Here is a 57,671-nt window from a genome sequence, read left to right as displayed (position 1 = left end):
TGACTATATTAAACACTCTATCTCCAACTGAAGATTTAATTTTCATAGTTTATTTCCACCTCTTTTTTAAACATACTTTAGATAGATTTAAAATAGTGATTTGTCTGTAAGTTTCTTTGTTAAAGTATTAGCTGTAAGTAATAACATTAGCGCAATTATTGACTTAAAAAGACCAATTGCAGTTGCATATGAGAACCTGAAAGCTTCTATCCCCATTCGATAAACATATATATCAATAACGTCAGAAGCGTCAGCATTAAGTGGATTTCTGAGAACAAAAATCTGGTCAAAGTTGGAGTTCATAAGCCCACTTACTGCCAAAATAAACATAATAGCAATTGTACCAGAGATACACGGTATGGTTATCTTAAACATCTTTGTGAATCTTCCCGCCCCATCAACTGTTGCTGCTTCATAAAGTTCGGGGTCAATTCCAGCAATTGCTGCTAAGTATATTATCGCATTCCAACCAAGCTCTTTCCAAACCTCAGATACAACTGTTATTCCCCAAAAATATTTGGGTTCTGCTAAAAAAGCTATTGGTTGCTTTAGTATTCCTAATTTGGTCAAAATTATATTTATAAGACCTGTTTCAGACAGCCAGTTCATAAGTATTCCACCAAGTACAACCCAAGAGATAAAGTGAGGCAGGTATGATATTGTTTGAACAGTTCTTTTAAATCTCACAGATACAAGTTCATTTAAAAGCACAGCAAACAAAATTGGTAATGGAAATCCTACTAAAAGCTTGAAAAAACTTATACCAACAGTATTTTTGATAATTAGCCAAAACCTTTCATCAGCAAAGAATTCTTTAAAGTTTGCTAACCCAACCCATGGTGACCTATTAAACCCCAGCGTAATATCATATTCTTTAAATGCAATTATGATTCCATACATTGGTATATAGTTAAAAATTATCATCCAAATTACACCGGGTATCGCCATTGCCTGAAGGTATTTTTGTTCATTTAATTTGTGCAAAAATTTTCTAAAACTACTTTTACGGCTTTGCTGCATATTTGGTGAGATAGCTGATTCCATGATACATCGCCTTCCTTCTATTGAGGTTATATTTTTTATATTACATAAACTACAATTTGTTTTTCTGATTTTATTATAAAATGGGGCAAAGTCTATAAAAAAGAGAGCTTTTTTAAGAAGTGGTATCTAAATTTAAGATTTTTGAACAAAAACAAAAAGGCAGAGGCTCAAAAGTTTATAAAGCCCCTGCCCTGCTTCTCTTCTTTATTTCTCATTTACTTACTCCAACATCCCCGTAAATCCGTTTATATAATAAACATTGCCGTCTGCTGTGATTCGCCAGACTGGAATTGCCTGACCATGGATGACGTTGAAATCTTTTAAGTAAAACCCAAACTTTATGTTCTGAATCTCTTTTATTCTTCTTTGCTGGTTCAAAAGGTTAAAAATTGCTTCTAAAGCTGAGATTGCTCTGCTTCGTTTAATCTCAAACCTTCTGGGATTGACTTTTGTAAAGATGTACAAGGTAGAATCCCCCTGTTTTTTTACTGTTAGCTTTCCATCAAAAATAGGATAGCCCTTGTACACCTGCACAAAGCTTCCATCATAGTCTTTTATATAATCGACCCTTTTTATGTCAAAAAGCTCAAACGGGTCTTGATAATATTTAGACTCCAAAAATAGTGTCTGGTTTACGATTTTGAGGTGGTAGATGCTACTTTCAAACTCATTTTGATATCTGTCAACCCTTTTCCCAAAAAGCTTTGTCACAATATTATCATACTTGCTCTCAATGGCAACGCTAAGTTTCGACACATAATAAATCTTTCTATCAATGCTACAAGAGAGTTTTATAGAATTTTGTGAAAGTATACTTTTTGCCATGTTTATTTGCTCAACTGTCAAGCTTTCTTCTTTTGGAAAAAGATTGAGATATTTTATGACAAGAAAAATAAATATCAAGAAGAACACCATAATTGCAATTGTTTTTGCTTTTGCCCAGTTCATCTTCACAAACAAGTCTCCTTTTACTACTTTATTGTCTCAACATATACAACCCCGCTCTGGGTATTTATCTTCCAGTAAGGGTATAAGCTTGCCCCACCCGAAATATATTCAAGGTCTATCTCTTCTATAAAAATATCTCCTTTTCTTTCCTTTATAGTGTCAATTGCTGCAATACCGTCAACCTTTATCTGAGAGGTCCTTACCCTAAGCATGTCAAAAAGATACCCCGAAATTTCTTGTAGCCTTCCACCTCGCACTTCAATCTTAGCACAAAATTCTTCATCTCCTGCAACCACATCAATGCCATTTGCTCTTGTCATAAGATATACCTTAAAATCACCATCGTTTTTAAATTCAACTTTACAAATCCTTAAATCCTCTCCTGTGTAAAATGTTCTCAAGAAAAACATAAGTGCATCAGAAATAGAGTCAACCTTTTCGCCAAAGACACTTTCCGAGTATTCAAAAACAAATCTTCCATCATTCTTTAGCTGAAGAGTTCTTCTTTCATCTGTTATTACCATATCACCATTTTTCAATATATTTTTTCTTGTCAAGATTGTATCTGGAAAAAGTCGTCGCACAATCAGATCTTTTTTGTAGCTACTCTCACTTGTCTTTATCTCAGAAAATTGAACATCTGAAAACTCAACCGGTATCAAAATATCTTTATTGGCAATCTCAGTAAATCCAAGACTGTCTGACCATGAATATACAAGCTTTAGTTCCTTCTCAATCGAATCTTCCAAAGGCATAAAGCCAAATTGGGGAAATTTCATAACAACTGAACTTTGCTTTTGAGAGTTGAAAAAGTAAAGTATCGTATTTTTGTCATTTTCCTCAATAAAAATCATGTTAAACTCAAAACCTTGCGTCTCCCTTCCAATATTTCTTTTTGCCAGTTCATACAAAAAGATATTAAAGTTTATTTTATATCCAAAGTCTAAAATTAAAACTCTTTTTTGTTTAAAAAAGTTGGTAGAAATATTTTTTAAACTTATTTCAAACTCTTTTTTTATAAGCAATTTTTCAATTCCTTCTACAAGTTTTAAAACCACCTGCGAATATTGTTCTTGATTACTTAGCACTCTTACAGCTACATTTTTAGAAATGTTTAAGTACATCTCCTTTGGAGACGCCAGAATTTTCCTTGCCCTTTTCAAAAGTTCCTGATCTGACTGAGAATTCTGATAAATGTCAACTGCTTTTACAATGTCTTCAACCTTGTAGTCAAAATAAACCTTGTAATACAAATAAATGCTGAGTATAACAAGTATACTCAGCACTATGCTTTTTATAACTTCTACTTTACTTTTTCTCATCCACCTTACCCTCTTTTTTTATTTGCCAAGCGAACTTATAAAATTTGATATTGCCTTTTCAACCTTTGCAAGAAAACTCTCTTTTTTTTCGTATGAGACCTTTAGAATGCTCAGCTGAGTGTCACTATCTTTTGTTGCAACAACCAGAATATATGTGGTACCTTCATTTACATTTATCTTTTTAGCAAAATAACCCGACTTACCCACCGTAAACTTTTCAACAAGACCCTGCTGCGAAAATGCCTCTTTCTTGTCCTTTTTTGTATATATACAAATTTGCACACCTTCGGACCCTTTACCAGATAAAACAAATACTGGAGTGCTCAGATCAACATCATACTCTGCTATCTCAACAAGAGAAGATGCAGTTGCTGTCACCTTGCTGCCATCTATCTCAACTGAATTTATATTCTTTGCCTTGGCAGATGTTTTGCTGCTATCTGCTAAAGCCACCGTACCTATTGACAAAATAAGTATCATCGCCAGTACCAGCCCAAGCTTTTTCATTTCAGCCTCACCGTCAAGTTACAATCATCCTACTTACATTATACAATTTTATTATTACAAATTTGTTACAACCGTGTTAAGAGCGCATTACAAAAGATGTTACACACTTCTTTTTACCGGAAGCACAACAGTAAAGGTTGTACCAACCCCTTCTTTGCTATCAACCAAAATTCTCCCGCCGTGTGCCTTTACAATCTCATCAGCAATCGAAAGACCAAGCCCGCTACCGCCAAGGCTTCGCGACCTTGCCTTGTCAACCCTGTAAAACCTTTCAAATATACGCGGAAGATCATCTTCAGGAATTCCTGGCCCGTTGTCCTTTACAGTTATCTTAACATGCTCCTCATTCTTTTCAAGCTTAACCTCTATTTGCCCGCCTTCTTGAACATAGACAATGGCGTTGTTTATAAGATTTATCAGCACCTGTTCAAGCCTGTCTCTATCGGCTGTAATTACCACGTTCTCTTCTGCACAACATAAAAGACTCTGGTTTTTCTTCTTTGCATGAATCCTCATCTTTTCACATACAAACCTTACAAGTTCACTAACATTTATCTCTTCAACCTTTAAAATATTCTCCCCACTGTCAAGTCGAGAAAGATACAAAAGATCAGAAATAAGCCTTGTCATCCTATCACACTCTTTTATGACCACACCCAAAAACTCTCTTTTCACAGCCTCATCATCAACATCCAAAAGAGTTTCAGAATATGTCTTGATGGTTGTGATTGGAGTTCTAAGCTCATGAGACACATCTGCAACAAACTGTTTTCGCATTCTATCAAGTTTTGCCTGCTGAGTTATATCGTGAAGGATAAATATTGTACCAGTACCTTGGTATGAATCTATAAAAGTTGCTGTATTGATCTCAATCGTCCATCCATCAACTTCATATATGTTCTGGGTAAAGTCCTTATTTTTGTCACTTTGAACATGTACTAAAAACCTTTCAACATCACCTTTCAAAAACTTTTTTGCACTCTCATTGATATGAATGATTTCATTTTTAGAGTTTACAGCCAAAACTCCATCCGACATGTTCTGAAGAATTCTTTCAAGCTTTTGCTTTTCAAATTCAAGTTCTGATATATATTTTTTTACATTTGTCGCCATGACCTTAAAAGCACTTGCAAGCTTACCAATCTCATCCTGGCTTGAAATTTCAATCTTCACATCAAGATTTCCTTCTGCCATCTCAAGTGCCTGCTTGGTAAGTTTTCTGAGTGGGTTTGAAAGAGTCTTTGCAAATAGAAAACCAATAAAGAGTGAAAATATCATGGCAACAATATAAGCCATCAGAAGTATGTTTTTGATGTCAGTCACAGTTGCAAGAATATTCTGAACAGATACCTCCAAATACAGTGCCCTTTCTACCGACCTGCCACTTTTTATCGGGAATGCAAAAACCATCGCCTGGTCCTCTACTTCCTGCTTTACAACCTTGTAGCCCGCAAGGCTTGTCAAAATCTCATCTGACGGGAAAAAGCTAATATCCATCCTCGGGAAAGATGCAAGAACCTTCCCTCTGCTATCTGTCACAATAAGTTTTTGAATCATAAACCCGTACTGACTTTCTTTCATCGACTGGTCAACGATAGTTTGGATTTTCTGCTGCGGCAGGTTTTTATCCTCTAAAAGCCTGATGAGTGATGAGTTTACCATAAACTCAATCTTTTTCTGGACATCTTCATAAAAGTAGTTTTTTGTCCTGTCTATGATGAAAAAACTTGATATAAACATAACCATCAAAATTAAAAGTCCAAAAACAAGTATGAGCCTGCTTTCTATGCTTCTTGTCATTGTGTATTTTTTTCCCCTTACCTTTATATGTTCGGATTAAAGTAGTAGCCAATTCCCCTCTTTGTCAAAATAAAAGCTGGTTCTGACGGGTTGTCTTCAATCTTCTCTCTCAGTCTTCTTACAGTAACATCCACAGTTCTGACATCTCCATAATACTCATAGTCCCAAACTTTTTCTAAAAGCTCTTCTCTTGAAAACACCTGACCTTTTTGAGACATCAAAAACTTCAAAAGCTCATATTCTCTTACAGTAAGCTCAATAACTTTGCCGTTTTTTTTCACCTCAAACGTCTCAGGGTTCAAGGTCAAAGCCCCTGCTTTTAACACCTTGCCATCTTGTGTGGAAATCTGGGCTGTCCTTCTCAAATTTGCTCTAATTCTTGCAATAAGTTCTCTTATACCAAACGGTTTTGTTATGTAATCATCCGCCCCAAGCTCCAATCCTAAAACTTTGTCAACTTCATCTGCCTTTGCTGTTATCATTATAATTGGAACATCTGAAAATTCCCGGACTTTTTTGCACACAGAAAACCCGTCAAGTTTAGGAAGCATTACATCCAGAAGTACCATGTCGAAACTTTCATTTTTTATTCTATTTAACGCATCCTCACCGTCATATGATGCTGTTACCTTATATCCTTCCTTTTCTAAATTAAATTTTATAATATCAACAATTGGTTTTTCATCATCAACAACAAGGATATGTGCTTTGGACATGAAACTTAAAATCCCCCTTTTTTTTTAAATGAAATTTTTCAATTTTCCAGTCTGACAATTTAATTATACACTAATTCGATATTTTAATGTATAATTGATTTTGGAGTAATTTCAAAAAGTAAGTCCTTATGATGCTGGAAAAGGAGGGTAAAAGCTCTTAAATTTCCTTTAAGAGCTATGATACTATGGAAAATAGAAACGTTGCATTTGAAATATTTCTTTGGCTTTTGATATACCTTTGCTTTTTTGCAGGTACTAACCTGTTTTCAAACAATGGAATGCTTCTCTTTATCTGGTCGATGATATGTTTAGTTGTGATATTTTTGATAACGATTATTTTAAGATTTTACATAACATCTACTCTGTTGCTTTTACCAGGTTTTGTTATATCATGCATACTTGCTGTTTTGTTTATGTTCAATGTCCAATTTCCAAACTTTATGATGTTACTTTTGCAGGTTTTTTCAATACACCTGATGGGACTTGTAGAGTTTGCAAGAGAATCTTCAAAAATGGTAATTCTTCAGAGACCTCTTTACGTTTATATACATGTGGGACTAAACCTTGTGCTATTTCTAATTCATCTTTTTGTTATATACCTTATTTCAGAACTGCCAAGGCAGCAAAGGCCAAAAACTTTGGACTTTACATACACAAGAAGAAGAGGAAGATAAAGCTATTCTGAGAAACTATCGAAACAAAAAGAGGGGGTCTAAAAGTCTTCATACCCCCTCTTTTTTCGCCTTGTGCTCAAGAGATGCTCTTATAAAATCTGAAAAGATTGGATGAGGTCTTTGCGGGCGCGACTTGAACTCGGGATGAAACTGCACGCCCAAAAACCATGGGTGGTCTTTCAGCTCTATTATCTCAACAAGCCTTCTGTCTGGCGATATTCCTGAAAATACCATGCCGGCTTGCTTGAATTTTTCCTTGAATTCATTATTGAACTCATACCTGTGTCTGTGCCTTTCATATACAAGTTCATCGTTGTAAATTCTGTGAGCAAGAGTGCCTTCCTCAAGCTTGCACGGGTAAAGTCCAAGCCTCATAGTACCGCCTTTTGTGAATATGTCTTTTTGCTCTGGCATGATGTCAATCACAGGGTATGGTGTTGCTTCATCAAACTCTGTTGAGTTAGCTTTTTCAAGTCCAAGTACGTTTCTTGCAAATTCTATCACCGCACACTGCATTCCCAAACATATTCCAAAAAACGGAATTTTATTCTCCCTTGCATATTTTATAGCTGCAATCTTACCTTCAATTCCTCTGTCACCAAATCCGCCCGGTACTAAAATTCCGTCTGCGCTTTTGAGTTTTTCATTAGCATTTTCATAATTAACTTCTTCTGCATTTGTCCACAGAATCTCAACATGGCTATCGTTTGCAATCCCTGCATGTTTTAGTGCCTCTGCAACAGACAAATACGCATCATGAAGCTCAACGTACTTGCCAACAAGGGCAATTGTTACATTCTTTTTAAGATTTTTTTCTTTTTCAACTATCTCAATCCAGTCAGAAAGGTCTGGCTTTGTGCAGGCAAAACCAAGTTTTTCACATATAATCTCACCAAGACCCTCTTTTTCAAGCATGAGAGGCACCTCATACAGGCTTTCTGCATCCAAGTTCTGAATGACATATTCAGGTTTTAAATTGCAAAACAGGGCGATTTTGGCTTTGAGGTCTTGTGAAAGTGGCTTTTCTGTTCTGCAAACAATAATATCAGGCTGAATGCCAATTGACCGAAGCTCTTTTACAGAGTGCTGCGTGGGTTTTGTTTTGAGCTCTCCAGACTTTGAAAGATATGGCACAAGAGTCACATGAACATACAGAACATTTTCTTTTCCAATATCTGTCGCAACCTGTCTTATAGCCTCCAAAAACGGAAGACTTTCAATGTCACCAACAGTCCCACCTATCTCTGTTATAACAACATCTGTGGAGTTGCTTTTGCCAAGCCTGTAGATTCTCTCTTTAATTTCATTTGTAATGTGGGGTATTACCTGAACCGTGCCACCAAGAAAATCGCCACGCCTCTCTCTTTGAATCACAGACCAGTAAATTTTCCCTGTTGTGACATTGCTGTTTTTTGTAAGGTTTTCATCGATGAACCTTTCATAGTGACCAAGATCTAAGTCGGTCTCAGCACCATCATCTGTGACAAAGACCTCTCCGTGCTGATATGGACTCATAGTTCCTGGGTCAACGTTTATATATGGGTCAAACTTTTGCATTGTAACCTTTAAGCCGCGCGCTTTTAAAAGCCTTCCTATTGATGCTGCTGTGATTCCCTTGCCAAGCCCGGACACTACCCCGCCTGTGACAAAGATATATTTTACTTGCTTTTCCATAGTTAAAAACCTCCATGGAAAGAGATATATTTAAAAATTTGTTTTTCTATTGTCAACCTTTATTACATTATAACTTTTATATTTTAATGCATCTATTTTCTCTTATCAAGCTAAAATTTGTTTGCTGTTTTTTGAATACAATGTATATTCTTGTTATATCATAAATAAATAATGAGGGAGAGATTTGTCTCCCCCTCATTTCTCCTTACTTTTTTATGGTATTCATCTGCTTGAAATTATTTTTTAGCTGAAGCATCTTTATAAATATTCTTCTTGGTGAACCACCGCTCGAAGAATTTTGAGCCTGATATACTTTAATCGGACATTGCAATGTATAATTTCCATCATACGGCGTAAATGGAAGATTTATAATCAGGGTGGAATTCAAATCACCATTCACACCTGCCAAGATGATGCTCCATGTATCTGCTTTATCATCAAAACCCATGAAGAATTCTTCAAGATTATATTCATTCAAATCCTGTGCTTTTATTACAGCAGTTACTGGATACGGTATAGCAGAAGCTACAAAGGATATACTTGGTTGATTCTCATATGCCATCTCCATGCATACGCCGGTTTCTCCTATGATGTAGTGACTGTAAGTTGGAATATAAATGTCCAATTTCAACACATCGCCCTGGTAAACACTATCTAATGTGGTTGGCTCAAACTCCCAAGTATCCTTATTGAACTTATACACACTTTTTATTGCAATTTTGCTTGCATCAATGCCAAGGTCATAAGTTATAATCTGCGGATAAGGTGAAATAACAAGCTTTTCTGTTGGCTTGTATCCCAATGACCTTGGGTCATCATAGTAAGGATTGTGTGCAAAAACCCAAACGTACCCATAATCACCAGGGGCAAATTTGGCTTCACGTCTTTTGCCTATAAAAGTTGCAATCTTGGCATAAGATGCAGATGTTTCAAATCCAATGTAGAGTCTATCATTTAAGCCCAATCCACCCTCAGTAAAGTGAGGTATAAATTGGACAGTGCTGAACTTAGCTAAATCAAGATCTATTTGGGAATCTTCGAAGACATTTAATTTTGCATATGCATAGTTTTTGACGTCTTCATCTCCGTCTCCATACACAATCTTTGCAACATATTCTCCTTTAGTAATAATTAGAGGCAACCTGCCAGCTGCATCTGTTGTTCCAACAAATAACTCCTTGTAAGTATCTTTGTCGATAATGTAAATACTTGCACCTACAATGTCAGCCGTGCCATCATATACATGTAGCTGTACAGATGTATCGTTATATATATTGTTGAAAACAGTAACTTCTTCTGAGTCATAACCATCAAAGCTCAAGCTTCTTTTTACTACAAAACCTTCTCCAAATACTGTTACATTGTTATCAAAATATACGCTCATATCAACAGAAATTTGTCCATCATTGGTATAGAAAAGTTCCATTCCATTTCTAACTAAACCAAATTGAGTTACTTCTGTGCCATTTAAATTAAATTTTATCGTGACCGGTTTTAATTTCTCAATAACATCAATATAGCCTTTTAGTTCCATTCTTGGTGTTACATAAACTCTGTATGATATAAATTTAGTAGGTGTAACGTCAAACGTAACTTTTCCGTCTCGGTCAGTATATCCGGCAAATGCAACTTCATCAGTTTGCGTAGTAAAGTCATAGTAAGTTACTGTAACAAGCCTTTCTGGTTGTAGATTTCCTTTGTAGTCTTTAACAACAATCTGCACAATGTTCGGCAAATTATAGTAAACAACTTCTGGTACTATTTCTGCTTTGTAGTAATTTCCATATTTATAGTTAGTTGCTGTACATGTTGGATACGAGTTTCTGTCCCACCAGTGGTCAGAGCTAATATCATCATCTGTTACATTGAAGTAGCTATAATCAATTTCCACTCCTCCAAGACTATCCCTATCATCCCACGTTACATCAAGCTGGTACCAATCTCCATCAAGCTTTACCATATTCCATGCATGCCCTACTTTGCTTGCCACATCACCTGCTTCACCGTATACAACAATTGTTTCTATCCCTGCAGTGTTCAAAAGTACATACATTGCTTTTGCATAACCATCGCACACAGCAAGTCCATTTATAAGTGCTCCATATGCGGTGTGAATGTCAAATGGTCCACTTTGGTTAAGATAGCTTTCAATATCATACCTTGTATGAAGTATTAAATAGTCATGCAACGCCAAAACTTTGTCATAGTCATTATATGTCTGGTCTATTACTGTTTGAACTATTTCTTGAGCCTTTTGTAAAACTGCTTGTCTTCTTGCAATTCTTTCTTGTTTTTCATAAATATAAGGAATTATAAACATCATAACATCTTCAGCACTGCCTGTGAAAAATCTGATACCTATAACGTCATTTACTCCATAATCCAATGCCAGCGGGTAATTTCTCATTAAATTCATGAAAATATTCTGACACATCTGGTTATAGTCAACTATTTGTAAATTTGCAGGCAAACTTATAAATATTACATCATCAGCAGTTGAGTCGATTTTGTATGAAACCTTTTCAACTATTTCTGATACATTAGAAGTCTTCTCCGCATACCCTGAAGCATCACTATTTGAACTAATTTCAAAAGAATAACTCTTTTCTAAGACAAGATTTTCATAAAGTGGTCCTAAATCTTTCTGAATCATTATATTATAGTTGCCATCTGTTGTATCACTGGGTACATAGAATAAAGTCGCGCAAACTTTATTTTCTAATATTTTTGTTGCTAATACGCTAAGAGGACGGTCCTGGGCAGCACCCTGTAATGTTATGTTTGTACCATAAGGTATCTCAAATCCAAGGAAATTAGGATATGCATCATCTATTACAACATCTAAGCTGTAACCACTGTGTGTTTTTATATTTTCGTACAAAACAGCAACAGATCCTGATTTTAAGCCGGTTATTCTTTCATCATTTATATTACAAACAACCAAGTCACTTTCATTTTCGTTTATGTTAAAATCTACCTGTTTGGTAACTTCTTCATCAGGTAAAGTAAGATCAATTGACAAAGGTAATCTATTTTCATCCACAGCAAAAGTGTACTTTAAATGAGAATTATTAGTATCAAAAGTTTCTACCTCAACCGCATCTAAGGTATATGTTCCTTTGGGCAAATATACACTCAAATCATCAGACAATTGATATCTTTGGTTATTTAGCTTTACATACACGCTCTCTGCAACAGAAGTTAAGTTCGACAATCCATTAAATGTAAATGTTAATTTTTTAAGTGAGGTAAAAGCAAACTGTAAAGTAGCACCTGAGGTATTTAGCTGGCATGTTCTAACAAAATACAATTTTTCGCCATTTATCTCCTTTGCAATCTTAATTGTGTACGTGCCTTTGTTTGCAATTATATTTATCTGGTTGTTCTGGAGATTTACTTTTACATCATCGGTTGTAAAAACATCACTGTAAGTACTATTTGCCACTGAAAACTCATAATCTGTTAACATTTTGTTTCCATAAGAGAAGTTTATAGTAGCATTTACAAACTCAGATGTTGTTGTGTCAACAACAATTCTGTTCATTCCGTTTACCACATTTACACTGCTAATCAACGCATAAATAAGCCCCTTCTCAGTGGCATACTTCCATGCCAAAATTTTGTAATCATTTCCTACTGGCACAATTACACCTAATTCAGTTGTATTTACATGATATGTTTGGCTAAACTGCGAAGATTGCCTCACAATTTTTACATTAAACTGGTCTTCATAAATATCAGCACCTGTTTTTAACTTAAGTTTTATAACACCTTCTGTTGGTTTGATTGCATACAAAAGACCAGCATAGTTTTTCCCATCTACATTTATAATTAATTCTTTGCTCTCAGAAATATTCAGTGAAATTGTTGCAACACCGTTTGAATTTGTATAGCTACTTTTGCCCTCTATCGTTACTAATTTGCCAGAAAGAGGATTGCCCTGAGCATCTTTCACTGTAACACTGACAGTATTGTCCTGAGCAACTAAGATTGTCTCCTTGTCAACAGAAACCGAAGCAATATTTTCTGAGCTTGACACACCTGTTGAACCTGATGGCAAACTGCCTGTTGAGCCAGAAGGTGTCCCACCTGTTTGTCCAGAGCCAGATAGAGTTGTGCTTCCTATACTTCCAACAGAAGCCTGGCTGCCTCCCTCTGAAAGAGAAGCAATGCTATCTGATGTTGTTGGGGAACTAGTACTGCTTGCATTACTCTGACTTGAAGTTTGCAGCTGATTTCGGATTTTTTCCATTTTGCCCTCTATAACTGTAACTATTTGCCCTTTTGTGGTCTCATTATTATTCACATATACCTTCTCTTCATTTACTTGTATTTTTTCGATCATGCCCTGTGACAATATTTTAACGTTCTGCGAATTTACAGTCAGTTCCTGTATTTTCGAGTTTGTTTCAACTTTTAAATTTGCTTGGTTTTGAATTATAACCTTATTTATATTCCCTTGAGTTATATTAACTTCTGCCTTTGCCGAAATAATTTCAACGCTCTCTGCATTTCCTTTTATAGAAACAAAAATATTTGAAGATTCATTTGAACTAATCATAATACTTTTTATTGGTAACCTTGACAAATTCTCTATTATTGCATTTTCTTTTACTTCTACTTTTTCAATATTAGAATTTCCTGAAACTACAACTCTTGTAGCCGCCTGAATATTGTCAACTCTTACCTTTTGTGCTTTTACATTTTCTAAAGTTATACTGTGTTCACCGCCACCGCGAATTATAATGCTGCCATTAATATTGGAATTCTCAATTCTTACACTTCCCCTACCCACACCTTCCGCAATAATTACATTTCCGTTTACTGAAAAGCCATTTATTCTTACACCAGACTTGTTGATAACAAGATTGCCTTTTACTTCTTTTGAAGTGTAATATCCCTCTTTATGTAAAAGTAAACCCATTATATTGTCTAAGATACTCAATGCCTCTGCCCGAGTTATAAACTTTTTGGGTTTAAATGTCCCATCTGGGTATCCTTTTATATAATTTTTTTGCACAAGCGCAGCTACATAATTTCTTGACCATGAAGAGATCTCATCTGCATCTTTAAAAGCAGAAAGCACATTGTTGTCATTGACCTGTTCAATCCCAAATACTCTGGCACATATGACAGCTGCCTCTTCTCTTGTTATATATTGGTTAGGTCTTAATGTTTGGTCGTTGTATCCAGTTATATATCTTGACAGTGAATTCAAAGCTGAATAATACCAATCTGTCTTTTTTACATCCTTAAAATTTCTCCCAGCATCTATAGAAATTTCTCCAATGATATTGGCTAAAAACTTAGCAAACTCAGCTCTGCTTATACACTGGGAAGGTTTGAAAGTGCCGTCAGAATATCCTTTTGCAACCTGATATGTATTGCTCCACTTTTCGATAAGGTCTTTTGCCCAATAGTTTGAATTTACATCTTTAAATGCAGCTTGAACAAATGTAACCGGGAAGAAAAAGCTAAATATAAAAGCAAAAATCGCTATTACTGCAACTTCTCTGCGGAAAGAATACATCTTTTGTTTACCTCCCATTAAATGTTTTTATTGCTATCAAGATGAAAAATACAATTTACATTTTAGTTATTCTATTAAAATTTGTCAATATGTATTTTTGTGTGACAAAAGTTATTTTCACAACTTCGCATAAAAATTGAACTTTGAAAATTTTTATTGAGAAATATAATTATTTTTTGTGGTTATCGAAAAGAGGAAAATGGTAACAAGGAAAGTGGAAAAAATCTAAAAACTGATTTTAAAGGAGTGTGATGATAACTTTGAGCCAGAATGGTTGGCTTTTTCAGGAGGCAACAAGGCTGGCTCAAGAATATGGCTTTAAGTGTTATGAGATACATTCAAATCTTGTTAGAGTAAGAACCATTTGCGATGAGTGGCTTATTGAATACGTCCAGAGTTCCAAAAAACCGTTTTACCTTCATCATTACAAAGACAAGCCTCATCTTCAAAGAAAGTTCTATGACCTTCCCTTCTTGTTCAAGTCGCTTTTTCAGCATGACAGATTTGTACTAAACGGTAGAACAACAGTCCCTATAAAGAAAATCAGTGCATAAAAACTGCAAGTTGGTAAGTGAAATATCAAGGGAGAAAGGAGGCTAAAACAGTTGAAGATAATAATGCAGAAAGGTATAATTTTAATTAGGTGATGATAGATGTTATTAAGTATGCAAAAAGTAAAAGAAATATACTCAATCAGTCGAAGGACACTTATAAACTGGGAGAAAGAGGGGTTAATTACTCCTGTTAGAACCCCAAAGGGTAGAAGAAGGTATAAAAAAGAAGACATAGAAAAACTACTGGGTATGATAGAGGAAAAACCAAAGCCAACCGTTGTTTTGTATGCAAGGGTATCAACAAAAAAGCAAGAAGAGTACCTTAAAAATCAGATTAGAAGACTTGAAGAATATGCCAATTCTCAGGGGTGGCAGTATGAGACTATATCTGAGATAGCGAGTGGGGTAAACGAGAACAGAAGGGGACTGTTGAAACTTTTGAACAAGATTAAGAGAGGAGAAGTTGAAAAAGTTGTAGTGGAGTATCCTGACAGACTTGCAAGGTTTGGGTTTGAATATCTCAAATTTTTCATGGAAAGCTATGGAGTAGAGCTTATAGTGCTAAACGGTCAAGAAAACGAAGAAGACATAAACAAAGAACTGGCAGAGGATTTAATAGCGATAGTAACATTTTTTGCAGCAAGGATTTACGGAAGAAGAGGTGCGAAAAAACATGATAACTATACAAGCGAAACTGATATTTGAAAGTAGCGAAGATAAAAAACAAGTATTAGACCTTATGAGAAGATGGACTTCGTGTATGAGATTTGCATACAAAAGGCTTTTAGAAGGCTGGGATAGAAATACCCTCAAAAGAGAACTTCAGGGGATTTTCAATTTGAACTCAAGGTATGTAGACGATGCAATAATGAAAGCAAGGAGCATCTTGGAAGCTTGCAAGCAAAGTGGCGAAGACCCAAGAAAAGTTGTGTTTGGTGGCAGGCAGCTTTTTGAAAAACTCAAGAGGCGGCATATAAACGGCAAGCCTTACAAAAAACTCAAGATTGAATGGCAGGAGAAAAGGAAGGGGAATCTGTATTCAAAAGGGGACAGGAGCAAGAAAGGTAATCTCAATACACGGATTGAGATAGATGGGGATTCTACCAAACTCAGAATCAACGTAGGAGAAAGGGAGTACGTATATGCGACGATACAGCCTGGATGGAAGATGAAAGACGGAACGTACACAGACAGGAATCAACTGCTACAGGCGATAAGTACTTGTGGAGAACCCTACTCCGCCCAGCTGAAACTCAGAAACGGTGTAGTATATGCCTACTTTGCTGTTGAAGAAGTTTTCCCAAAGCCTACGATAACGAGAGCGAATGGAGTTATAGGGATAGACACGAACGCATATCCCAAGAATGTGGCATGGGTAGAAACAGATGAGCAGGGACAACTTCTGGGATATGGTGAGATACCGATGCCAGAGCTTGAAAATAGCAGCTTTGACAAGAAGGAGTATTACAGGTGGCAGTATGCACACAGGATAGTACAGATGGCAAAGGGAAAACAAAAAGCCATAGTGATTGAAAGTCTTAACATACAGGACAGGGGAAGAAGAGGAGACTTTTCAGGTAGAAAATCAAGACGGATAAGGCATTACTTTGGATACAGGTTACTTTTAAAGAAGGTAAAACTTTTAGCAAAGCGAGAGGGAATAGAAGTTATAGAGGTTAATCCAGCATATACATCGGTAATAGGTATTTTGAAGTACGCACCGCAGTTTATGGTGACAAAAGATATAGCAGCAGCATATGTGATAGCAAGAAGAGGGCTTGGGTTAAATGAGAGGATACCGTCAAACTATATGGAACTTCTTAGCAGGCTTGATACCAGTAGTTTGGAAGAACTAAAAGAGCATGTGAGCAAAACGGTGAAGAATGTACGTTTAAGGAAGAAGCAGCATAAGGAGATTGAATATGTAATGCGGATGATACAAAGCCTTGGGAGTGAGCCAGGGAGACTACCTGAGCCACTGGATGGAACAAGCGAGGGTAGTCGTAGTAGAGACTACAATCTCTGGCGAGTTCTCAGGGTAGCGGTGGTAACTCCACTCTCTCCTGACAGGGTACTGCGTGACATGTCTGTCCTGAAATCGATATTGGTTTTGGGGCAAGTGGGGAGACCGAAAATCGGCGCGAGTTCCTGTTTCTTGGGACAGGGACGGCTGTGCAATTTTGCACAGTTTGGTTAACCAGGTGAAGCAAATTAAATGTAACATTTAAAGCTTTTGATACGTTTTATAAATTTGATGTATAATAATTTTTGAAAGGATGTGATTGCTTGAAGGTTAGTTTAATTTTCATATTAGGACTCTTGTCTGGTATAGGCCTTATAATAATTTATAATAAAGTATTACCTCTAATTCTTTTTAAAAAGAAAAATCCTCTTATAAAGATTGCACCCGAACAAAAATCGTTTGACGAGCTTGTTCAAGTTTACAATAGCGTATCACAAGATATAAAAAGAAATTTGGACGAATACTCCTCCTTCCCAACCACAGATTGCGGAAAATTACTTGCTGCAGGCCTTTTTACTCAAGTTACCGTGTGTCTGAGCATTCTTTCTTCTTTAGAAAAATTTGGCATTGACACAAAAGCTGTGTTTGACGAAATTGTAAGCAAAAACAAAGTTTAAGTTGCCAACTCAGTAAAAAAATTTTTTGAAATCTGGGGGGTAAAAATAAATTGTCCACGAAAGAAATTTTCCAAAAAATCACCATCAAAAAAGGTGATATCACAAAAGAAAATGTTGATGCGATTGTAAATGCGGCAAACAGCCACCTGCACCACGGTGGTGGAGTTGCTCTTGCAATTGTAAAAGCAGGTGGGCAGGAGATACAAAAAGAATCAGATGAAATTATAAATAAGATTGGCTTTCTGCCAACAGGAAATGCTGTTATAACAAATGCTTACTGCTTGCCTTGCAAGTTTGTAATCCATACTGTTGGTCCAATCTATGGTGAAGGCAATGAGGATGAAAAACTCCATAAAGCAATCTACAATAGCCTGTATCTTGCTCACCTTTATAATTTAAAAAGTATAGCATTTCCGGCTGTATCAAGTGGCATATTTGGATTTCCAAAGGACAGGTGCGCAAAGATTTTGATTGATACTGCTATTGAGTTTTTAAGCAATATTAAAACAAGCATTGAAAAGGTTGTGTTTTGCCTGTTTGATGATGAAACTTATGGTTATTTTGAAGAGTATTATAAAAATTTACTAAAAGAATAAATAAAAGGGGCTCTTTATCTCAAAACTGCCCCTTTTTTTCTTGTAATACACAAAAACAATTTATTTATGTAGTTTATATTAAAATTCCTATTTTTTCTTTCATAATCCTAAGATCAATGTCATGTCTACCATATTCTTCTTTTATTTTGTTAGTAACTTCAACAAGATTTTCTACTTTAGTTGAAGCTTCCTCTTTAAATCTGTTTATCTCAGCTTTAAAATTCTCTATATCTGCTTTAAATTGCATAACCCCTCCAAAAGCATTGAAAAGAGTATCTATGCATCCTGTATTTTCTAATACAGCTTGTCTTAAGCTTTGAATTTCTGTTTGCATATTTTTCATCTCTACTTGCATACCCTGCATCTCTGTTTGCATATTTCTGATGTCATTTTTGATAGTAGAAATTTCTCTTTCCAAAGCATAAACCTTTACTTCAAGTTCACCAACTCTTTCCTCAACCCTACCAAGCCTTTCCTCAAGCTTATCAAGTCTTTCTTCAACCCTGTCAAGTCTTTCTTCAACCCTGTCAAGCCTTTCTTCAACCCTGTCAAGTCTTTCTTCAACCCTGTCAAGTCTTTCTTCAACCCTGTCAAGTCTTTCTTCAACCCTGTCAAGTCTTTCTTCAACCCTGTCAAGTCTAATTTTTACTTCTTTTACATCGCTTTTTAGTTCCTCAATGCCTAAGACAATCTTTTCTAACATTTCTCTTTCTGACATAAGTAAATGACCTCCAAAAAATTTTCCTCTATAAATTCTATCAAACAACATTATAGAAATTCAACCAACAACTAATTACAGTTCAGTATGCATTCTCCATAAACTTGCCACCAAAAATGGTTGCTAGAATAATTTTAATATCAAGCCAAAAAGACCAATTTTCTATATACCAAATATCGTATTTTATTCTCTCTTCAATCGAAGTATCCCCTCGGAGCCCATGAATCTGAGCCCACCCGGTAATTCCAGGTCGGACTCTGTGTTTTATCATATATTTTGGAATTTCTTCTTTAAACTTTTCCACGAAATACGGTCTTTCCGGCCTTGGCCCAACTAAACTCATGTTGCCAACAAGAACATCCCAAAGCTGTGGAAGTTCATCTAAAGAAAGTCTTCTTAATATCTTGCCAACTGGAGTTCTTCTTGGGTCGTTCTTCGTTGTCCATCTTATTTTTTCTTCATTGGGGTCTTGAACATACATGGTTCTGAACTTGTGCATTTTGAAAACACGTCTGTTGTAACCTACTCTTTCTTGAGTGAACAAAACTGGCCCTTCTGATGTCAATTTTATCAAAATTGCTATGATTATGAATAAAGGAAGACAGAGGATTAATCCAATTAGAGAGACAACAATATCAAAGCTCCTTTTTATAAACCTGTTTGTCCACTCATCAAGCGGAGAATAGCGTATGTTTATCAAAGGGATTTTATCGATCTTCTCTATTTCTGCTTTTGATGGTATAAATTTAAAGTAATCTGGTACTAAATATGTTCTTATACCATACTTTTCGCAAATATCGACAATGTAATTTATTTCTTTTTCCTGATTAAGAGGAAGAACTATGATTATTTCATCAACATGGTTGTTACTTACAATGCTTTCTATGTCCTTAATTTTCCCCACAACTCTCTCATTCATAGGATCGCTTTCATTTACAACAAAACCAACGATTTGATAGTTATTCCTTTCGAAGATATTGCTTAATCTTTTTGAAATCTCATTTTGTCCAACAAAAAGAACTTTTTCTTTTGAAATTATCTTTGAGTTTGGTGAGAACAAGATCCTTCTTAAAATAAGTCTTTGAAGTATTGACATAAGAAAGTTTAAAATAACAAAGATAAAAAGAAAAATTCTTGAAAAATCAATAAGTTTTATGGTATAGAAAATCATCACTATAATCAGCAGAGCAAATATATTTGATCGTAAAATTCTCATAAAATCAGAAAATAATTTGAAATTACTCCTCATACTTTCTTTCTCAGATACTGTAAGAAAAAATAAATACAGAGGTACATGTAAAGCAACAATTAATAAATATGTCTGTATATCTAATGAGGCTGGCTTATTAAACAAGCCACTATTAAACTTTATAAACCACGATAAAATAAATGATAATAAAATTGCTGGAATATCAATAATCTTTGCTATCTTTATATAAAGTCGTCCCAAGTTATGCATCTCTACCATCCTTTTTATCCGTGTATTTTTGCATTAGTTCTTCCTTGTTTTTATTTACTAATCATGAGACTGTTTATAAATTCGATAAATTCCATTCTAAATCTTTCGGCGCTAAACTTTTCAGCATGAGATCTAATATAGTCCTTGTCGAATCTCTCAATATCTTTTTCGAATTTATAAACTGCTTCTTTCAAACTCTCAACATCCTGCTTTTCGAAAAAAACCCCCGTTTTACCTTCCTCGACCGTTTCAACAGCTCCTCCTTTCTTAAGAGCAATCACTGGTCTGCCGCACGCTTGCACTTCAACTGGAACTATCCCGAAGTCTTCTATGCCTGGGAAAATTAAAGCTCTACACCTTTGATATAAATCTTTTATAGTTTCATCTGGCTGATAACCCAAAAATTCAATATTAGACTTAGCAATTGATTTTAGTTTTTTGTATTCTGGTCCATCTCCTACAATTACTAATCTTTTAGATAGCTGATTAAAAGCTTCAACTGCTAAATCAACCCTTTTGTATGGGACAAGCCTGGATACAATTAGATAATAATCCTCTATATTTTTGTCCTTTGCTGGTGTAAAATATTCTGTATCCACAGGTGGGTAAATTACTTTGCAATTTCTTTTATAAAACTTTTTTATTCTGTTTGCCACATAATTTGAATTTGCTACAAAATAGTCAACCCTATTTGCTGCAATGGTATCCCATATTCTAAGATAATGAAAGTTCCGCTCTAAATATCTTCTGATTATGAGGTTATAGTCTTTCAAATACTCATGTGTCAAATCCCAAAGATACCTTGGTGGAGTGTGACAATAACATATATGTACACTATTGGGTGATGTTATAACCCCTTTAGCAAAGGCTGATGAAGAGCTTATCACTAAATCAAAATCACTCAAATCGAAATTTTCAAAAGCTCTTGGCATGTATTTGAAAAACAGTTGATGCTTAATGTGAGCTAATGGATTTTTTTGCAAATTCGACGTAATTATTAAATACTTATCAAAATACTTTCCTAATTTTCTTCTGTTATATACGAGAGTATATATGGGGGCTTCAGGAAATAATTTCTTCAACTCTAATATAACCTTTTCAGAACCTCCCATAGTAGTCAGCCATTCATGCACTATTGCAACCTTCATTGAAGTCCTCCAATCATTTCATATATTTTGTATGTACTTTCAGCAATCTTTTTCCAATTGTAAATTTTCAAAATCTCTTGTTTTAACATTTCCGACTTTCTGTGTAATTCCCTATTTTTTGTATCTTTTAAAATTGCCAACATTTTTTCACTAATATCATCAATATCATTCGGATTTACATATAGCGCATTATCTTTAAAATATTCTCGTGTAGCACCACTAGTTGTAACAATCAGTTTACAGCCACAAAAAGCAGCTTCTAACGAAGCCAAACCTGGTGTTTCAAATAAACTTGGCATTATGTGAGCAATAGCACATTTATAAGCAATCCATAATTTCTTATCACTATGTTTTAAAGCAGGTAGAAAAATTATCTTTCCCTTACTTTTTAAAGCTTCTCTTTTGCATTGGTCATAATATTTTATCTCATTAAGATTTGGTGATCCTATCAAAATAAGTTTTATATTGTTTTCCCGAGCTATCAATTTATTAAATGCTTTTATAAGATTTAATTGATTTTTTCTTTTATCAAATCTTGCAACATAAAGAAAGTAAGGCGTATTAATATTATATTCTTTATTGAAATCCTCCTCATCTTCTGGCGTTATGGTATTTAAATAACCAGTTATTTCTTCAACATCTATTCCATTTGGTATTACATGAATTTTTTCAGGAAGAACATTAAAAGTCTTTCTCAAATAATCAGCTTCTAAAAAGGAATTAGGCAATAAACAATCAGCAAGCTTTAGAAGTTCTAATCTATCCAATATAGCACTTCTAAATGGTAACCTTTTACCAATAAAAGTCGCTATTTTATAGGAAAGATAATGCTTATTGTCAAAGAAAATAGGCGATATTACTACCTTTTTTTTTAAACTCTTAGCTGCATTCATAAGAGGAAAAAGAATGTATTCTGAGCCAAAAAAAATGAATTATGTCATAATCAGCAAGTTTTGTGTTTACAACATCAAATATTGCTATTTCCAACTTGAATAACTTCTCAAGATACTTTTTTGTTTTCAACATCTGAATTTCTCCTCCACCTATATTTTGAAAAGCTAAAGGTGGAGTAACAAATAATACTTTCACTATTTTGCACCATCCTTTAAATTATAGAATAATTTAACATATTTCTCTATTACATGATTGTTCTCAAATTTTGAAGATAACTCATTGCATTTTTTTCTATATTTCTTATAAGCCTCGCTGTCAACATAAAAATTTATTATCTTATCACTTAGTTGCTTGCAATCTAATGGATCAAACTTAAGTTCATCTATGGTTATTAGTTCCTTTAAAGAAGATGTATCAGCCACAAGTACAAGTGCTCCATTTTTAAGTGCTTCAACTACTGGAAGCCCAAATCCTTCATAAAAAGAAGGAAATACAAAAATAAAACAGTTTCTCATTAGTAGATTTTTCTCTATATCACTTACATACTCTAAATATTTAAGACATCCGGTTTTAGAATATTTTTTAATACTTTCAATAACCTTATCACTTTTCCATCCGATTTTTCCAGCTAAAACAGTTGGCATACCTGTCTTAGCATAAACATCTTTGCATATTCTGAGTAAAATCTCTGTATTTTTTCGGGGTTCTATAGTACCTACATACAAGATGTATTTATTTTTAGCAAGATTATATTTTGATAAGTATTCTTCCTCATTAATATTATCCATATCAGCAACAATCACTGGATTATAAATAACACATATTTTTTTTGAATCAACATTAAAATAATTTAATATATCTTCTTTTGTTGAATTAGAAACAGCTACAATTTTATCAGCCATTCTAATTGAATAAGGTATAAATACCCTATTGATAAAATAGTTTAATCTTTCCATAGTCTGTGGATATTTATAACACACTAAATCATGTACTGTTAAAATTTTTTTTACATTTTCGTTTCTTATAAACGGCAAAATATTTTGTGTCCCCCAAAACACATCGATATTATACTTTTTTATCAAATAATCTGTTCTTTGCATATACCACAGAGTTCCCTTGAGAAGTTTATAATCACTCTCAATAACAGTAATTACATTCGGGTAATTAAAGTCTAAAAATATTTCTTTATCAGAGAAAAGGAAAAAGTTAATATCATTACATTTTTCAGGTAATACTTTTAGCAAGTTATAAAGGTAAAATCCTATTCCTGTTTTAATCTTCCCCAATGGTCTTGCATCTACACCAATATTCATTTTTATCCCTTTCTCTCGTAATCTGTTATGAAATAGTAATACGGCAAGAATAATACCAACCAAAACTGATAAAACAGAAGATTATTAAACCAGCTTATTATAAAGTATGTGAGTAGTAGAGAGCAAAAATTTGCAAAGTGTAATCTAATATCCAATTCCTCATATCTTATACTTTGATACACCTTATAAATATCTTTAAACAGCCACAACAAGAAAAAAATAGTCCCTACTAAACCACAATATAAAATTAAATTTAAAAAAGAAGAGTCAAAGCCAATAAATTGCAAGCCATATTTTATATTCAGAAAACCATACCCATCCCCTATCAATAATTTAATTGGAGTTTTTCTAATATAATCCAGCGCACTATTCCAGCTTTGTATACGTGCATGAGCAGAATTATCTACCGGAATACTTTTTACTCGTTCGAAGATCTTGTAAAAATCTTTATCCAATAACGTTGTAAACAGCAAAATGGTATCTACTAATATAAGTTTTTTAAAAATCTCAATCTTCTTCTTAGCAAAACTCCAACTTCCTATCAAAGCAGTATTAAAAAACACCACCAAGAATAAACCTAAAATTGAACTTCGAGATATAGTCTTTAACAACGTAACGTTAAAAAAAACTAATAAAACAATTTTTTGGATTAAACTTTTTTTGTCTTGCAAACTCTGCCTTAGAAAACTTATTATTGTGATGCTAATAAACATAACTAATATATTCCCAAAAAAATTGGGATCAAAAATATTGCCAATTAATCTAAATTTATGAGGATCAAGATTGAGATAAATCCCATGTTGTTGAAAAAAATTATTCAATCTTTCTGTATCTGGCTCAATAAGGTAAATAATCCATCCAATTATACAGAGTAGTAACCCAATCTGAGTATAAAACCATTCTATTTTGCTAATATTTTTTTGTAGATTAAAAAATAAATAAATTATGAATGCAAAATACACCAAAGAAAAAAATCTTAAATAGTACAGAAGTGGCAAAATATTGAACTTATAAATTATGTAATTAACCAATATAGAAAGTAATATTAAAGTTAACAATACTTCAACTGAGTCAAAGTCTTTTAAGCTCAATTTTCTGAATAAATCTTTATTTTTCTTAAGAAGAGTTAATTCATAAACAAAAAATATAACAACAAAAATTAATATGCTAACTTCTGTCAGAGATATTGTACGGGAGAAGAAGGGTAACTTTATTATTCTTGAAAAATTTCCTGTTAATATATAGCACATATATAATATTATACCTGCTGTATTAAATATGATTTTTATTTTCCCTTTTTGCCATAATTCTTTTGTTAATTGTTGCAATATTATCACCCTTTGTATTTTAAACAATAATAAATTCAAACAATTTATGAAAATATAAAGTCGAATATTTTTTTACTCAAGACCTGCCAATTATATTTGGAAATATATCGACTGATAACTTCAAACTCGGACTTTGGTTGGTTGAGCTTTTCAATTACTTCTAAAACATTTTCTTCAGGAGATTTAAATACATCTATATAAATTGCATGTTCATCTAAAATCTCTGGTAAAGATGTACAATTTGAGGCTATAACTTTTGCACCACATGCTAAGGCTTCTAAAGGAGGCAGTCCAAAACCCTCATATAAAGAAGGATATAAAAAGGCTTCGCATCTGCTGTACAAAAAACAGAGTAAATTGTCATCAAGTTTTTTTAATCTAATAATGTCTTGGTCACTTTCATTATCCCACACATTTGATACCAATTTATGTGCTGGATAAAACCTCTTCAAACTCTTGTAAAGCTCATAAGCATAGGAGAAATTCTTGTGTTTTTTGTTATTTCCTATAAATAAGAAAAACTTCTCTGGTAGATAAGAATATACATCTTTAAGACGTTCAATTTCTTCATCTTTCAGTTTTCTAAAAGTATTCACATCAATTCCAGGATATATTACCTTTATCTTTTCTGAATTGCCATAGTATTTAATTATCCTTTCTTTAGAATAGTTTGAAACAGTAAACACGTAAATAGCTGTGTTAATATAATACTTTACCAATGTTGAATAATATACTCTGTTCTTCAAACTCGAGTAAAAGTCCAAGTGCATTAAATCATGGATAGTTATATACTTTTTAATCCTTTTATCTATTATTGGCGGTGATGAAAATGAAGGCGAAAAATAAGCTATCTCTTCTTTTGTCCTCTTTCGAATTTCTTTTAAAACATTTGGAATTTCTATGTTTTCATACGGAGATAAAAAAGACGATTTAATTTTCACAATTTCCCTTACTTCCTCAAATGCTTTAGTCAATACATCAAAGTTTTTTATATCAGCAATAAGTATTAGATTCTGCTTGATGTTCTTCGGAGCATTTTTAATAATCTCATAAGTATATCTACTTATACCGTGATTTTTTTCTAAATTAATGCACCGACAATCAACCACACATAACATTAATTAGTTTCCTCCAAATGACAAATTTATCCTTTTACATATGCACTTAACATCCCTCAAAATTATATTTTCTTTTTGACTTCATTTACTATTTGTAATGTCCTGTCTGTTATACCAAATTTATGAGAATTCGGATCTTGCTTTACTACTTCAGGCATTTTTTCTTTCTCTTTTTTCACTCTCTCAATCTCCTGCGGAATCTTCAGTACAACTTCATAGTATTTTTTTGCCTTTTCCTTATCACCTTTTCCCAGGTAATAATCTCCAACCTTTGCATATGCATCAGCTTTGAGCTCATAGTTTGCCGGCTGAAGAGGCTGAAGTTTTATCCCCTCTTCTATCTGTCTTAAGCCCTCATCTATCGCACCGTGGGAGAGTAAATATACTGCATACTTAAACCTTATCTTTGCATTGAACCTGTCATTTACAATTGCCTGTTTGAAATAACCATCTGCCTTTGCAATTAGGTTTGCATCTTTGTTCTGGTCACCTATTTTGTATAGAGCAACTGCAAAGTCTGAAAGCGCATTGGAGCTGAGTGGGTCGTATGTGACAGCTTTTGACAAAAACGAATATGCAGCAGACAAATTCCCTGTCTGCAGTGCCTGCTGACCAATATTTGCATAGTAATTTCCAAGTCTGAAATTCAGTGAAATTACTATCACAAACAGATAAAATATTGCCAGCAAAGCAGGCACAAAATTTGTCTTTCTGCTCGAGTAAATCACCTTTTCTTGCTTATGCTTCTGAAGAATTTGTAAAGAGGTTGAAACTAATACCCCTAAAGCTGCAAATAGCATAACCTGCACAGACGCAAGCGAAAAGTCAAAGTCAAGTGCTGAGTGAAAATAAAGCTGTACAGCTGCAGCCACAAGCCCAGCAATAATAATATTCTCTTTTTGTTCTTTTTTAGCCCATGCCTTGAGCGAAGCAGAAAATAAAAAGCATAAAAATATTAGTAGTATACAAAACCCAACAATCCCCGTGTCAAGAAGCACCTGCAAAAAGTAGTTGTGAGACTGGGTTGTAAAATATAAATAAGACTGGTACATAAAATACAGCGATACCCATGCCCCACCCCCATAGCCAAATACAGGGCTTTTCAAGAATATCTTTAATCCATCTTTGTAAAACACTATTCTTTCAACAAAGTTTCTCTCTTTCCAGAACATGGCTATTGATTTGATTTTTTCAACCATATCTGAAGGAATTAAATGTGTCTTTAGAGCAATGGCAAAACCTAGGATAGCCAAAATGCCAACAACAGCTGCTCCAGCTATGTAAATGTTGTTGCTAATACCATAAAGTCTTCTCTCCACAAATCCAAAAACATATGTCAGAACAAATACCAGAACCATCTGCAAGAGCAAGACAAGCCAAAGTTTTACTTTCCCATGTTCATTTAGGTTTGCCCCAACCTTATTCAAAAAAGCAATAACAAAAGCGCCAACAATCGCTATGTTAAAAATGAGCGAAATTCTTTTTTCTCTTGGCAAAAGCAAGAAAAACACAAAAAGTGCAAGCAAGAGGGTAATATATGAGCCTCTTGAGTATGTAAAGAAAAACGCTGTAAATATAAAGCTTGAAAAGGCAAAATAGAAACTTTTAAGCAGCTTATTTCTACTATACATTGCCAGCATCAAAGAGATTATAAATCCAAACGCTAAAACAGTTCCTGCCGTGTTGTGATATTGAAGTGTTGAGTTTATCATATTCCCAACCCAAAGCCCGTTCATTGCCATACCAAGAGGACGTGCTGTTTCTGGAATTAATTTTACCGCTGCTTGATACCCAAAGAACGCAACACCTACTGTTGAGAGAAAAAGGCTATTTATAATTGCAAGCTTTTCTGCTTTGCCTTTTGAAATTCTTGATGCAACATAAAAAACTGCAAAGTAAAATGCATACTTGAAAAATTCTCCAAGAGCAAGCCTTCTGTTTGCTGCAAAAAAGTATGGAACAATATATGCAACCATAAAAAGAAGCAACATTAGTTCAAGTTTTGAATTTACTAAAAAACCCTCTTTTGAAAGATAAAGATATATTGCAAAAAGAATAAATATTCCAGCCATAATTGCTTGAAATACACCCAGTTCATAGTCAAAATAAAGTCCTCTGTAATATGGACTCATCAAAACAAGCACACAAAAGGCAAAAAGCACAAATACTTTGTATGCCGCAAGTGTATTGCTGGGAAAAATTGAGATTTTATTTTCACCAAATTTATTAGCATTCTGAGATATACTTTTCTTCTCACTTTTTTTCGCCATCTTACTAATTCTCCTTATCCTTTGTATTTAAGCAATATAACTTTTTGCTTTTCTGGAAGGTTATTTATCTCAATCTCATATGAATTCAACACTTCAACATCTTCAAAATGCTTTGTAAACTCCTCAACCTTTCCAAGGTCAAATTTGAGCTTTTCTGTCTTATAATGCATTGGAATTATAACTCTTGGATTTACAGCCTTTGCAACATTGAACGCCTCTTTTGCATCAATTGTATACACTCCGCCAACAGGAATTAAAAGAATATCAACTTTCCCCATCTTTTCAAGATCAGGTGCTGCAAGTTCATGACCCAAATCGCCAAGATGCGCAATACAAAACTCATCCTCAATGACAAACACAATGTTTTCTCCTCGTTTTTGCCCTTTTTCTTTGTCGTGGAAGGTCTTTATGCCTTTTATTTTAACACCCTTGACGTTAAATTCACCTTCCTTGTCGACAAGAACATAATCTCCTTTTATGCTGCCTGTATAGCCATGGTCAAAATGCTTGTGAGATGTCAAGACTACATCCGGTGACATATCAAATACTGTGTAGCCAACAGAACTGTCATATGGGTCTGTTAAGATTTTTACTCCTGATTTTGTCTCTATCAAAAAGCTTGCATGAGCAAGGTATGTTATCTTCATAGCAGTCCCCTCCCCTTTTTTGCATCATTATAATTATATATCAAATTGAAAATAGTGTTAATTAAAATTTTGTGAAAAATTGTTTTTAATATTTGCATACCCGTTACATTTTTGGTATCATTCTAAATAGAGACTTTTTGAAAACGGGAGATGTTCCTTTTGAGATATATTATTAGCATTTTTAAGTCTGAAAAAAAGCTTTTATTTACAGCCTTCTCTATTTTTATTGTTTCATGGGCGCTTGGAATTGTGTTATCCTTAGTATTTGAAGACCAAATAATAAAACTATTTAATACACTTATTAAAAAGTTTTTTCAAAACCTTCTCAAAAATGTTTCTACATCATCTGATTTGTTCTTTGTAATTTTAAAGAATAACCTTAGAGTATACTTAGTAATATTAACCTTAGGAACAATATCATTTGGGCTTGTATCTGCTTTTGTGCTATTTACAAATGGATTAATAGTAGGAATTGTATCAACAATATATGCAAAACAGACATCTATCTTAAAAACTCTGCTTCTAATTTTACCTCATGGAATATTTGAAATAAGCGCATTTGTAATTGGAAGTGTAGCATCGGCCATATTTTTAAAAGAGTCAATCTCAAAAAAACAACCAAATTTAAAAGAAGCATCTAAAAAATTCATAACTTTTTCAACTGCAGGCGCTTTACTTGTGGTCTTTGCAGCCTTTATAGAAGCTTTCATTACTCCAATTTTTGCAAAATAAAAGAGCTGGCAAACAAAAAATAGTTTAAAATACGCCAGCTCTTTTTTACTTTTATTTTGTTCCAAGCGTCTGAGAAGTTTCTTTTAACTGTTTTCTAATTTGAATTTTCTGAGGACATTTCTCTTCACAAATTCCACACTCTATACACTCCTCAGCTTTTTTCCCTGGCAGCCACTGAACAGTTCCAATTCTTGCATATTCAGCTTTCGCAAATTCAGTCAGTCCATATACCCTGTGATAGTTCATTATTTGGAAATTAAGTGGAATGTTTACCCCCTGTGGGCACGGCATACAGTAGTTGCACCCTGTGCAGTAAAGGTCTGCAAGTTTTTTATTTTCTTCCATGGCTTTTTTAATAAGTTCAAGTTCTTCTGTGCTGAGAGGGTTTGGATTAGAAGCAACTGAGGCATTTTGTTCAACCATCTCAACAGAAGACATACCAGAAAGTGCACAAGATACATTCTGGTTTGCCAAAACAAATCTGAGTGCTATTTCTGCACTTGACACAACTTTCCCTGGAAGAAGATTCTGAATGACAGGCGATGGTGCACCAAGCCTTCCACCACCAACAGGTCCCATCACAACAACCCCAAGCCCTTTTTGTGCTGCATATTCAATTGCTTTTTCATTGGTCCTATCAAGAAGATTGTACTGGCAAAGGACTGTCTCAAATACCTCTCCTTCGTCAATTATTTTTATCATATTTTCTGGTTTATCATGGAAAGAAAATGAAATGTGACCAATTAACCCTTCTTCTTTTGCCCTTTTTGCGGCAGAAAGTGGTCCTCCTTTTTTGATAATTTTTTCTTTGAATGTTTCATAGTTTATACCCCACATGTGGTAAAAATCAATTTTGTCAACATCAAGTTTTTTGAGAGAGTTTTCAAGTCTTTTTAAGAAATTGTCACCAGAATCATCTTCAATGGGATTTTTTGTTGAGATATAAACCTTGTCTCTTATACCTTTTATTGCTTTTCCAACAATTGTTTCGCTCTGCGAATCACAGTAATATGGAGCTGTGTCAATGTAGTTGACACCAAGCTCAACCGCTCGATGTATTATCTTTATACTTTCTTCTTCGTCATAAATCATCTTGTCATTTATTTTTTTTTGAGGAAGTCTCATAGCACCAAACCCCAAAGCCGATATTAAAACTTCTGTACTGCCAAACTTTCTGTAAAGCATTTTTCATATCCCCTTTCAATATCTGTGTAATCGTTTACTTTTTCATTTTATAAATATTTTTATTCTTTTGGCAAGTAGTAAAAATTCACAAGATAAATTAAGAAATTTAAACAAAAATAGGCAGGAAGAATTGGCTTCCTGCCTACTAAAATCCTATATTATGTTTTAAATTATTTTCGTTTCAGCTGACTTTATTGCTAAGCAATCAGAATATGCCTTAAAGTTTTTACCTTTCGCATTCGCAAAACTTATTTAGAACTATAAACAAAATGGTGACCCCGAGGGGATTCGAACCCCTGTTACAGGCGTGAAAGGCCTGTGTCTTAACCACTTGACCACGGGGCCACCTGTGACTTTTAAAATTAAATGGTGAGCCATCCGCGACTCGAACGCGGGACACCCAGCTTAAAAGGCTGGTGCTCTGCCTACTGAGCTAATGGCCCACACAAATTAAACACGGTTTATTATTATAAGTCCTTTCTGGTTATTTGTAAATACCAAAAATATATTCGCAGTATTTTTTCCTTATTTTTATCACCCTGCCTTTACAAATCTTATCTGGCTGGTACAAAGTTCGTAATAGATGCCTTTTTTCCTTATAAGACTATCATGCGTGCCCATTTCAGCTATCCTACCCTTGTCCATTACAATTATTAAATCTGCATCTTTTATAGTAGATAACCTGTGAGCAATTACAATTGAAGTACGGTCTTTCATAATTTTATTTAGAGCGTTTTGCACCATAAGCTCGCTATGTGTATCAAGCGATGCCGTTGCCTCATCCAAAATAAGAATCTGGGGGTTTTGAAGCAAAAGCCTCGCTAAACTTATCAGCTGTTTCTGTCCAGTAGATAGTCTGTTCCCCCTTTCATTTACCTGCGTATAGTAACCATCCTCAAACTGCGATACAAAATCATGTGCACCTAAAAACTTGCAAACCTCTATAACCTCTTCAAACTTGGCATCTGGCTTTCCATACAAAATATTTTCAAGGATGCTGCCTGAGAACAAAAATGGTTCCTGCTGGACAATACCTATAAGTTTTCTTAAACTTTTAAAGCTAATTTTCTTAAGGTCAATGCCATCAATGAGGATACTACCTTTTTGCGGGTCGTAAAACCTTGAAAGAAGATTTACAATTGCAGTTTTGCCAGAGCCTGTTGCACCCACAAGCGCAACCATCATTCCTTTTTTGATTTCAAACGAAACATCTTTCAAAACATACTCTTCATCTTTGTACGCAAACCACACATTTTTAAATTCGATCGAATTTCTGAAAGTAGATATTTCTACTGGATTTTTATCCTCTTTTATTTCAGGCTGGATAGAAAGCACCTCAAAGATCCTTTCTGATGATGCGCTTGCAACAAGAAGCTGATTGTAAAAGTTAGAAAGTGTAACAATCGGTCGCCAAAACCTGTCTAAATAGCCTACATACGCAATTAAAGTTCCAACTGTAACACCATTTATCTTAAGAAGTTTTGCTCCATAAAAGTAAATGATAAGTGTTCCTATCATTGAACATATCTCAACCGCAGGTGAAAATATACCGTTTATCCTGACAGCTTTCATCCATGACAAAAACACATCGTCTATGACATCTTTGAAAATAGCCCTGTTGACCTTTTGTCTGACATATGCCTGAATCACCCTGATGCCACTTATGTTTTCGTGTATATACGCATTAAGATTTGCAATTTTCCTTCGAACAGCCCTCCAGTTTCTTTTTATTGCATTTCTGGTTGTAAAAAGAACTGCTAAAAAAAATTGGTAAAGCTGCAAATGTTACTATTGCAAGTCTGGGATTTATATAAAACATTATTATTGCTGCCAAAACTAAGCTTGACATATCTGTTATCACATTTACAATGCCATTTGTAAATAGGTTGTTCAAGGTATTGACGTCATTGACAATTCTAACAATAATTTTTCCTGTTGAGTTTCTGTCAAAAAAGCTGAAAGAAAGACCTTGCACATGGTTAAAAAGGTCTTTTCTAATATCAAACAAAACCATTTGCCCCGTTCTGTTTGCAAGCCTTATCTTGTTTTTTGAACACTCTTTGTTAACAAAAAGCATTAAGATAAGCAAAGCTCCAATTAACAAAATTCCCTTGAAATCTTTTTTTGGAATATAATAGTCAACTGCCTGCTTTAGAAGATAGGGAGAAACTAAATCAGCAACTGTTGCTACAAACATGAAAATCAAGGTTAAAACCAGCCATTTTTTGTAAGGAAGAAGAAACTTAAAAAGCCTCTTCAAATATGGTATCTTTAATTCGTAATTTGTCTCTTCTTGAGAAAACATTGGCTTTCTGGCCACCGGGTCTGCCATTTTAAAAATTCCCCCCTTTTACAAAACTTTTTTAAGCAGGAAGTGAGTTTGCGCGCTCGATTAGTTGTTTTTTGAATGTTGTGTAATATCTACCTTTGAGTCTCATCAACTCTTCATGCGTTCCTTGTTCAACAATTCTGCCATCTTGCATGTAATAAATTTTGTCGGCATTGACCACGAGCTGGGATATTCTATGAGTTATGATAATTGTTGTTCTTCCTTTTATCACCTCTTTCAAAGTCTCTTGAATCTCAGCCTCAGTTTCAAAATCAAGATTTGACGTTGCATCATCAAGCACTAAAATTTTTGGATTGTATATGAGCGCTCTGGCAATTGCAATTCTTTGTTTCTGACCGCCCGAAAGTCCTATCCCTCTCTCACCAACAACGGTAAAGTATCCTTCTGGAAGTCTTTCAATGAACTCATCTGCCCTGGCAAGCTTTGCAGCCCATCTTATCTCTTCTTCTTTCGCATCTGGCTTTCCAAACGCTATGTTTGCGGCGATGGTGTCAGAAAAAATAAATGTCTCCTGCATTATTATTCCTATATTTCTTCTGAGAGAGCAAAGTTTGACATTTCTTATATCAATATCATCAATGAGTACCTTACCAGATGTTGGGTCATAAAATCTGGCAAGAAGATTTATTAAAGATGACTTTCCAGAACCTGCCTGACCTAAAATTGCAACAACCTCACCAGGTTCAATATGAATGTTTATTCCCTTTAGAACAAACTTATCTTTGTATTTGAAATACACATTCTCAAACTTTATATCACCTTTGATATTTTTAAGATGAATAGCATTTTTGGAACTATGAATTAAAACCTCACTGTCAAGCACCTCAAACACCTTTTCCAAGGATGCAAAGGCGTTTTGCCACTGGTTCACAAGGTTCTGAATATTACTAATTGGTCCAGAAAACAAGTTCACATAACTCACAAAAGCAAAAAGCGTGCCTATGGTAATCTTCTCATTTATAGCCAAATATCCTCCAACAACAAGAATTATGACTGAGTTTAGTCCATTTAAGAAATTGGCAAGAGGATTGTGCACCGACCTAATATCAGCAGCCTGGATATTTTTGCTTGTAAACTCAAATGCAACTTTTTCAAAACTTTTCTTTTCAAGTTCTTCATTTCCAAACGCTTTGACAACTCTTATACCTGTGATGTTCTCTTGGACCTTTGATGTAAGCTTTTCAAATGCTACTCTTATCTCCCTGAAGGTTGGCCGAAGTTTTTTGGCAAGGCTTTTGACGTTAAAGTAAATGAGAGGTGTTGTTGCAATGATCAAAAATGAAAAAAAAACGTTCATTGAAAGCATTATAGAAAGTGCCAATATTAATGTAATGACTATGCTAATTACCTGAACAAAACCTTGATTTAAAAAGTTTCGAATAGCCTCAAGGTCACCCACCATTCTGTTCATAATAGCTCCTGTTGAGGTTCTGTCAAAATATTCAAAAGACTGGTATTGAAGCTTTGTGTAGAGCTGCTCTCTGAGCTTATAGATTGTTTTTTGAGATATGTATTCAAATATATAGTTCTGAAAATAATTAGAAACTGCCTTTAAAAGAACAAGTCCCGATAAAATTAAAGCAAAATGATAAAGCTTTTCAAAGTACCTTGTAACAAAAACATCATCAATGATGTGCTTTGACACTTTTGGTACTGCCATACTGCAAAATATCCCTGCCAGCACTAAAATTAGACCAACTGCTACCAATAGTTTACAGTCGTCCAAATACTTCATGAGCCTCTTAAAATACCCCACCTTTCCCATCCTCTTTTCCTCAAAAATTTAATTTTATTATACACCCAATCTCAAAAAAAGTTAAGCCATTCCCACAAAAAAACACTTTTTCTTCTGCCGAAATAACACAAAAAGCCACCCGATTCAACTAAATTCTCGGATGGCTTTTTATTGGCAATAACTTTTAGTCTTTTATTATTATATCCTCTCTTGCCGGTCCTGTGCCAATGAGAAAAACCTTTGCACCTGTCTCTCTTTCTACAAACTCTATATATCTTTTTGCACTCTTTGGCAATGAATCATAGTCTTTTGCAGTTTTTATCTCCTCTTCGCTCCAGCCTTCAAACTCTTCATATATTGGTTCACACTCCATCGCAACTTTTAATGACGCAGGAAAAAGTTCTAAAACTTTTCCCTCATATTTGTAGCCAACACAAACCTTTATTTTTGGAAGACCAGATAACGTATCAAGCTTTGTAAGGGCAATCTTATCAATTCCATTTATTAAAACTGCATACCTCACAACAACAAGGTCAAGCCAGCCACACCTTCTTGGTCTTCCGGTGGTTGTGCCAAACTCCCTCCCTTTTTCACGAATGCTATCTCCTATTTCATTCAAAAGCTCTGTGGGAAATGGACCTTTCCCAACCCTTGTGGTGTACGCTTTAACAACACCAATTACCTCTTGAATATACTTTGGTGCAATCCCTGCTCCAATACAAAATCCACCAACTGTTGGATGGGATGATGTAACATATGGATATGTTCCATAATCTAAGTCTAGCATTGTTGCCTGTGCACCTTCTAAAAGAACCTTTTTACCAGCTTTTATTGAATCATTCAGAAGCTTTATTGTATCTGTGATATATGGTTTCAAAATTTCTCCATATTTCATAAACTGTTCTAAAAGCTCTCCAAACTTCATTGGTGTTTTGTGGTAAACATGAGTAAGTATTTGGTTTTTCCTCTCATACACATTTCTAAGTTTTTGAACAAACTCCTCTTCATCAAGCATGTCACAAACTCTGAGGTTTGTCCTTTCTGTCTTATCAGTGTATGCAGGACCTATTCCCCTTTTTGTTGTACCAAGACTTTCATCGCCTCTCAGTTTTTCCTGCTCTTCATCAAGTACTTTGTGATATGGCATGACAAGATGCGCTCTGTCGCTAATTTTTAAGTTCTCTGTTGATATTCCCTCTTTTTCTAAGTTTTCTATTTCCTGTATCAAAGATTCCGGGTCAATAACTACTCCATTCCCTATGATGTTAAGCTTATCCTTGTAAAGTATTCCTGACGGTATAAGGTGTAGCTTGAAAACCTTGCCGAAAGCTTCAACTGTGTGACCTGCGTTGTTGCCGCCCTGAGCCCGAACAACAACGTCAGCTTCCTTGGCCAAAAAGTCTACAATTTTGCCTTTTCCTTCGTCACCCCATTGGGTGCCAACTATCGCGCAGATTTGCTGCATTTTTGTATCATTCTCCTTCTTTTATATGCTTACCTTTATATATTTATAAAAAAAACCCTTTAATATTATATCAGAATGAAGTGCGTTTTTTAAGTATTCATTTTGTGATATAATTAATTGAAAATATGCTTGGGAGATGAAATAAAATGAGCTATTTTGCAAGTATATTCAAAGATTTTGAAAAGATAAAATGGTATTCGCTTACGATAATCATTGTTTTAATATTTATTAGTATCTTTTTATATCTTGCTCAAAAGCGTCAAAAATTTTCAACAAAAGCTCTTGTGTACGGGGGAGTTGTCATTGCCCTATCGTTTATACTTTCATTTATAAAGCTTTACAGAATGCCACAGGGTGGTTCAATTACACCTGCAAGCATGCTACCGCTTTTTGCATATGCTTATATATTCGGACCATTTGCAGGGATAGTTGCAGGAATGGCTTATGGAATACTGCAGCTAATACAAGACCCATATGTTGTTCACTGGGCACAGCTTCTTTTAGACTATCCACTAGCCTTTGGTGCTCTCGGATTTGCAGGATTTTTGAGAAAAAATCTGCCTTTGGGAATTCTAATAGGTGGTTTTGTAAGGTTTGCCTTTCATTTTATATCTGGAGTTGTATTTTTTGCATCATACGCGCCAAAAGGTACAAGCCCGGTTGTGTATTCTGCCATCTACAATGCAACTTATCTTGGTCCTGATCTTGCTGTGTGTTTGATAATAGCCTTTATCCCGGGCTTGAGAAGTGCTATTGATAGATTAAAGTCCCAAACTTAGAGAAAAAGTGAATTTTTTAAAACAAAAATTTTGGGCAGGCAGGCTTTTTTATCTGCTTGCCCTGCCACCGTCAGATTGACCCCTCCAAATCCGTCAAAGCTATCGGAACCAAAAGGTCCACTACCAAATCCACCAAATTGGTAATAGCAAAATCTGCAATAATTTCTGAAGAATAAATAGAGTTATTTATGTTATAATCTAATTGTAAGGAAAGTAACAAAGGGAAGGAGAACTTTAAGACTTTGAAAAAGTTGAAAGTGTACCTTGACACATCAGTTATCAGCCATTTAGATCAGCAAGATAATCCTGAGTATATGCAGATAACAAAAGAATTTTGGGAAGAAGTCAAAAAAGGAAAGTATGAAATTGTTGTTTCTGATATAGTTTTTGCCGAGTTAAGAAGATGCTCTGAGCCTAAAAGAAGTATTTCATTGAGATTTTTATCTGAAATTGAATATAACACCATTGAAATTTCAAAAGAAATTAGAGACCTTGCTAAAGAATACATAAAAAACGGTATTATTCCTTTAAAGTATATTGATGATGCAATTCATATTGCAGCAGCTACTGTTTCTCAATGTGATGCATTGGTATCATGGAATTTTAAGCATATAGTTAAACTCAAGACAATTCATGGAATAAATGGAGTTAATAAATTAGCAGGTTATAAAGAAATACAGCTGGTATCACCTCAAATGATGTTAGAATAAAAGGAGTGATAGGAAATGATGTTTGAAACAAGTGCAATGACAGAACTGCACAAAATAAGAGAGCAAATATATGAAGAAACTAAAAATATGTCAGACGAAGAATTCATAGAATTTATCCGTAAGGAAGCCGAGAAAGTTAAAGAAGAAATAAGATTGTTAAAAGAAGAAACCAAAAAACAAGTAAACTGACAATTACTGTTTTTAATCCCAAGAAATTTGTATGCCCTAGCAGGCTTTTTTATCTACTTGCCCTGCCACCGCCAGATTGACCCCTCCAAATCCGTCAAAGCTACCGGAACCTCCACCGCCTCTGCCAAACCCACCAAATCCGCCAAAATGGTAGCGGTCTCCTTCTCTGTCCCACGGGTCCTGTCCCCACCAGTACGTTCTCTTTCGTCTTCTGCCAACAAAAGAAAATATCATTATTAAGACTACAACAACAAAAACTGCAAAACTCGGCATATCAGACTTTTAATTTGAGCCCTGGTCGCCCACCTGAATTTCTATCATCGATGTGCCATCACCACTTTCATCCACTGCTTAGCCAAAAAGCCCTTTTAACTTCAGTCCATACTCGTTTGCAACCTCGCTTGCAACTGCAAAAAATGTATTCTTTATCCCCTTTGAATATTCTTTATTCTCAAATGCAGGTATAGCATACTCATCAAGTATCATCCCTGCTTCGCCGTCTGTTATCGCACCTTCCAATCCATACCTAACTTCTATTCTTATTCTCTCTCTTGCCAGATAATAAATTCTCTTTGTTTACTAAAATCAAAACTCCATTGTTAAGTTCTTGTCGCCAATCCCCCAGCTATTTAAAAGTTCATTTACATATTCTTTTATTGTAGACATTTTCAACAGGGTTTTCGGGAATCTGAGCAAGAGCCTCAGCAAAAAATACTATCATAAGGCTTGAAACTGCAACTACAACCACTATTGCAAGTGTTTTAAAAATTAAAATGTTCGGAAAAACTTTTATTTTTCATGTTATAACTTTTTACCGCATCGTTGTAATCCTTTCTTGCAACGAGAATTCTACTTTCTGTCCCAGCAAATTCATCCATAAGCTGTACAAACGTCCTGTCTAAATATATTTTTGGATACAATGGTATATATGCCTACTATTTAATTGTACTAATTTTCATACTAAAAATTAACTATGTATTTTTTGTACATAGTTGAGTTTATTTTAAAAAATGATTATAATATCTTATATAGTGATTTATTCTATACCGATTTTTAGCATTAGCAGATTCAAATGTAAATTAAAAATATTTCTAATAAACCCTTTTAAAAAGGAGGAACATTTTATGAAAAAAGTAAAAATATTTATTTGCCTTTTACTGGTACTTATTCTTTCAATCAGCATTCTGACTTTAACAAATGCCCAGCAAGCCTCTTCCAAAAATTTTGTATATATAAAACCGCAGTTTGAAGATGTAATGTTCTGGGAAAATGGTTGGATTTCTTATCTTCAGGGTAGAAAATGGGGAATTTTAAGTTCATCTGGAAATATCATTTTCAAACCGCAGTTTGATAAAATAGAGCCTATAGTTTTTGATGGTGCCTCAATAATGGGTATTGAAGATAAATTCTATAAAGATATATTTATTGTCTGGCAAAACGGGAAAGCAGGATTTATAGATACAAACGCAAAAATAATTGAAAAACCAGAGTTAGACTCACTCGATGTTATAAATCCATGGATAAATATATATGTTTGTAAAAAAGATAGTAAATATGGTTTTCTGAATCTGGATAAAAAAATCTATGTCTCTCCTCAGTTTGAAAAAATGTATTTTGTAGTTGTACTCCCATATAACCTAAATGGAAAATATCCAAATCCCCATGTCAAGTGCGTTTTGTCAGATGAAAACAAAAAAGAATTCTGTCTGTATGCTCTCGATTTGAAAGATGGAGTATGGCCAAATTCTTATTTAGAATATATTCTTGTTTCTAAAGATGGAAAGTGCGGAGCTGTTGATGCTTTTGGAAATGTATTTGTAGATTTTAAATATAATTCTTTCGAAGAAGTTTTATCAGATAGCAAGTTTACAGAAGCTGTGCAGAATATGTTATCAAATGAATCAAAACCTGCAACATCTTTGAGAAAAAATGAGACAAACAAAACATCACCTGATTATATTTCCAGCGAAATTATTGGCAATAAATACTTCCTTGTGTTTCAAAAAGCAACCAGTAAAGGTTATACACAAGTTAAAAGCAAAGAATACTATGATAATGTCAAAAATATTGGGTTTACTAATTTCATTGCAGTTTGTAAAAATAAAAAATGGGGAATTGTTGATATAAACGGAAAATACGTAGTTAAGCCTCAACTTGATGATATAAAAGAATTCAGCGAAGGATTTATAGCTTTTGAACAAAATGGAAAATGGGGATTTATGGACAAAAACTTTAAAGTTGCTATAAAACCTCAATTTGACAAGGCAGAAAACTTTTCTGAAGGATATGCTGCTGTAATGAAGTCAAATTTATGGGGATATATTAATCCTTCTGGAAAGTTTATTATAAAACCTCAATATACCAAAGCAGGTCCATTTTTTGCTAAGTTAGCTGCTGCTTCTACAAAGGATTTTGTAGGGCTTATAGATACAAAAGGTAGTTTTGTGGTAAAATTTTCAGCTAAGAATTCTCAATATTCTTTTGTGGACAGCGAAACCTACAGGTTTAGATACTCTTCAGATTCTACACTAAATTCTAAAAATTATGAGCTTTATAAACATACACTTAACTTCCCTAAATTTGGCTATGTTGTGATTGATAAAAAATCAAAAAAGGTTGGACTTGTTTTAAGGGGGCAAGGAAAGTAGCCTTGCTCTCTTGTTTCATTTACTAATTTAAGGAAAAGTAACATAATTTTTATAAGCAATCTTAGATTTATAGAAAATATAAAGGAGATGAACTTGAAACAAGAGAATAGAAAATGGATCAGACGATTAAGTACTACGATGAGAATGCCATTGAGTTTTTCATGAATACAAAGGATGCAAATATGGAAAATTTATACAAGCTATTTTTAAAATACATTCCTGAAGGTGGTAAAATTCTTGATTTGGGTTGCGGTTCAGGAAGAGACACAAAATATTTTCTTGAAAAAGGTTATGACGTGGTGGCAGTAGACGGTTCAATTGAAATGGTGAAATTATCAACTGAATATACAGGAAAAAAACTCTGCACATGACATTTCAAGAAATTGATTTTAATGAAGAATTTGATGGTATTTGGGCTTGTGCCTCTTTGTTACATGTCAGAAGAGATGAAATCAGTAGTATATTATATAAAATCCACCGTGCTTTGAAACCAAATGGTGTTTTTTATGCATCATTTAAATATGGAGATAAAGAAGAATATAGGGATGATGGTAGGTTCTTTAACTACTATGATGAAAAGTCTTTTTCTGAATTAATAAAAAAACTTGGGTATTTTGATATATTGGAAATTTTGATAACAAATGATGTTCGAAAGGGTAAAGAAAATGAAAAGTGGTTAAATGTGATTTTGAAAAAAAAATGTATAATGAAAGAAACAAACACCTTGGAATCTTTCAACAAATTCAGAAGGTGAAATAGCTTTTATTATTAACTTTTTAAGTTTATTATCTCGTGTGATAACAAAGTCTGCTCTTATTTTTTTAGCACATTGAATCTGCAAGGCATCTTCAAGATCATTTATAGTGGAATTTTCAATGGCTTTTTCAATGTCTTTTTTTGTTACTGTAACCAATTTAACAATGTTTAAAAGTGCTTTTATTGCTTTTGTTGCTTTGTCACTTCCCAACTCCTTTGCAATAAAATAATAAAGGTCAGTGACAACAAATGAAGCAATGTAGCCTTTCAATAAATCCTTCTTCAGCATACTTTAAAACTTTGTATGAATCTTTTTCAAAGGGAGACCTTTTTAAAATAACATACAGAATAATATTTATATCAATAAGAACTTTTATATTTTCTTATCCTTTCCCTTCTTATTTGTTTCACTGTCACCTCTTTATTTGGATAATTCTCCATAAGCCCATATAGAAAATCTGCATTTGGTGTGCCTTGTTTTTTTATAGGAACAATCTTTGCTACTTCCTTACCATTCTTTGTTATAATTATTTCTTCTTTTTCTGCCATCTTTAAATATTTTCCAACTCTCATTTTAAATTCGGTAGCATTTAATATCATGATTATCACCTCTTTTAAATATAGCTATTTTGACTGTAACAAGATTAGCTATCAATTTCAACATTATATTTGCCTATGTTAGTGTCAAGAGACTGTAGATTAATTTTTAGCAACAACTTCTGAAACACCTTCTTATGTCTTTAGCCAACAATGGTTATTCTTGAGCGATTCCTCGTTCAAACTTTGAAAAACTTAGATCTTCCTTATTTTGAAAACTAAATCCCAAAAATCAAATAAGACTTCAAAAATAAACATCAATTGATAAATAAAAATATTTGAAAGGATAAAGAGATGGATATACAAATTATTCCACAACTCCAAAAATTTCATCTAAATTTATTATTAAATCTTCAAAGATAGAAACTTTGATTTTATTGCCTACAGTGTATACATCAGGTCTACCATATCGACCATTTTCTTGTAGAGTAAAAACACTTATAATTTTATTTTCAGGTTCAACTATCCAGTATTCTTTTACTCCATGCTTTTCATATAAATTAAATTTCTCTATTTTATCTTTACTTGCAGTTGAAGGTGAGGTAATTTCAACAATCAAATCAGGAGCACCTTTTAATCCTTCATTGTCTATTTTTGATTTGTCGCAGACTACTACAATATCAGGTTCTACAACTATTTTTATTTCTTTATTGTTTTTTTCATTTGCAGAAGGAAACCTTACTCCAAAAGGCGCACTAAATACTTCGCACTGCTTGCCCTTAAGATACATTGCAAAGTTTATAAATAGTTCTCTTAATATTCTTTGATGAATTGTGGATGGAGAAGCCACTAAATAAACCTTGCCGTCAATTAATTCTATCCTTTGATCATTTGGCCAGTTTAAATAATCTTCATAAGTGTAAATCTCTTCTTTAGGCAAAAACATAAAAAACACTCCTCAAATTTTCTTCTTTTTATTTTTTACTCATTATTTTATATCATTTTTTTACTTTTACCAAGAGTAAGGTTTTATCTTAAATTCTATAAATATTTTTTCCTTTTAAAATTTTAAATACTTGGCTAGTAATCTTATCCTGACTTTTAATGAAAAATTCACATTCCAAAAATACAAAATTAGAGAGACCATCCACTCTCCTTTTGGACAGCCTCTCTCAAAGCTATTTATTTTACAGCTTCTTATAACAAAACCACCAATCAAAACACTCAATCTCGCCGACCTTTGCTTTTTGAAGTCTTTCTTTTGCCAAATCTTCTGTTGCTGCAGGTGGAATTATTACTTTATCGCCAATCAACCCGTTGTTTGGCCAATTCTCAGGAGTAGCAACACCGTTTTGGTCTGATGTTTGTAGTGCCTTTAGCGCTCTTAATATCTCATCAATGTTTCTTCCAACCTCTTGAGGATAGTACATCATAAGCCTTAAAATTCCCTTGTCATCTACTATGAAAACAGCTCTGACTGTGTTTGTCCCTTTTGATTCATGAAGCATTCCCAAAGTGGTTGCCACTTTGCCAAGCTCATCTGCAATAACAGGGAACGGAATCTTTACACCAAGCTTTTCTTCAATCCACTCAATCCACTTTATATGAGCAAAAACTTGGTCAACTGAAAGTCCAATCAGCTCAGCGTTAAGTTTTTTAAACTCCTCTGCCTTCTTTGCAAATGCTACAAACTCTGTTGTGCACACTGGTGTAAAGTCCCCAGGATGCGAAAAGAGCACAAACCATTTGCCCGCATAGTCATCAGGAAGCTTCTTTACACCGTGAGTTGTTTTTACCGTCATGCTCGGGAACTTCTCCCCCAGCAATGGAATTCTGATTGTATTTTCCACTATAACCACTCCTTTAAAACTTTTTTGTCCAATTTATTAATACCATTGTGAAAAGACTTATAAACACAAATTAATAAACAAATTTTTATTTATTGTTATTCTCAAAATTGTATAAATTGCAAAATTGAAATGATTTTTTTCTTTTCATTAGCAATATTCCTTTCTTGCTATGGATTTTGTTTGCAAAGAATACAAAATTGGTTTATAATAATATCAAAAATAAAAACGTTTGTTTTTATCTGGGGGTAATTCTGGTGAATTTGAACATTGAGCAGAAGAAGCTATCTCAGGCAAAGCCAAACGGGCATATGCTTGTAAAAGGTGTTGCAGGCTCAGGAAAAACAACTGTTGCAATATATAGATTAGTCTATCTTCTGAATGAATATTGCTTTGCGCCCGATGACAAGATTCTAATGGTAACTTTTAATAAAACGCTGGTAAATTATTTAAAATATCTCTATAACAAGTTGGAAGATGCATATATTTCATTTGATTCTCTGGTAAATGACAACAAGGATAAGGTTAAGATAGCTTCAATTGACAGCATAATTTACGGATTTTTTCAGGAATACAAAGAATATTCTGGCGAAAATCTTGAGATTGTCAACAACAAGGCAATAAAATATAATTTTTTAAATCAGGCAATTGTTAAAATTAAAGAAAAATATCCAAAGGTTCAGTATATAGACCTTTCTTTTGCCAATTTTCTTTTAGATGAGATTGAGTGGATAAAATCATGTAATATAAGAGAATTGGAGGAATATCAAAGCACTGATAGGATAGGAAGAACAGTTCAAAATCAGAAAGACATGCCTCAGAAGATAGCAAAGAATTCAGAAACAAGAAAGGCTATATTTGAGCTCATGCAGCTTTATACCTCGCTTTTAAAAGAAAATAGGCTTGTTGACTTTAAAGATATGGCTTTGATTGTACTGGATTACTTGAAAGCAAACGAACACAGAATTACAAAATATACGCACATTATAATAGATGAAAGTCAAGACCTCACAAAGGTTCAATTAGAAATTTTAAAGCTTCTTTATAACTCCGAAAAAAGCTATTCCAGCATAATGTTCATTGCAGACACAGCCCAGAGCATTTACACCCATTCATGGCTTGTCAGGGGAAGGTCGTTTGCGAGCATTGGATTTGACATGACAGGAAAAAGCTATACACTGTCTAAAAACTACAGGACAACTGTTCAGATTGCAAACCTTGCATATAGTTTAATAGAAAAGGCACCAGAAATAATAGAAGATGAAAATTTTGTAAAACCTGCTTTAATAGACAAGCAAGGGCCTTTGCCTGTACTAAAGATTTTCCAAACCGAAGAACAAGAAGCAGAGTTTATTTGCAATGAAATTGCAAATAACTTGGCATATGAATTTCAATTAAAAGACATAGCAATAATTTGTAAAAATAGAAGGTATCTAGAGTCTTTTTATAATTATGCTTCTTCAAAAGGAATAAAAGCCATATTTTTGAACTCAGACTCAGGTGAAAACTTTGAAGAAGAGGGTATAAGACTTATCACCATGCACTCTATAAAAGGTTTGGAGTTTAAAGTGGTTTTTATCATTGGACTTAATAGCAACATAATCCCATACTCATCATGTGAAGACAGTGAGGTTGCAAAGTTGCAAGAGACAACTGACAAAAAGCTCTTTTACGTTGGTATGACAAGAGCAAACGAAAGGCTGTATCTGTGCTGCTCAAGAAAACCATCAAAATTTTTGAGTGAGTTGAATACAAAACTTCTTCGGATTGATTCTAAATGTAGTCTTCGCAGTTTTTACAAGCTAAGGATTGATGATTACAAATACATAAACAAAATCAGAGATATCTACTGCAAAGAAGAAGAGGTTCGCCAGTGGCTTATAAATGAACTTATTGAAACTTATAAATACCCAGAAGAATTGATTGATGTTGAGTACAAGCTAAGTGTATTTTCAAAACCTGCATTTGTGGACGTTGTTGTGTTCAGGTATGATTCAAATAAAGAAAAGGTACCATTTATCATTTTTGAGGTAAAACCCTATCTTTCCGGAATAGGTCAGGGGGCAGAGCAGCTGAAAAGCTATTTGAATGTGGTTCCAAAATGTTCTTTTGGAGTTGTGACAGATGGAAACAGCATTTTAATATTTGACAGCAGATTTGAAATTGTAGATGATTTTCCACACTTTGATATAAGTATGCTTCCTTCTCAAATTGAAGAATATGAAGTTATGGATTTCAGAAGGTCGAAAACTTATAGACTTAGAAAATTAGTTGACACAGGACATATTGACTTAGTTCAAGATGGACACTCAATAGAGATAAAATCAGAAGATGTTTTTAAGATAAACCTGTATGAAAAGGTCTCAGCAGGAGTGCCCGTGGAAACATCTGATGAGGCAATTGGTAAGGTCGCCTTGCCAAATTTTATTATTTCTGACTCTGAAAGGTATTTTGCAATCAAAGTTAAGGGCGATAGCATGGTGGAAGCAAATATAAAAGACGGAGACATTGCAATTGTTCAAAAATGCAATACTGCAGAAAACAGAGATATTGTTATTGCATGGCTTGATGGAGAAATAACCGTAAAAAGATTTTGCAAAATGGGAAGCACAGTCCTGCTTATTCCTGAAAACAGCAAATATGAACCAATCAATATTAAAGAAGGAGAACTTCGTATAGTTGGAAAAGTGGTTGGTGTGATGAGAAAGAAGAGATGACATCACTTCTTATAAACAAAAGGTGGGATTTTCAATAAAAATGCCCACCTATTGCTTTCTTTGTTTTTGCTAATTTTTCTCTATCATACCCCAGTAGTATTCGCACCTCTTAATATTATTTAATTTATGCGTGTCATTTATAAATATTACATCTTTGGTCAACTTTATTTCGATTATAGTAAAATTAGTTAATTATTTTAATAATTAACTAATAATTTACTCCAAACTCAAACTTGCAACCTCATCTAAATTATCAAGCCTATTTGCTTTTATCATCTTGTATGATATCGTGTACAAGGTATTGTTAATATATAAAAGCCTGTCAATCCTGTAGACCTCTTTTTCAGATATTCTGTGAGATATTTTTCCTCTCAAAACAAATCCCTTTCTCATATCAATGCTGTATACATATGCACCCGTAAATGTATTTTTACCTTTTTCAAAAACCTCTACAGGGAATGCAAAAATGTTTTTATTCTTATCAAACAAAAGCGCTTTGTGATTATTAAGAAGCTCAGAGTTAGTACCCTTGCCCCCAATTATGACCTTGAAAAGCTCTTTTGGATTTTCTACATCCTCAACATTGAACATTGCAATTTTCAGTCCCAGAGGTATTGCATATTTTTCATCTAAATCCTGTGCATCCCTGCCAAATCCTATTATGTGATTTTGGTCATATGGATGAAGATATGTCGAATATCCAGGTATCTTCAGATACCCCAAAATCTCAGGTTTTTGAGGATTCTCAAGACTTATCACAAAAAACGGGTCAAGCGCTTTGAAGGTAACAAGATATAGTCTTTTTCCAATAAATCTTGCTGAATATATTATCTCCCCTTTTGCAATGTTATCTATCTTTCCAACTACTCTCAAGTTTTTATCAAGAACATATACAGCATTAAAACAGTCATAGGTTCCTTCAGACAAAGAAGGTCTTTCGCCAGTTGTTGCAACCCTAAAATAACTATCCTGCTCATCCATTGAAAATTGATTCAATACTTTTCCATTGACAAGCCCCGCTGCTATAAGATTAACTTTCCCTTTTGAAAGTTCAAATCTACAAATCATTGTTTTTCTTATAAAATAATACCATGGTTTTATATTATCTTCCCATTTTTCAGGCCAGTAAACTTTTTTTATTACTTCAGAACACAGATAAAGATTTTCTTGCGAACAGTAAACTATATTCCCTCCACCAAGCACACACTCAACGCAAATTTCATTCTTTGACTCAATATTGAAACTTCCAACAACAGTAATACTGCAGTTTATAAAATCCGGAATATACTTTATTCTGTCAAAGCCAATATATGTCTTTTTTGAATCACCTGTAATACTATCTGAAAAGTATGGTTTGAAATCTTGCTCAGAGTAGGTCTTTTTAGCGTAAATTTCATACGGGAATTGCTTTTCTGTCACGATGTAAAGATTTGTGCCTATTTTCCTCGATGTCAGGTATCTTCCTGCAATTGAGACTCTCCTTACTTCTTTAGGATTTGATTTGTCAGAGATGTCATAAACAATACAATACGTTTCTATCAATAACTGGTATGGAATATAAACCTTTATTTTCTTTGAATCGATATCTGGAAAAACATCTTTCTGGATAACAGGTTTTTTATCTACAATTTTCTCCTTTACACAAATAATAACAAGATACTTATCATCAATATAAAATTCTTCCGGATAAAATTCATCGCTTAATTTAATTTTTGATACAACCTTCATTTCCTCAGGTGGATAAGCTTTTACAATAACAATTCCATTATCCTTAATCTTTGGATATGGTTTTGCAATATATATATACCGTCCATCTGTCTTTACAATATCAGCCTCATCAACGCCCATAACCTGCACATTTGTCTGTGAATAAGAAGACTCAAAATCTTCTTTATTTTTGCTGTTTATAGTTAAATCTGGTGCTAATTTGAAATTCATGTTTTCCCCTGAACCCATGTATGGATTTTTCCTTAGTGCTTCATCAACAAGTTTTTTAAAATCGCTAAAAGTCCCAACTTTTTGCAGAAAATATTTGGGTTTTGATTGATCTGACACAACAAAACGGATACCAAAAGATGATATTATAAACAAAGCAACCAACATCCCTAAAATACACTTTTTTATCATCCCCTACACTTCCTTTAACTTTTTTAATAGTAAAACGAACAAAAAACTAAATTGTTATTCTTACAAGTCAATTGCATAACTACTAATACTATATCAGAAATTAAAAAGGATTTGTTGAAATATTTTGTCTTTTTAATTAACAAAAAAGTAACCCTCAGTAAAACAATTGATGTTCTAAAACGAAGATACCAAAAATTAATAAATTAAAAAAAAGCCACAGATAATTTTTCGTGTAATTATCCGTGGCTTCTTTATGTTGTAGATTACAAAATTTTTTCTATTCATCTACCTTTATCCTTGCAATTGACGATACTTTTATATTATCTCCATCAATTCGCATAAGTTTAACACCCTGTGTATTTCTTCCCTGAACAGGAACTTGTGACATCTCAAGTCTTATAAATATTCCGCTGCTTGAGCAAAGCATTATCTCATCCTCATCATTTACCATCTTTATATCAACAATTCTACCTGTCTTTTCTGTAACTTTATATGTCAAAACACCTTTTGCACCACGCTTTGTTTTTCTATACTCTTCAATCTCGCTTCTTTTACCAAACCCGTTTTCTGTGACGCAAAGAAGATACTTTCCATCGCTTGCTTTTTCCATTCCAACAATAAAATCACCATCTTCCAGCGTCATACCTTTTACGCCCTGGGCAGTTCTTCCCATCACTCTTACATCATTTTCATTGAATACAACACAATAGCCATTGCTTGACACAAGAACAACCTCATCATTGCCAGATGTGAGCTTCACATCAACAAGACTGTCATCATCTGCAAGAGTTATTGCTTTTTTGCCTGACTTTCCTGTATTTTCAAACTCGCTTAAAAGCACTTTCTTTATTGTACCGTTTTTAGTACACATCATAAGATAGCCTTCCTTAAAGTCTTTTATAGCCATGGTTGCTGTAATCTTTTCGTCCTTGCCAATCTGAATGAGGTTGACAATAGCAGTGCCTTTTGCCTGGCGCGAACCTTCGGGTACTTCATATGCTCTTAATCTAAAAACTTTTCCTTTGTCTGTGAAAAAGAGTATATAGTGGTGTGTTGTTGTGACAAAGACATCTTCAACAAAATCCTCTTCTCTTGTTGATATTCCCGTGATGCCTCTGCCACCACGTTTTTGGCTCTTGTATGTGTCAAGAGGAAGACGTTTTATATACCCAAAATGGGTAAGTGTGATTACAGTTTCCTGCTCTTGAATCAGCTCTTCTTCCTCAAAGTCTTCATGTTCGTCCTGAACTATTTTTGTCCTTCTTTCATCCTTGTATTTTTCTTTTATCTCCAAAATCTCTTTTTTTATAATCTCCTTTACCATCGCATCACTTGCAAGCGCGTTTTTGTAATACTCTATCATCTTGATTAGCTCTGCAAGCTCTTCTTCAATCTTTTGCCGCTCAAGGCCAGTTAAGCGCTGAAGTCTCATGTCAAGAATTGCTTGAGCTTGGACCTCTGTAAACTGAAATCTGCTAATGAGCCTTTCTTTTGCCTCATTTACTGTTTTGGATGATCTAATAATTGAAATTATCTCATCTATATGGTCAAGAGCTTTTTTAAGCCCTTCTAAAATGTGAGCTCTTTCTTCTGCTTTTTTGAGGTCATACTTTGTTCTTCTAACAATTACCTCTTTTTGATGTTCAATGTAAAGATTTAGCATATCCATAAGCGTCAAAACTTTTGGCTGGTTGTCAACAAGCGCAAGCATAATTATTCCAAAGCTGTCCTGAAGCTGGGTGTTTTTGTAAAGCTGTTTTAAAACTACATTTGCATCTGCATCTTTTTTAATTTCAATTACAATCCTCAGACCCTCTTTATCAGATTCATCTCTTATATCAGAAATTCCATCTATCCTTTTTTCGTGAACAAGCTCGGCAATCTTTTCAATAAGCCTTGCCTTATTGACCATGTAAGGAAGTTCTGTAACAACTATTCTTTGTTTTCCCTTGGAGGTCTGCTCAATTGTTGTTTTCGCCCGTACAATGATTTTTCCCTTTCCGGTTGAATAAGCATCCCTTATACCCTTTTTGCCAATGATATACCCACCTGTTGGAAAATCAGGCCCTTTGATTATCTTCATTACATCTTCAAGGGTTACATTTTCATTGTCAAGGATATACACAATTGCATCAATCACTTCTGCAAGGTTGTGAGGCGGTATGTTTGTTGCCATACCAACCGCAATGCCCTGACTGCCATTTACCAAAAGATTAGGAAACCTTGATGGTAAAACCTTTGGTTCTTTTGCCGATTCGTCAAAGTTTGGCATGAAATCAACTGTCTCTTTTTCAATGTCGCGAAGCATCTCGATAGCAATTTTGCTCATACGCGCTTCAGTGTAACGCATAGCAGCCGGAGGGTCTCCATCTACCGAGCCAAAGTTTCCATGCCCGTCAACAAGCGGATGGCGCATGGAAAAGTCCTGTGCCATTCTGACCAAGCTTTCGTATACAGCTGCATCACCGTGCGGATGATATTTGGCAAGAACATGCCCGACAACTGTTGCAGATTTTCTGTAAGGCTTGTCAGGTGTAAGACCTATCTCGTTCATTGCATAAAGTATTCTTCTGTGAACAGGCTTTAATCCATCTCTCACATCTGGCAGAGCACGAGATACAATGACGCTCATTGCATAGTCTATATAGCTTTTTTTCATCTCTTCCTGTATCTCAACAGGAATTATCCTAAAATCGAGCTCTTCCATGCTTTAATTTTTCCTCCCTTTATAGTGTTCACTTTTGCTCTTGCTTTTTTATCCATTCAACTATAAGCTAACTCCTTTAATATCTCGTAATTTTCTTCAATAACTTTATCAATTATTTCTTCTATATTTTTTCCATTTCATTTTTTAAATTCAATAAAATCCAAAACTTCTCTCTGAGTTTCTTCAGGCAGTTTTACAACTTCTTAGTAGATTTTTTTACAACTTCCACTTTGAAACATCTCTTCTTTATATATCCAAATTCCTTACATACTTAGCATTCTTCTCTATAAACTCTCTTCTTGGCTCAACCTTGTCTCCCATTAGGATTGTAAAAATCTCTTCTGCCATAACAGCATCTTCAAGCTCAACTCTAAGAAGTATTCTTCTTGCAGGGTCCATAGTGGTCTCCCAAAGCTCTTGTGCATTCATCTCACCAAGACCTTTAAAGCGCTGTACCTGCGCATCTTTCATCTCCTGCAAAATCTTCTGAAGCTCTTTATCGTTGTAAGCATATCGAACCTGCTTGCCTTTTGTCACCTTGTAAAGCGGTGGCTGGGCAATGTAAATGTGGCCGTTTTCTATCAGAGGTCTCATATACCTGTAAAAGAATGTAAGAAGAAGAGTTCTTATGTGAGACCCGTCAACGTCAGCATCTGCCATTATAATTATCTTGTGGTATCTGAGTTTTTTTAAGTCTATGTCATTTCCAATTCCAACACCAAGTGCTTGAATCAAAGGAAGAAGCTTGTCGTTTGAATAAATCTTGTCCTGGCTTGCCTTTTCGACATTGAGCATCTTACCCCAAAGAGGCAAGATTGCCTGATAGCGCCTGTCACGCCCTTGTTTTGCTGAACCGCCTGCAGAATCACCCTCAACTATAAATATTTCACATTTAGCTGGGTCTTTTTCTGAACAGTCTGCAAGCTTGCCAGGCAAGTTTGAACTATCTAAGGCAGACTTTCTTTTTATTACAAGTTCTCTTGCCTTTTTTGCCTCTTCGCGCGCTTTTGCCGCTAAAATTGCCTTGTCTATAATCTTTTTTGACACATCAGGATTTTCTTCTAAAAAAGCCGCCAGCCTTTCAGAAACAAGATTTTCAACAGCCCAGCGCGCCTCGCTATTCCCAAGTTTTGTTTTTGTCTGACCTTCAAACTGTGGTTCGTGAATTTTAACAGACACAATAGCTGTCATACCGTCTCTTATATCCTCACCAAGAAGCTGTGTATCACCTTTTATGAAGTTATACTTCTTTGCATATTCATTTACAGCTTTTGTAACAGCAGTTTTAAAGCCTATAAGGTGAGTGCCACCGTCTATGGTTGCTATGTTGTTCGCAAATGAATAGATGTTCTCACCAAAATCTTCTGTGTACTGCACTGCAACCTCAATGAGAATATTGTTTTTCTCACCTTCAATGTATATAGGCTCCTGGTGCAAAACTTTCTTGTTCCTGTTCAAAAACTTTACGAACTCAGCAATACCACCATCGTATTTTAGCTCTATTGGTTTTGCATTCTTTTCCCTTTCGTCTAAAAAGACTATCCTTATACCTTTGTTCAAAAACGCAAGCTCACGTAGGCGCTGCAAAATTACATCGCCGTCAAATTCTATGGTCTCAAAAATCTCATCATCGGGTAAAAATGTAACTTTTGTACCTGTCCTGTCGGTAGTATCAATAACCTTTAGCTCACATGTTGGTTTTCCTCTTTCGTATCTTTGAAAGTACACCTTGCCATCTCTGTAAACCTCGACTTCCAAGTACCGAGATAAAGCATTTACAACAGAAGCACCAACACCGTGAAGACCTCCAGATACCTTGTAAACTCTTTCATTGAACTTTCCACCTGCATGAAGAACGGTAAATACAACCTCAACACCGCTTTTTTGAAGTTTTGGGTGAATATCAACTGGAATTCCTCTTCCATCGTCAGTAACAGTCACAGAGTTGTCTTTGTGAATCACCACTTCAATGTTTTTACAAAACCCTGCCATTGCCTCGTCAATTGCATTGTCAACAATCTCATATACCAAGTGGTGAAGACCTCTCTGTGAGGTTGAGCCTATATACATTCCGGGACGTTTTCTTACAGCCTCAAGTCCTTCCAAAACCTGTATTTCACTTGCTGAATACTGCTGTGAATTTACATTTATCTTATCCAATTTTTATCTCACCTGCCAACAAGATAATTTTTAAAATCAATCCTGATTTAGAAAGTTGTTAAAATAGAGGTTGAAGTTCAAAAGCCTTTTTGCAATTGTTCCCGGTGACACAGGAGATATTATTCCATACATTCTTCCATCAACCTCAAGGATTATTATAGACTTTTTTATTTCGTCATTTATAACCACAACCCTGTCATTAATCTTTAGATTTTCTAATATTTTGAGATTGTCGCCTGAACGCACAAAAGAATCCCAGCTCAGTATTACAAGAAGTTCTGCGCTATTGATTACATAATCCTCACCAATGTGAGCAAACATATTCTCTACACATCCCCAAAAGTTTTTTATAAATTCTTTTCAAGAAAAATCACATTTGCACTCCCAATCTCAAGAATTCCCTCTCTTTCAAAAGCACGTAAATCTTCTGCAGATGTCACAAACGACTGGTATTGACTTATAAACTTTACAAGATTTCTTATTTTAAACTTATCAAGCTCAGAAAATACATCATCTAAAATTAGCACAGGTTCTGGATAAAGAAGAGATGTTGCAAGAACAACTGAGATTGCTGCAAGTTTTATCTGTCCCTCGGACGCAAAATTTATTGCCGATTTTTTATCTATCAAAATCTCAAAGTCGTCCCTGTGAACACCTTTTGTTGTATAACCAAAACTAAAATCTCTATCAATACTCTTTTTCATCTCTTTGTAATACTCTTCCTTATCCGAAGCAACAATTGATGGCATATACTTAAGTTCAAGCATTGATTTGTTTTCAAACACATAACTGAATACCTTTTGAGCTTCAATGGATAACTTATTTATAATCTCCTGCCGTTTTTGAAAAATTAAAAATCCAAGCTGACTTATTTGCGTATCGTACAAATCTATTATATCCTTTTTATCATAACTTTTCAAAAACGCATTTCGCGAAAGAAGTGCTTTCTGGTACTCTGAATAAACCTTTGTCATGTAAGGGTAAAGCTTTGTAACTTCCATATCCAAAAACCTGCGCCTCAGTTTTGGCTGACGTTTTATAAGTTCTGTTGTATCTGGATCAAAAAAGACAAATTTGAAGATACTAATTAGCTCAGAAAGTCTATTTATTTTCTTACCATTTATCATTATTCTCTTATCTGAATTCCTATCTACATAACAAAAAAGGTTATACTCAATGTCATCAACCTCGGATAGCATCTCAAGCTTGAAATAGAAAGAATCAAAATTTATTGCATCTATATCTCTACCTTTAAAAGATTTTCCACACATACAAAAATATAGAGCCTCAAGAAGAGAAGTCTTTCCTGAGGCGTTATTTCCTACAATTAAGTTCATTTTATCTTTAAACTCAAAAAATCTATCCTTGTAACCTCTAAAATTCTCAATGTGAATGCTTTTTATCTTCATACTCATACAACCTCTAAAAAAATGGCTTTACTCTGGCATCTTTATAGGGAGAACAAGGTAGATGTAGTTAGGATCGTCCGGCTTTTGTACAATTGAAGGGCTTGTCTGTGATGTTATAAACAGATTTATCTCTCCCTCAAGCTCTTTTAAAACATCTATGAAATACTTGACATTAAATCCAACTCTGATGTCTTTACCCTCAACTGAACAAAGCACATCCTCTTCATACCTTCCGTCAGCAGACATAGACTTTACTGTAAACATCATACCGTTTGTCTCAAATATGACAGCTTGGATATTAGTTTTTTCATCTTTTGATACAATAGAGGCTCTTTCAAGTGTACTTTCTAAAACATCAGATGAAATTGAAATTTTGGTTGAATACTCTGTTGGGATTGCACTTTTGTAATCAAAAAACTTTCCAGAAATAAGTGTAAGTATTACAGTTGTTGAACCTATTTCAAATGTTGCTTGGTTTTCAAAAAACGATACTCTTACCTTTTCTGGCTCTTCAATGTCCACTATCTTTGTAATATCATCTAAGTTCTCTGCAGGTACAATTTTCGAAAAATTTCCCTCAACTGCAACTGGTTTTATCTTGCATATAGCAAGTCTGTGACCGTCCATACCAACAAGGTTTACAAAATCATCATCTTCTTTTTCGAATAATACACCTGTAAATGTCGGTCTTGTTTCATCCTTCGATGTTGCAAATATTACCTTATCAACAGCATCGACAAACTCGCTCGCAACAAACTCGCAAAAACTCTCAGAAGGCTTCCTGTCCATCTTTGGAAAATCAAGCGGGTCTAAGCTTGGAAGCCTAAACTCTATCTTCTGGCTCCTGATTTTTACCTCGTTTTCTTCCTTTATAACCTCTACATCACCGCTTGGCAGTTTTTTGACTATGTCAGAAAACAGTTTTGCTTTTAAAAGTGCTGCCCCTCTTTCTAAAATCTCTGCTTCAAATTCTGTTTGCATCTGCATTTTCATGTCGTTTGTGGTAAATATTATCCTATCTTCAGCTTCAATTAATACACATTCTAAGATTGATGTTACCTTTGTTGATGCTGCAGCAGATATTACCTTGGAAATATTATCTTGTAGAACTTCTTTATCCACAACAAACCTCATTTTTTTTCCTCCTTTTTTTATATGGGGGTTTTATGTGTACACCATAAAACAAATCTATTAGGAGTATTCACAGTAATAGCTGTGGATAAGTTAATAACAACGTCAAATACTTGCGAAATTTAAGGTTTTGGGTGTATATATCCCTGTTGATAAATTTTAAAGTTTTCAACCAAATTCACATGTGAAAATTAAAATTCACACAAAGTTATCCACATGTTATTATTCTCTGTGGATAAGTCTTTTTTTGATTGTTTCAACAGCATTTTTTGTATTTGAATCTGTGTTGATAAGTTCCTTAATTTTTTCACAGGCGTGAAGTACCGTTGTATGGTCCTTTCCGCCGAACGCCTCGCCTATTTTTGGAAGCGATACGTTTGTAAGCTCCCTTGCTAAATACATGGCTATCTGGCGCGGGAATGCTACGTTTCTTGACCTTCTTGATGATTTAAAATCTTCAAGCCGAATACCAAAATAGCTTGCAACCTCTGCCTGGATATCTTCTATTGTAATCTCTTTTTTTGTGTTTGTGTCAATGAATTCTTTCAAAGCTTTTTCGGCAAGATCTAATGTTATCTCTTTGTCAGGTGCCATAAGCTTTGAATATGCCAGGATCTTATTTAAAGCACCTTCGAGCTCTCTTATGTTTGTTTCAATCTTTGATGCGATAAACTCTAAAATGTGCTGTGGAACTGGAGTTCCTTCAAGCTGGCATTTTTTGCTCAGGATTGCAATTCTCGTCTCAAAGTCTGGCGGTTGAATGTCTGTTATAAGACCCCATTCAAAGCGGGACCTTAGCCTATCTTCTAACGTGTTTATCTCTTTTGGTGGTCTGTCTGACGAAAGTATTATCTTCTTGTTTGCCTCATATAGTGTGTTAAAGGTGTGGAAAAACTCTTCTTGTGTTCTTTCCTTTCCGCCCAAGAACTGAATGTCATCAATTAAAAGAACGTCAACGTTTCTGTATTTGAGTCTGAACTCATCTGTTTTTTCGTCTCTTATTGCGGCTATAAGCTCGTTTGTAAATATCTCTGATGTAACATACATAACCTTTGTACCTGGATAAAGCTTTAGAACATGGTGACCTATTGCGTGCATAAGATGAGTTTTTCCAAGCCCGACTCCACCATAAATAAAAAGTGGGTTGTAAGTTCTTTCTCCCGGTGGTGTTTCCGCCACGGCCAGTGCTGCAGCATGTGCAAGTCTGTTGTTATTCCCAACAACAAACGTTTCAAAAGTATATTTAGGATTTAGCTGTGTTACTATCTCTGTTTTTTCGTCTTGCTTTGGTTTTAAAAACCTTTTATACTTTTCAACCTCGTCAGGTAAAATTACTTTTATGCTCAAATGCGGTGAAAATAGTTGCCTTAAAGCATTTAAGATAACAAGTGAATACCTGTTTATAACTATATCTCTGTGGAAATCTGCAAATGATTTTAAAATCAATGTATCGTTGTCATCAAAACAAAGAGGTACAAGTGATTCAAACCATGTGTTGTATGATATATCTGTCGGACTTGGATTTATTTCTTTTTTCACAGCCTCCTTTACCTTTTCCCACACTTCATTAACATCGTATTCAACCAT

Annotated in this window: 46 protein-coding genes, 2 tRNA genes and 4 pseudogenes (1 of these 52 running past the window's edge); 13 read left to right on the top strand and 39 right to left on the bottom strand. The window is 34.4% G+C overall.

What is annotated here, in order from left to right:
• The 7 genes from CaldiYA01_RS00250 to CaldiYA01_RS00220 form a co-directional block, all read right to left on the bottom strand.
• On the bottom strand, positions 1 to 46 hold the beginning of the coding sequence (locus CaldiYA01_RS00250) for a carbohydrate ABC transporter permease (RefSeq protein WP_207180196.1). It extends 839 nt beyond the left edge of the window; the window shows 46 of its 885 coding nt (coding positions 1-46); its start codon is at positions 44 to 46; its stop codon lies beyond the left edge, outside the window.
• A gap of 41 nt (positions 47 to 87) precedes the next feature.
• Entirely contained in the window at positions 88 to 1,044 is a 957-nt protein-coding gene (locus CaldiYA01_RS00245; RefSeq protein ID WP_207180194.1) for an ABC transporter permease, read from the bottom strand.
• Positions 1,045 to 1,263: 219 nt separating this feature from the next.
• A complete protein-coding gene (locus CaldiYA01_RS00240) occupies positions 1,264 to 1,992 on the bottom strand; it encodes a hypothetical protein (RefSeq protein WP_207182690.1) in 729 nt (242 codons plus the stop codon).
• Between the two features lie 23 nt (positions 1,993 to 2,015).
• Positions 2,016 to 3,314, bottom strand: a complete 1,299-nt coding sequence (gene yycH / locus CaldiYA01_RS00235; protein WP_207180193.1) for a two-component system activity regulator YycH — start codon at positions 3,312 to 3,314, stop codon at positions 2,016 to 2,018.
• Positions 3,315 to 3,332: 18 nt separating this feature from the next.
• A complete protein-coding gene (locus CaldiYA01_RS00230) occupies positions 3,333 to 3,821 on the bottom strand; it encodes a hypothetical protein (protein WP_207180191.1) in 489 nt (162 codons plus the stop codon).
• 99 nt (positions 3,822 to 3,920) lie between these two features.
• Complete coding sequence (locus CaldiYA01_RS00225) at positions 3,921 to 5,621, bottom strand: ATP-binding protein (protein ID WP_207180189.1); 1,701 nt, start codon at positions 5,619 to 5,621, stop codon at positions 3,921 to 3,923.
• 23 nt (positions 5,622 to 5,644) lie between these two features.
• The gene (locus tag CaldiYA01_RS00220) at positions 5,645 to 6,337 is read right to left on the bottom strand and encodes a response regulator (RefSeq protein ID WP_207180188.1); all 693 of its coding nucleotides are present in this window, start codon (positions 6,335 to 6,337) and stop codon (positions 5,645 to 5,647) included.
• A gap of 185 nt (positions 6,338 to 6,522) precedes the next feature.
• On the opposite strand from CaldiYA01_RS00220, the gene CaldiYA01_RS00215 reads away from it, so the two are divergent.
• Positions 6,523 to 7,011 carry a hypothetical protein gene (locus CaldiYA01_RS00215; RefSeq protein WP_207180186.1) on the top strand — a complete coding sequence of 163 codons (489 nt, stop codon included), beginning with the start codon at positions 6,523 to 6,525 and terminating at the stop codon, positions 7,009 to 7,011.
• 48 nt (positions 7,012 to 7,059) lie between these two features.
• Here CaldiYA01_RS00215 and CaldiYA01_RS00210 read toward each other — a convergent pair whose 3' ends face one another.
• Both CaldiYA01_RS00210 and CaldiYA01_RS00205 read right to left on the bottom strand, forming a co-directional pair.
• Complete coding sequence (locus tag CaldiYA01_RS00210) at positions 7,060 to 8,685, bottom strand: CTP synthase (protein ID WP_207180184.1); 1,626 nt, start codon at positions 8,683 to 8,685, stop codon at positions 7,060 to 7,062.
• 205 nt (positions 8,686 to 8,890) lie between these two features.
• A complete protein-coding gene (locus CaldiYA01_RS00205) occupies positions 8,891 to 14,215 on the bottom strand; it encodes an S-layer homology domain-containing protein (RefSeq protein WP_207180182.1) in 5,325 nt (1,774 codons plus the stop codon).
• A 251-nt stretch (positions 14,216 to 14,466) separates the two neighbouring features.
• Here CaldiYA01_RS00205 and CaldiYA01_RS00200 point away from each other — a divergent pair, with 251 nt between their 5' ends.
• From CaldiYA01_RS00200 to CaldiYA01_RS00180, 5 genes are all read left to right on the top strand, one after another.
• On the top strand, positions 14,467 to 14,769 hold the full coding sequence (locus tag CaldiYA01_RS00200) for a hypothetical protein (protein WP_207180174.1): 303 nt from the start codon (positions 14,467 to 14,469) through the stop codon (positions 14,767 to 14,769).
• Between the two features lie 99 nt (positions 14,770 to 14,868).
• On the top strand, positions 14,869 to 15,474 hold the full coding sequence (locus tag CaldiYA01_RS00195) for an IS607 family transposase (protein ID WP_207180172.1): 606 nt from the start codon (positions 14,869 to 14,871) through the stop codon (positions 15,472 to 15,474).
• A complete protein-coding gene (locus tag CaldiYA01_RS00190; protein ID WP_207180170.1) occupies positions 15,443 to 16,966 on the top strand; it encodes an IS200/IS605 family accessory protein TnpB-related protein in 1,524 nt (507 codons plus the stop codon). The genes CaldiYA01_RS00195 and CaldiYA01_RS00190 overlap by 32 nt, the downstream gene beginning before the upstream one ends.
• A gap of 89 nt (positions 16,967 to 17,055) precedes the next feature.
• On the top strand, positions 17,056 to 17,409 hold the full coding sequence (locus CaldiYA01_RS00185) for a hypothetical protein (protein WP_207180168.1): 354 nt from the start codon (positions 17,056 to 17,058) through the stop codon (positions 17,407 to 17,409).
• Between the two features lie 50 nt (positions 17,410 to 17,459).
• Positions 17,460 to 18,005, top strand: coding sequence for a macro domain-containing protein (locus tag CaldiYA01_RS00180; RefSeq protein WP_207180166.1), 546 nt, complete (start codon positions 17,460 to 17,462; stop codon positions 18,003 to 18,005).
• A gap of 73 nt (positions 18,006 to 18,078) precedes the next feature.
• Here CaldiYA01_RS00180 and CaldiYA01_RS00175 read toward each other — a convergent pair whose 3' ends face one another.
• The 10 genes from CaldiYA01_RS00175 to CaldiYA01_RS00135 form a co-directional block, all read right to left on the bottom strand.
• Positions 18,079 to 18,723 carry a coiled-coil domain-containing protein gene (locus CaldiYA01_RS00175; RefSeq protein ID WP_207180163.1) on the bottom strand — a complete coding sequence of 215 codons (645 nt, stop codon included), beginning with the start codon at positions 18,721 to 18,723 and terminating at the stop codon, positions 18,079 to 18,081.
• An 82-nt stretch (positions 18,724 to 18,805) separates the two neighbouring features.
• Positions 18,806 to 20,182: an undecaprenyl-phosphate glucose phosphotransferase gene (locus CaldiYA01_RS00170; RefSeq protein WP_207182687.1), complete on the bottom strand. Its 1,377-nt coding sequence runs from the start codon at positions 20,180 to 20,182 to the stop codon at positions 18,806 to 18,808.
• A gap of 50 nt (positions 20,183 to 20,232) precedes the next feature.
• Positions 20,233 to 21,330 carry a glycosyltransferase gene (locus CaldiYA01_RS00165; protein WP_207180161.1) on the bottom strand — a complete coding sequence of 366 codons (1,098 nt, stop codon included), beginning with the start codon at positions 21,328 to 21,330 and terminating at the stop codon, positions 20,233 to 20,235.
• The gene (locus CaldiYA01_RS00160) at positions 21,327 to 22,097 is read right to left on the bottom strand and encodes a glycosyltransferase (RefSeq protein ID WP_238480551.1); all 771 of its coding nucleotides are present in this window, start codon (positions 22,095 to 22,097) and stop codon (positions 21,327 to 21,329) included. The genes CaldiYA01_RS00165 and CaldiYA01_RS00160 overlap by 4 nt, the downstream gene beginning before the upstream one ends.
• Before the next feature lie 112 nt (positions 22,098 to 22,209).
• Complete coding sequence (locus tag CaldiYA01_RS12185; RefSeq protein WP_238480550.1) at positions 22,210 to 22,419, bottom strand: hypothetical protein; 210 nt, start codon at positions 22,417 to 22,419, stop codon at positions 22,210 to 22,212.
• Positions 22,419 to 23,537 (bottom strand): glycosyltransferase family 4 protein, encoded by a 1,119-nt coding sequence (locus CaldiYA01_RS00155; protein WP_207180159.1) that lies wholly within the window; start codon positions 23,535 to 23,537, stop codon positions 22,419 to 22,421. The genes CaldiYA01_RS12185 and CaldiYA01_RS00155 overlap by 1 nt, the downstream gene beginning before the upstream one ends.
• 2 nt (positions 23,538 to 23,539) lie before the next feature.
• Entirely contained in the window at positions 23,540 to 24,874 is a 1,335-nt protein-coding gene (locus tag CaldiYA01_RS00150; protein ID WP_238480641.1) for a hypothetical protein, read from the bottom strand.
• A 35-nt stretch (positions 24,875 to 24,909) separates the two neighbouring features.
• Positions 24,910 to 25,983, bottom strand: a complete 1,074-nt coding sequence (locus CaldiYA01_RS00145) for a glycosyltransferase family 4 protein (RefSeq protein WP_207180157.1) — start codon at positions 25,981 to 25,983, stop codon at positions 24,910 to 24,912.
• A gap of 62 nt (positions 25,984 to 26,045) precedes the next feature.
• Entirely contained in the window at positions 26,046 to 28,253 is a 2,208-nt protein-coding gene (locus CaldiYA01_RS00140; RefSeq protein WP_207180155.1) for an O-antigen ligase family protein, read from the bottom strand.
• 14 nt (positions 28,254 to 28,267) lie between these two features.
• On the bottom strand, positions 28,268 to 28,900 hold the full coding sequence (locus CaldiYA01_RS00135) for an MBL fold metallo-hydrolase (RefSeq protein ID WP_207180153.1): 633 nt from the start codon (positions 28,898 to 28,900) through the stop codon (positions 28,268 to 28,270).
• 159 nt (positions 28,901 to 29,059) lie between these two features.
• Between CaldiYA01_RS00135 and CaldiYA01_RS00130 the strand changes: the two genes are divergently transcribed.
• Positions 29,060 to 29,632: a stage II sporulation protein M gene (locus CaldiYA01_RS00130; RefSeq protein WP_207180145.1), complete on the top strand. Its 573-nt coding sequence runs from the start codon at positions 29,060 to 29,062 to the stop codon at positions 29,630 to 29,632.
• Between the two features lie 51 nt (positions 29,633 to 29,683).
• Here CaldiYA01_RS00130 and CaldiYA01_RS00125 read toward each other — a convergent pair whose 3' ends face one another.
• From CaldiYA01_RS00125 to CaldiYA01_RS00100, 7 genes are all read right to left on the bottom strand, one after another.
• The gene (locus CaldiYA01_RS00125) at positions 29,684 to 30,817 is read right to left on the bottom strand and encodes an aldo/keto reductase (protein ID WP_207180143.1); all 1,134 of its coding nucleotides are present in this window, start codon (positions 30,815 to 30,817) and stop codon (positions 29,684 to 29,686) included.
• A gap of 270 nt (positions 30,818 to 31,087) precedes the next feature.
• Positions 31,088 to 31,162: transfer RNA gene (locus tag CaldiYA01_RS00120), tRNA-Glu, on the bottom strand.
• Between the two features lie 22 nt (positions 31,163 to 31,184).
• A tRNA-Lys gene (locus CaldiYA01_RS00115) sits at positions 31,185 to 31,260 on the bottom strand.
• A gap of 91 nt (positions 31,261 to 31,351) precedes the next feature.
• Complete coding sequence (locus tag CaldiYA01_RS12390; protein WP_269076406.1) at positions 31,352 to 32,599, bottom strand: ABC transporter ATP-binding protein; 1,248 nt, start codon at positions 32,597 to 32,599, stop codon at positions 31,352 to 31,354.
• The gene (locus tag CaldiYA01_RS12175) at positions 32,502 to 33,149 is read right to left on the bottom strand and encodes an ABC transporter transmembrane domain-containing protein (protein WP_269076405.1); all 648 of its coding nucleotides are present in this window, start codon (positions 33,147 to 33,149) and stop codon (positions 32,502 to 32,504) included. Before CaldiYA01_RS12175 ends, CaldiYA01_RS12390 begins: the two co-directional genes overlap by 98 nt.
• Before the next feature lie 31 nt (positions 33,150 to 33,180).
• Entirely contained in the window at positions 33,181 to 34,932 is a 1,752-nt protein-coding gene (locus tag CaldiYA01_RS00105) for an ABC transporter ATP-binding protein (protein WP_238480549.1), read from the bottom strand.
• A gap of 154 nt (positions 34,933 to 35,086) precedes the next feature.
• Entirely contained in the window at positions 35,087 to 36,367 is a 1,281-nt protein-coding gene (locus CaldiYA01_RS00100; RefSeq protein ID WP_207180139.1) for an adenylosuccinate synthase, read from the bottom strand.
• A 146-nt stretch (positions 36,368 to 36,513) separates the two neighbouring features.
• On the opposite strand from CaldiYA01_RS00100, the gene thiT reads away from it, so the two are divergent.
• The 3 genes from thiT (at position 36,514) to CaldiYA01_RS00085 (ending at position 38,045) form a co-directional block, all read left to right on the top strand.
• Positions 36,514 to 37,146, top strand: a complete 633-nt coding sequence (thiT, locus tag CaldiYA01_RS00095; protein ID WP_207180137.1) for an energy-coupled thiamine transporter ThiT — start codon at positions 36,514 to 36,516, stop codon at positions 37,144 to 37,146.
• A gap of 242 nt (positions 37,147 to 37,388) precedes the next feature.
• The gene (locus tag CaldiYA01_RS00090; protein WP_207180128.1) at positions 37,389 to 37,856 is read left to right on the top strand and encodes a type II toxin-antitoxin system VapC family toxin; all 468 of its coding nucleotides are present in this window, start codon (positions 37,389 to 37,391) and stop codon (positions 37,854 to 37,856) included.
• 15 nt (positions 37,857 to 37,871) lie between these two features.
• Positions 37,872 to 38,045 (top strand): hypothetical protein, encoded by a 174-nt coding sequence (locus CaldiYA01_RS00085; RefSeq protein ID WP_207182871.1) that lies wholly within the window; start codon positions 37,872 to 37,874, stop codon positions 38,043 to 38,045.
• Between the two features lie 49 nt (positions 38,046 to 38,094).
• On the opposite strand, the pseudogene CaldiYA01_RS12520 reads toward CaldiYA01_RS00085, so the two are convergent.
• Positions 38,095 to 38,838: pseudogene (locus CaldiYA01_RS12520) on the bottom strand (TPM domain-containing protein).
• Positions 38,828 to 38,962: pseudogene (locus tag CaldiYA01_RS00075) on the bottom strand (LemA family protein); the annotation flags it as partial. The pseudogenes CaldiYA01_RS12520 and CaldiYA01_RS00075, both read right to left, overlap by 11 nt.
• Before the next feature lie 207 nt (positions 38,963 to 39,169).
• Here CaldiYA01_RS00075 and CaldiYA01_RS00070 point away from each other — a divergent pair.
• Positions 39,170 to 40,693: a WG repeat-containing protein gene (locus CaldiYA01_RS00070; protein ID WP_207180123.1), complete on the top strand. Its 1,524-nt coding sequence runs from the start codon at positions 39,170 to 39,172 to the stop codon at positions 40,691 to 40,693.
• Positions 40,694 to 40,806: 113 nt separating this feature from the next.
• Positions 40,807 to 41,447 (top strand): annotated as a pseudogene (locus tag CaldiYA01_RS12515) (class I SAM-dependent methyltransferase).
• On the opposite strand, the pseudogene CaldiYA01_RS00060 reads toward CaldiYA01_RS12515, so the two are convergent.
• From CaldiYA01_RS00060 to CaldiYA01_RS00045, 4 genes and pseudogenes are all read right to left on the bottom strand, one after another.
• A pseudogene (locus CaldiYA01_RS00060) lies at positions 41,370 to 41,826 on the bottom strand (type II toxin-antitoxin system VapC family toxin). The pseudogenes CaldiYA01_RS12515 and CaldiYA01_RS00060 overlap by 78 nt on opposite strands.
• Complete coding sequence (locus tag CaldiYA01_RS00055) at positions 41,810 to 42,049, bottom strand: type II toxin-antitoxin system Phd/YefM family antitoxin (RefSeq protein WP_207180121.1); 240 nt, start codon at positions 42,047 to 42,049, stop codon at positions 41,810 to 41,812. Before CaldiYA01_RS00055 ends, CaldiYA01_RS00060 begins: the two are co-directional and overlap by 17 nt.
• Before the next feature lie 304 nt (positions 42,050 to 42,353).
• Positions 42,354 to 42,932, bottom strand: coding sequence for a Uma2 family endonuclease (locus CaldiYA01_RS00050; protein ID WP_207180119.1), 579 nt, complete (start codon positions 42,930 to 42,932; stop codon positions 42,354 to 42,356).
• A 241-nt stretch (positions 42,933 to 43,173) separates the two neighbouring features.
• Positions 43,174 to 43,836 carry a peroxiredoxin gene (locus CaldiYA01_RS00045; protein WP_207180117.1) on the bottom strand — a complete coding sequence of 221 codons (663 nt, stop codon included), beginning with the start codon at positions 43,834 to 43,836 and terminating at the stop codon, positions 43,174 to 43,176.
• 254 nt (positions 43,837 to 44,090) lie between these two features.
• Here CaldiYA01_RS00045 and lexA point away from each other — a divergent pair, with 254 nt between their 5' ends.
• Positions 44,091 to 46,550 (top strand): transcriptional repressor LexA, encoded by a 2,460-nt coding sequence (gene lexA, locus CaldiYA01_RS00040; RefSeq protein WP_207180115.1) that lies wholly within the window; start codon positions 44,091 to 44,093, stop codon positions 46,548 to 46,550.
• Positions 46,551 to 46,766: 216 nt separating this feature from the next.
• On the opposite strand, the gene CaldiYA01_RS00035 is transcribed toward lexA, so the two are convergent.
• The 7 genes from CaldiYA01_RS00035 to dnaA form a co-directional block, all read right to left on the bottom strand.
• Positions 46,767 to 48,677, bottom strand: a complete 1,911-nt coding sequence (locus tag CaldiYA01_RS00035) for a beta-propeller domain-containing protein (RefSeq protein WP_207180106.1) — start codon at positions 48,675 to 48,677, stop codon at positions 46,767 to 46,769.
• Positions 48,678 to 48,954: 277 nt separating this feature from the next.
• Complete coding sequence (gyrA, locus tag CaldiYA01_RS00030; RefSeq protein WP_207180104.1) at positions 48,955 to 51,384, bottom strand: DNA gyrase subunit A; 2,430 nt, start codon at positions 51,382 to 51,384, stop codon at positions 48,955 to 48,957.
• Between the two features lie 246 nt (positions 51,385 to 51,630).
• A complete protein-coding gene (gene gyrB / locus CaldiYA01_RS00025; protein ID WP_207180102.1) occupies positions 51,631 to 53,544 on the bottom strand; it encodes a DNA topoisomerase (ATP-hydrolyzing) subunit B in 1,914 nt (637 codons plus the stop codon).
• A 36-nt stretch (positions 53,545 to 53,580) separates the two neighbouring features.
• A complete protein-coding gene (locus CaldiYA01_RS00020) occupies positions 53,581 to 53,865 on the bottom strand; it encodes an extracellular matrix/biofilm biosynthesis regulator RemA family protein (RefSeq protein ID WP_207180100.1) in 285 nt (94 codons plus the stop codon).
• Between the two features lie 26 nt (positions 53,866 to 53,891).
• Positions 53,892 to 54,953: a DNA replication/repair protein RecF gene (gene recF, locus CaldiYA01_RS00015; RefSeq protein ID WP_207180098.1), complete on the bottom strand. Its 1,062-nt coding sequence runs from the start codon at positions 54,951 to 54,953 to the stop codon at positions 53,892 to 53,894.
• A gap of 27 nt (positions 54,954 to 54,980) precedes the next feature.
• Positions 54,981 to 56,087: a DNA polymerase III subunit beta gene (dnaN, locus tag CaldiYA01_RS00010; RefSeq protein ID WP_207180089.1), complete on the bottom strand. Its 1,107-nt coding sequence runs from the start codon at positions 56,085 to 56,087 to the stop codon at positions 54,981 to 54,983.
• Between the two features lie 219 nt (positions 56,088 to 56,306).
• A complete protein-coding gene (gene dnaA / locus CaldiYA01_RS00005) occupies positions 56,307 to 57,671 on the bottom strand; it encodes a chromosomal replication initiator protein DnaA (protein WP_207180087.1) in 1,365 nt (454 codons plus the stop codon).

Source organism: Caldicellulosiruptor diazotrophicus, from assembly GCF_017347585.1.
GTDB lineage: Bacteria > Bacillota > Thermoanaerobacteria > Caldicellulosiruptorales > Caldicellulosiruptoraceae > Caldicellulosiruptor > Caldicellulosiruptor diazotrophicus.
This window is presented reverse-complemented; position numbering and strand designations above follow the sequence as displayed.

Coding starts and splice junctions, on each gene's coding strand:
- CaldiYA01_RS00245 (WP_207180194.1), bottom strand. CDS start 1,044: ATGGAATCAGCTATCTCACCAAATATGCAGCAAAGCCGTAAAAGTAGT.
- CaldiYA01_RS00240 (WP_207182690.1), bottom strand. CDS start 1,992: ATGAACTGGGCAAAAGCAAAAACAATTGCAATTATGGTGTTCTTCTTG.
- yycH (WP_207180193.1), bottom strand. CDS start 3,314: ATGAGAAAAAGTAAAGTAGAAGTTATAAAAAGCATAGTGCTGAGTATA.
- CaldiYA01_RS00230 (WP_207180191.1), bottom strand. CDS start 3,821: ATGAAAAAGCTTGGGCTGGTACTGGCGATGATACTTATTTTGTCAATA.
- CaldiYA01_RS00225 (WP_207180189.1), bottom strand. CDS start 5,621: ATGACAAGAAGCATAGAAAGCAGGCTCATACTTGTTTTTGGACTTTTA.
- CaldiYA01_RS00220 (WP_207180188.1), bottom strand. CDS start 6,337: ATGTCCAAAGCACATATCCTTGTTGTTGATGATGAAAAACCAATTGTT.
- CaldiYA01_RS00215 (WP_207180186.1), top strand. CDS start 6,523: ATGGAAAATAGAAACGTTGCATTTGAAATATTTCTTTGGCTTTTGATA.
- CaldiYA01_RS00210 (WP_207180184.1), bottom strand. CDS start 8,685: ATGGAAAAGCAAGTAAAATATATCTTTGTCACAGGCGGGGTAGTGTCC.
- CaldiYA01_RS00205 (WP_207180182.1), bottom strand. CDS start 14,215: ATGTATTCTTTCCGCAGAGAAGTTGCAGTAATAGCGATTTTTGCTTTT.
- CaldiYA01_RS00200 (WP_207180174.1), top strand. CDS start 14,467: ATGATAACTTTGAGCCAGAATGGTTGGCTTTTTCAGGAGGCAACAAGG.
- CaldiYA01_RS00195 (WP_207180172.1), top strand. CDS start 14,869: ATGTTATTAAGTATGCAAAAAGTAAAAGAAATATACTCAATCAGTCGA.
- CaldiYA01_RS00190 (WP_207180170.1), top strand. CDS start 15,443: ATGATAACTATACAAGCGAAACTGATATTTGAAAGTAGCGAAGATAAA.
- CaldiYA01_RS00175 (WP_207180163.1), bottom strand. CDS start 18,723: ATGTCAGAAAGAGAAATGTTAGAAAAGATTGTCTTAGGCATTGAGGAA.
- CaldiYA01_RS00170 (WP_207182687.1), bottom strand. CDS start 20,182: ATGCATAACTTGGGACGACTTTATATAAAGATAGCAAAGATTATTGAT.
- CaldiYA01_RS00165 (WP_207180161.1), bottom strand. CDS start 21,330: ATGAAGGTTGCAATAGTGCATGAATGGCTGACTACTATGGGAGGTTCT.
- CaldiYA01_RS00155 (WP_207180159.1), bottom strand. CDS start 23,537: ATGAATATTGGTGTAGATGCAAGACCATTGGGGAAGATTAAAACAGGA.
- CaldiYA01_RS00145 (WP_207180157.1), bottom strand. CDS start 25,983: ATGTTATGTGTGGTTGATTGTCGGTGCATTAATTTAGAAAAAAATCAC.
- CaldiYA01_RS00140 (WP_207180155.1), bottom strand. CDS start 28,253: ATGGCGAAAAAAAGTGAGAAGAAAAGTATATCTCAGAATGCTAATAAA.
- CaldiYA01_RS00135 (WP_207180153.1), bottom strand. CDS start 28,900: ATGAAGATAACATACCTTGCTCATGCAAGCTTTTTGATAGAGACAAAA.
- CaldiYA01_RS00125 (WP_207180143.1), bottom strand. CDS start 30,817: ATGCTTTACAGAAAGTTTGGCAGTACAGAAGTTTTAATATCGGCTTTG.
- CaldiYA01_RS12175 (WP_269076405.1), bottom strand. CDS start 33,149: ATGGCAGACCCGGTGGCCAGAAAGCCAATGTTTTCTCAAGAAGAGACA.
- CaldiYA01_RS00105 (WP_238480549.1), bottom strand. CDS start 34,932: ATGGGAAAGGTGGGGTATTTTAAGAGGCTCATGAAGTATTTGGACGAC.
- CaldiYA01_RS00100 (WP_207180139.1), bottom strand. CDS start 36,367: ATGCAGCAAATCTGCGCGATAGTTGGCACCCAATGGGGTGACGAAGGA.
- thiT (WP_207180137.1), top strand. CDS start 36,514: ATGAGCTATTTTGCAAGTATATTCAAAGATTTTGAAAAGATAAAATGG.
- CaldiYA01_RS00085 (WP_207182871.1), top strand. CDS start 37,872: ATGATGTTTGAAACAAGTGCAATGACAGAACTGCACAAAATAAGAGAG.
- CaldiYA01_RS00070 (WP_207180123.1), top strand. CDS start 39,170: ATGAAAAAAGTAAAAATATTTATTTGCCTTTTACTGGTACTTATTCTT.
- CaldiYA01_RS00055 (WP_207180121.1), bottom strand. CDS start 42,049: ATGATATTAAATGCTACCGAATTTAAAATGAGAGTTGGAAAATATTTA.
- CaldiYA01_RS00050 (WP_207180119.1), bottom strand. CDS start 42,932: ATGTTTTTGCCTAAAGAAGAGATTTACACTTATGAAGATTATTTAAAC.
- CaldiYA01_RS00035 (WP_207180106.1), bottom strand. CDS start 48,677: ATGATAAAAAAGTGTATTTTAGGGATGTTGGTTGCTTTGTTTATAATA.
- gyrA (WP_207180104.1), bottom strand. CDS start 51,384: ATGGAAGAGCTCGATTTTAGGATAATTCCTGTTGAGATACAGGAAGAG.
- CaldiYA01_RS00020 (WP_207180100.1), bottom strand. CDS start 53,865: ATGTTTGCTCACATTGGTGAGGATTATGTAATCAATAGCGCAGAACTT.
- recF (WP_207180098.1), bottom strand. CDS start 54,953: ATGAAGATAAAAAGCATTCACATTGAGAATTTTAGAGGTTACAAGGAT.
- dnaN (WP_207180089.1), bottom strand. CDS start 56,087: ATGAGGTTTGTTGTGGATAAAGAAGTTCTACAAGATAATATTTCCAAG.
- dnaA (WP_207180087.1), bottom strand. CDS start 57,671: ATGGTTGAATACGATGTTAATGAAGTGTGGGAAAAGGTAAAGGAGGCT.